Genomic DNA, 55,644 nt, shown 5'->3' with positions numbered 1-55,644 from the left:
TCGGATATCCCTCCGGCGTGCGTATCAACATCCCCATGTCCACCCAGAAACTGGATGAGATTTCCAAAACGTCCTGGTCGCTGGAACAGGCCAGAATTCCGATCTCACAAGGGCATGACCACGGCCAGCACAGCGCAGAAGACATGACGCGGCCCATCGCTGAAAGCATTCTGCCCGCTACCTCTATCGGCGTTGATCAGGCCGTTGCCCGCTTCGATCAGCTCGGGCTTTCACCGGGTTATGTGGTCGCACTGCCGACAACACCGCAAGGCGTCTATAGCGGTTCTGTTTATCCTGACGACCTTCAGAAACAGCGTGTCATCCATCTCGATCAATATAGCGGCGAGCCATTGATCGACATGAGCTACGCCGACTACGGACCACTCGGCAAGGCGCTGGAATTCGGCATCAACACGCATATGGGACAGCAATTTGGCCTGACAAACCAGATCGTGCTGACCCTGGCCTGCCTCGGCATCATTGTGCTCGCCACCTCCGGCGGCATCATGTGGTGGAAACGTCGCCCAACGGGCTCTCTCGGTGTTCCACCCATGCCGCAAGACAGACGCGTGCTCTATGGGCTCATTGCCATCCTTGCCATAGGAGGCATCATCTTCCCATTGGTCGGAATGAGCCTGCTTGTCATGTTGCTGCTCGATCTCTTGATGCAGTCACGCCAGAAGCGCCGTGGCGTCTAAAAACATCTGATAACTGTGGCCGGGAGCAATCCCGGCCGTCGCTTCGACCATCAGGATCTGAAGATGAACGACGCACCCAGCGCAATGAGTGCAAAACCGATGACATGATTGATGGTGATGCTTTCCTTCAGCCAGAAAACCGAAAACAGCGCGAACACCGCCAGCGTAATGACTTCCTGAATGGTCTTGAGCTGCGCCGTCGAATAGACCTCCGATCCCAGCCTGTTGGCCGGTACTGCAAGGCAATATTCGAAGAAAGCGATACCCCAGCTCGCCAGAATGGCCAGAAACAGGGCGCTGCCCTTGTGCTTGAGGTGCCCGTACCAGGCAAAGGTCATGAAAACATTGGAGGCAACGAGCATCAGGACAGGCCAGATGTGAGCAGGGCTGATTGCGGGCATGACAAATCCTTGGGAAACGAAGATAGAAAACGGCTTAGAGCATCGGACCGAAAAGTGTAACGCCGATTTCCGAAAATCCCGGCGTTGCAGCCAAAAATTTCGAGCGACTGCGAATGCTGAGCGCAGTTTTCGGCCAGCAGAAACGAAGATCCAGCCATTCGGTTCCCAGGCAGACGACGTTTCCCTTTTGTACTCATTTTTTCATCGTCGCCCCTTCCTTTCTCCGCTGACTCCCTCCATATTCTCGCCATGGCCAGATCACCGAAAAATTCCACATCCTCAAACTCCGGGTTCGAGGAAATGCCGCAGGCGCCGTTTGAAGGCGCACCGCTTTCCGGCAGCGTTGCCGACTGGGTGAAGCAGCTGGAGGCAGAGGCAGAAGCCTCGTCTGTCGAAACACAGCGCGAGATAGCCTCCAAGGCCGGCAAACACCGCAAAAAAATCGAGATCGAGGCCCGCAAGGAAGCCGAAAAGGCTGCGCCTGCGAAGACAGCCAAGAAAACGACGGCTTCCAAAACCGCGCGTGGCGTGTCGATCGGCGGATCGTCCGACCCCAAAACACGTGCGGCAGCTGGCCTTAATCCGGTCGCCGGTCTGGATGTGTCACTGGAAGATGCCGGCGCCCTTGCTCCCGGCGCCGTGACGGCGACGGTCGACGCACTCTCCAAACTGATTGAAAGCGGCAATCCGCTGTTCAAGGACGGCAAGCTGTGGACACCGCACCGCCCTGCCCGCCCGCCGAAATCCGAAGGCGGCATCGCTATCGAGATGGTTACGGAATACAAACCGTCCGGCGACCAGCCGACCGCAATTGCCGATCTGGTCGAAGGTATCAATTCCGGTGATCGTTCCCAGGTGCTGCTCGGCGTCACCGGCTCTGGCAAGACCTTCACCATGGCAAAGGTGATCGAGGCGACACAGCGTCCGGCTGTCATCCTTGCGCCGAACAAGACTCTCGCCGCGCAGCTCTACTCCGAATTCAAGAACTTCTTCCCGAACAACGCGGTCGAATACTTCGTTTCCTACTACGACTATTACCAGCCGGAAGCCTATGTGCCGCGCTCGGACACCTATATCGAAAAGGAATCGTCGATCAACGAGCAGATCGACCGGATGCGCCACGCCGCCACCCGCGCCATTCTGGAACGCGACGACTGTATCATCGTCGCCTCGGTCTCCTGCATCTACGGTATCGGCTCGGTCGAAACCTATACGGCCATGACATTCCAGATGCAGGTCGGTGACCGGCTGGATCAGCGGCAGCTTCTGGCCGACCTCGTGGCCCAGCAGTACAAGCGGCAGGACATCAATTTCGTGCGCGGCTCCTTCCGGGTGCGTGGCGATACCATCGAAATCTTCCCCGCCCACTTGGAAGATGCCGCCTGGCGCATTTCCATGTGGGGCGACGAGATCGAATCCATCACTGAATTCGATCCGCTGACAGGCCAGAAAACCGGTGACCTGCAATCGGTCAAGATATATGCCAACTCGCACTATGTGACGCCACGCCCGACCCTGAACGGTGCCATCAAGTCGATCAAGGAAGAGCTGAAAATGCGCCTTGCCGAACTGGAAAAGGCCGGCCGTCTTCTAGAAGCGCAACGTCTGGAACAACGCACCCGTTACGATATCGAGATGCTTGAGGCGACAGGTTCCTGTGCCGGCATCGAGAACTATTCGCGTTATCTCACCGGTCGCAATCCCGGCGAGCCGCCACCGACCCTGTTCGAATATATTCCCGACGACGCCCTGATCTTTATCGATGAAAGCCACGTCACCATTCCGCAGATCGGTGGCATGTATCGCGGCGACTTTCGCCGCAAGGCGACACTGGCGGAATATGGCTTCCGCCTTCCATCCTGCATGGACAACCGCCCGCTGCGCTTCGAGGAATGGGACGCCATGCGCCCGCAGACCGTTTCAGTTTCCGCCACGCCAGGTGGCTGGGAAATGGAGATGGCCGGCGGCGTGTTCGCCGAACAGGTTATCCGTCCGACCGGTCTGATCGATCCACCGGTGGAAGTTCGCTCGGCACGTACGCAGGTGGACGACGTCCTTGGTGAAATCCGCGAAACCGCCGCCAAGGGATATCGCACCCTCTGCACCGTGCTGACCAAACGAATGGCGGAAGACCTCACCGAATATCTGCACGAACAGGGCGTTCGCGTGCGCTACATGCACTCGGATATCGACACGCTGGAGCGTATCGAGATCATCCGCGATCTTCGTCTCGGCGCCTTTGACGTGCTGGTGGGTATCAACCTGCTGCGCGAGGGTCTGGACATTCCCGAATGCGGCTTCGTCGCCATTCTCGATGCCGACAAGGAAGGCTTCCTGCGGTCCGAAACATCTCTCATCCAGACCATTGGCCGTGCGGCGCGTAACGTCTACGGCAAGGTCATCCTTTACGCCGACAACGTCACAGGCTCGATGAAGCGAGCGATGGAAGAGACCAGCCGTCGTCGCGAAAAGCAGATGGCTTATAACGAAGAGAATGGCATCACGCCGGAATCGGTCAAGGCCAAAATCTCCGATATTCTTGATTCTGTTTATGAGAAGGATCACGTAAGAGCCGATATTTCCGGCGTTTCCGGTAAGGGCTTTGCCGATGGCGGCCACCTCGTTGGCAACAACTTGCAGGCCCATCTCAACGCGCTGGAAAAGTCCATGCGCGACGCCGCGGCCGATCTCGACTTCGAAAAGGCCGCCCGACTGCGCGACGAAATCAAGCGCCTCAAGGCCGCCGAACTCGCCGCCATGGACGACCCGATTGCCAGAGAAGAGGCTTCGAGCGCCGAAAGCGGAAGAGGCAGAGCAAAAGCGGCTTCCAAAGGCGCTGGCAGTGAATCGCTCTTCACCAAACCGTCACTCGATGACATGGGACCAGGCACAGACACCGCCAAACCGCTGTTCCGCAAGAACACCCTCGATGAGATGACCGTGGGCCGCACCGAAAAACCTGTTCGTGGTGCAGTCCCCGACAAACCGGATGAGCCGGGCAAACGGTTCTCACCACTGCTGGAAGGCCAACCGGAAAAACGCACCGACGACCCGCGCCCGATCGTGCGCGGCAAGGTCGGCGCGGGTTCTTACGAAGATCCGGTCGATGAAAAGCGCAAGGGCCGCACCAAGGGCAAGACGGGAAGGCCGGGACGTTGACAGACTAGCGCTCCGGAACCCGGCACTCCCACAAACGTTGGTTGTGTTTAGGGACCCGCAAGGGAGATTGGCATGCTTCGAAAAAATCTGGCGAGACTTTGTTTGTTTCTCGCTTCAGGGCCGGCGTTCGCCGGACAAATCGAAGACGCCACTTTCAAAAGCAAAGCGCTGGGGAGTGATCTTTCCGTCAACATTTACCGGCCGGATGGCGACCCGCCGGACAACGGCTGGCCGGTGCTCTATCTGCTGCATGGCCATGACGGCGATCAGAACAGTTGGCGCGATCTCGGCAATATCGAAAACACGCTGGACGGCATGATCGCATCGGGCACGATCCGTCCGCTTGTGGTGGTAATGCCGGGCGCTAAAAATAGCTGGTATGTCGATTCGAGTTCTATCGAGGGACCGGGTGACTACGAAACGGCCATCACCCGCGATCTTCGGTTCCACGTCGAAACGACGATGCCCGTACGCAAGGACAAGCAGGGACGCGCGATCGCCGGCCTGTCTATGGGTGGGTTCGGTGCGCTCCGCCTCGCCTACGGCCACGAAGATTTATACACTGCGGTCGCAAGCCTGTCAGGCGCGATCTGGCAAAATGTTCCGGCCGGAGACGTGGACAAGACGCCGGCCGAACTCAGGCTCATTCAGGATAGCGCATTCTTTCACCGTATCGACCGCGCCACCATCACCAGCGGCATCGTGCTGCCTTCCACCGGCGATCATTTTTCCGGCGCCTTCGGTACGCCCTTCGATGCACGACTGTTCAACGACAAGAACATTTTCACACTCATAGCCAGACACGTTGTTCAAAGCCAGGATTTACCGGCAACCTATTTGACGGTCGGCGACGACGATGGCTTCAACCTGTGGCGCGGCGCCGTGGCCCTGCATGAGACATTGCAGGCCGATAACCGTAAATCCGAGTTACGGATCACCGATGGCGATCACCTCTGGTCCGTATGGAAAATATCGATCATCGACGCACTGAAATTCATCGATAGCCAGTGGGACAAAGACATGAATGTGGCTCAGGACTAGCAATCCAGGTCTCTATCGATCCCTCTGGCGAGCTTACTTCCGCTTCTTCGCGGCTTTACCCACAGCGTTTAACGCGGCAGCAGCGCGGATCAAGGCTGCCAGCGCCTCCTCGTCAACCTTATCGCCCTCGTGAAGATCGATGGCGCGCCGGGTATTGCCTTCGAGGCTGGAATTGAACAGACGACCTGGGTCGTCCAGCGACGCCCCTTTGGCGAAGGTCAATTTCACGGCGCTCTTGTAGGTCTCGCCCGTACAGATGATACCGTCATGCGACCAGACGGGGACCCCACGCCATTTGACCTCCTCCACGACGTCTGGATCGGCCTTTTTGATAATGGCCCGTACACGCGCCAGCACATCGCCCCGCCAACCGCCAAGGTCGGCGATCTTCTGATCGATGAAATCTGATGCCGCAGTCGCCTCGATATCATTTTCCGCCGCTTTTTTGACCACGCCCATCCTCCCTCTATTCCCGCTGCTTTAACCATTTCGTGCTGCGCACGAACGGTCAGGGAACATCATAAACACGATTTTTCATTTCGTCTCACAGGAACCAATTCCGCCTCCCTTCGTTTCTTCCCCGAACGCAACGTTCAGCATACAAAGGGAAGAAACATCATGAAAAACAAGGTTTTCGCACTGGCTGCCGTCGCAGCCCTGACCTCTTCTGTTGCCTTCGCGCAGACCGCCACCACGGCACCGGCCGAGACGGCTCCTGCAGCAGTTGGTGCGGATGCGGCACTTTCTGGCCCTGGCTTCACCATGGGCACGAAGGCCAGTGGTCCGCTGAAATTCGTCAACGTGCAGAAGACCGACCTGACCGCCTCGCAGCTCGATGGCATGGATATCTACAATGCCAAGGGCGAGGACATCGGTGAAATCGAAGATGTGGTCATTGGCGAAGGCAAGGCCGTGATCGGTCTCGTTGCCAGCGTCGGCGGTTTCCTGGGCATCGACAAGAGCTACGTGGTTCTCGACCCGGCATCCGTTGCGATCAACAACGACAATGGCACCTGGAAAGCCTATGTCGACACTACCAAGGATGCGCTGCAAAACGCGCCCAAGCTCGATTACGACAAGCTTGATGACTGACACCCCTACAGTCACAAGCGGCCCCTGCGATCCGTCGCAGGGGCTTTTTGTATAGAGATGGCCGCAGCGATAAATGCCGTCGCGGGGCCGATGCAACGCTTGCCTTGCCGCCCACCCCTCGCCTATCTTCGGCCCGCAAAACCATCCAAGGATCGATGCGTGCCCGCCTCAAAATACTCTTCGCTCACTTTCACCGTAGCGTCTTTAGTGTCGGCTTTACTGGCGCCTTCGGCTCAGGCTGCAGACTGGAAACCAGCCGAGCAGATCAAGACCTATACCGTTACGGGCAACTCAGGGGCAGCGCTTTACGATTCCATCGGCGAGCGCGGTCCCATGGCGGGCGTGCAGGCCATCGCCCACACCACGTTCAAGCTGACATGGCGGCGTGACTATCGCCCGCAGCCTGATGGCGCCTGCGTGCTGGCCACCGCGCGCCCCAACCTCACCATCATCTACACCTGGCCAAAGGCACCGGCGAAGCTGCCGACCGCCGTCGCGGCGAGCTGGAAAACCTTCATCAGCGGAGTGGAAACCCACGAGCGGGTGCATGGCGAGCACATCGTCGACATGGTGAAGAAGATCGAAGCCTATAGCGTCGGCTTGCGGGCCGAAAGCGATCCGGGATGTCAGAAAGTCCGTGCGGTGCTGCAACAGCGGCTGGGCGAATTGTCCAACGAACAGCGACAACGCGGCAGAGACTTTGACCGAGACGAACTATCACCCGGCGGTCGCGTTCATCAGCTCATTCTGTCACTGGTCAACGGCCCCTGATCGATCGGTAAAGCCTCGTGGCCTTCGCAGATAAGCCTTGCCTTACTCGGCAGCCTCGCCTTTCAGCACGGGTTGCGGCAAGGACATGGCTTCCAGTTCGTAAGAATATCCTTCAAGCATCGTATAGGCTTGTTCGATTGCTTCGATCTGCGCCTCGGCATTGCGGATCGCCTCGGCAATCGACTGGCTGCGGGCACGCAGCATGGAGCCGAGAACATCGGTCTCCGGTTTTTTGCCCAACCGGTCCATATGTTTGCGGACACGGGTGCGGTGCCGCTCCAGTTCCAGAATGTGAAAGCGACTCTTCAGGATATCGTCGGTCAGTTTGCGGCGCATCGCCGCCACGGGATCGAAGCTGCCCGGCTCGCGTTCATCAAGAATGAACTCGTTGACGAGCGTTTCCAGCATCAGCAGGCCCTTGAGATCCTTGGCATCGGCCAGTTGCGGATCGTAACCGGTATCGTCGAACACCTTGCGGCGTACCGGGTCCTTCAACAATTCATAGGCTGTCTGAAGTTTCGCGAATTGCTCGGCGTCACCGCCGCTGTCGGGATGAGCAGCCTTGGCCACCTTCCGATAGGCGGATTTGATCGCAGCCTCGTCGGCATCGCGCTCCACGCCTAGCAATATATAAGGATCGATCACGAAAACACCTTCAAACGCAACTCTTCACCAGCATGCCGAACATATCCTGACGGCAGCGGACTGATCATAGGCGAAAAGCGCGCCACGAGCACCCCTGCTGCACCAGTCAAAGCGGTAAAACCCCAAAAAGGATGCACCGCCATAGCGATATAAAACCGGGCGAAAAGCCCTTGGTCCCGAAATTTGTCGAGGCCAAGGCCACTATAATGGCAGGCCGGACAAAATTGTGGACAGCCGTGACGAAAGAGATTTCGCGGCACACTGCTCGACAGGATCGAGACAAAGTTACGGCTGACGCGCGGGCGCAAAAACACTGCGTGGCAAGGGGTTATGGCGAAATACCATCAACGGGTGTACTCTTGATCATCGATCTGAAGGGAGGGTCAGTCCGGTGCCGCAAACGATCACACAGACCGTCACAGACTATGTTCATGCCATGGCCTACGCGGATGAAGGGCTGATGCGCGATGTTTTCGATCCGCGCGCCTCAATCGTCGGGAATTATCTGGGAGAAACCGAATGGCTTTCGCTCGATGATTTTGTTGGCCAGATCAGGGAGAACGAGCGCGGTCTCCCCGACCACGATCCGTCCTTCGAGATATTGGGGATAGACAAGGAAGGCGACAGCGCCTCCGTCAAACTGACCACCAGCTTCGACGGCACCGACTTCTGTGAATATCTTTCGCTGCTGGAACGCGATGGAAACTGGTTCATCGTCCACAAGCTCTATCACGTGAAGCCGTAGAACACAGGCAACACATTGCCGGAAAACAGCGGTCGAACCACGACCGCTGTCAGCGCCCTCGCGTCACAGCCACTTCGGAATATCAACCCGTTGATAGGTCTGCAGTTTTCCGATCAAGGCTTCCGCATTGGCGTCAACAGAGGTCGAATGTCGGTGCGCGGCCGGCAGAAATTTCTCGACAACCATGTGGTCGATGAAGCCCAGGAAGCTGTCGAAAAATCCCCGTGTATTCAAAAGACCGATCGGCTTGTCGATTTCGGAAAGCTGGTTCATCGTCCAGACTTCCATGAACTCCTCCATCGTCCCGATGCCGCCAGGCAAAGCAATGAAGGCATCCGCCAGTTCCGCCATGCGTTGCTTGCGTTCGCGAAGCGTCTGCGTCACCTCACACAAGGTCAGCCCCTCGTGCGAGTGACCCTTTTCGTGAAGGCGAGCGGTGATGATGCCGTGCACCTCCCCACCGGATGACAGTGCGGCGTCGGCCACAACGCCCATCAAACCCTTGGTCGTGCCACCATAGATGAGTTTGATGCCGGCGTTACCAAGCGCGTGTCCCAGCGCCCTCGCCCCTTCTGCAAACTCTTCCGATGCACCGTAGTTGGAGCCGCAAAAAACGGCAATCGATTTGATATGACGGGTCGTCATGGCATTTCCTGATCAGATATGGTGGGCGACAGCGCCGATTTGGGGATCATCACATGTGCCCCCTTTTTGATGTTGACGAGCTGGGTGATCCGAACGTCCGCCGCAACGCTGCAGAAGGTATATGCATCCTCCGCGCTCATGCCCGTTCGCTTCCGGACAAGCGTGATGGCGTGACGCAAAGCCTCGTGCACGGCCCTCTCCAGCTCCTCGTCGAAACCCATAGAGATCAGGTGAGTCGATGTCTCGGCAAAAGGAGCGGAAATGTCGGTATTTTTGATCACCGTGATCCGGACACGACCAGACAATCCGGTCTCCACAGCGGTGAGACACGCCTCGCCATCGCCCTGGGCCGCGTGTCCATCTCCGATCGAGACAAGAGCATCTTCGACGGATACAGGCAGGTAAAGCGTCGAGCCTGACGACAGCTCCTTATTGTCGATATTCCCGCCGAAATAACCGGGCACGACAGATGAACGTCGGCCATCCTCACGCCGTGGAGCAGTTGCAATAACGCCAAAGAAAGGACGCGCCAAAAGCGTACCTCCCCAGGGCGCAGCAATCGTGCCCGTCGTCATGTCGATACCGAAATGCACCGTCCTTGATGCATCGAAATCGTCGGGCAACGCGCCCTTTCCTGGACGGATGATGTTGAAACCCCAATCATCGCGCAGGCTGACATCGAGAATGTCGATTTTGAGCATGTCGCCGGGCACCGCGCCATTAACGCGGATCGGCCCGGTGAGGATGTGCGGGCCAAGTTCAGGCGCAAGTGTCTGGTGGATGACGCCAAGTTCGGGGCGAACGCGATATCGGCCGACAGGGGCCTCTTCCGCAGACCCGCTAACCGAATGAACGGTCACGATGTCACCGCTGTCGATGCTGAGAACCGGAGAGAGATTCCCGTCAAGGTAACCCCAGTGTACCGTCTCCGCGCCCGGAAAAAGCTCATGCTCGGCCATCGGTTCAGGCCAGTTCGAAACGGATGGGCTGTGCGCCTTCCCAAAGCGTCTTCTTGCCAAGTGCCGCCAAGTTCTCCAGCCCCGATGTCAGTGTGATGAAATGGTTTCCGGCAAGCTGCCCCATTTTCGAAGAGAAGTCGACGCCACCATAGGCAAGCAGAATTTCCGTTTCGCTGATACCTCCGGGATAGAGGATGATGTGGCCCGGTGCGGGATGGCTGGTGTGGTTCTCGTAACCCACGCCAAAATCCTCATCCCCCAACGGCACCCAGACGCCCTCACCGCTCCACCGGACATGGACGATCTGACTGTCATAAGGGAGGCGCTCCAGGAAGGCCGCGCAGGTTTTCGGTGCATCGTGCATTTCAAGGCGAGCGGTGAAGGTGAACGGGCCGGCGGTGATCGTGAGTTCGGTCATGAAAATTGTCCTGTGAATCCTGCATGAATGCCTTGGCGGAAGCGGTCAGCCGTTGGTGGCGAAACTGTCGCTGCGAACGGCCCAGCCTGTCACTCGCGCCTCGATAGCCGAGAAGATGATGTAGAGAGTGACACCGAGCGCAGCGAGAATGAACAATCCGGCAAAGACCAGCGGCACATCGAAGCTGGAGCTTGCGATCATCATCAGATTGCCGATGCCACGGTTCGATGCCACGGTTTCGGCAATGACGGTGCCGACAAACGCCAGCGTCGCAGCGACTTTCAGTGAGGCGAAGAAATACGGCATGGTGCGCGGCAGGCCGATATTCCAGAGGATTTCGAGTTTCGTCGCCTTCAGCGTGCGCATGACGTCCTGCAACTCCGGTTCGGTAGAGGCGAGCCCGGTCGCGACATTGACGACGATGGGGAAGATGCACATCACCATTGCGGTCAAGATGGCTGGCACGGTTCCAGCCCCGAACCACAAGACCAGGATCGGCACGATCGCCACTTTTGGGATTGACGAAAAGCCGACCAGCATCGGATAGGCCACATCGTAAGCAAGCTTCGAAGAGCCGATGAGCATGCCGAGAAGCACACCAAGAAGAATGCCAAGTCCGAGCCCGACCAGCGTCGTGTAGATGGTCTGAAAGGCATGCGGCCAGATTGCCGGGAACTGGGTGATGAGCGTTGATATCGCCTGCGTCGGTCTCGGCAGGACCATTTCAGATATGCCGAACATGAGGCAGATCAACTCCCAGGCGACGAAGGCCCCGAGAATGCAGCAGGCTGACAGAACGCGACGTTTGGTGTCAGGCTTCATGGCTGATGCTCCTTGACGGCCCGGGCCGCGACGATGCGCTCGCGAAGCCTCTGTGTGAGGGATACGAATTCGGGTTCGAAAGAGATGTCGATGGTCCGCGGCCGGGCAAAGGGCACTGCGCGGTCCTCAATGATCCGCCCCGGTCGGGCCTGCATGATGCAGATACGCGACGCCAGATACGCGGCCTCCTTAAGGTCGTGGGTCACGAGCAGAACGGTCGGCTTCTTCTCGATCCACAGGTTCTGCATGATCTCCCAGAGTTCCTCGCGGGTGAACTGGTCGAGCGCGCCGAACGGCTCGTCGAGCAACAGCAGCGTCGGGTCATGGATCAGCGCGCGGCAGAGCGAGGCGCGCTGTTGCATTCCCCCTGAAAGCTGCCAGGGAAACTTGTCGCCGAAACCGGATAACCCTACCTGTTCCAGCAAAGCCTCGGCCCGATCGCGATATTCGCCTTTCTTTTTCTTCGCATAGGCATGTTTGAATGGCGCAACGATTTTCAGCGGCATCATGACGTTGTCGCGCACATTGAGCCATGGCAGCAGTGTCGGGTTCTGGAAGGCCATGCCGATACGCACATCATTTGCGCCGATCTCGCGGCCGGCCACGAAGATGTGCCCCTCCGACGGCGAGAGTGTTCCCGCAACGAGTTTGAGGATTGTCGACTTGCCGCAACCGGAGGGTCCGACCAATGCGATGAACTCTCCATTCTCAATCCGCAGCGATGTTTCGGCCAGAGCGACTGTTTTGTTCTTTTCGCCACCGAAGGTGACGTTCACCCTTTCCAGATCGATGATTGCGTTACGGACTGCAATTTCGGGAGCGAAAGCGATGGTCATGCCGCCGCACTCCCCGTGTGAGATGGCGCCTGAGAGGTAACGGCCGCTATCGTCTGATTCTCGTTTCGCACGTCCGGCACCGGCATCGACTGGATGTCATGCACCGACCGTCCCCAACCGCGGGCATCGGCCTGAAGTTGGCGATCCTTCATGGCAAAGCGGCCACGAACGATTGTGTGGATCGGCAGAGCAGTTGCGTGCATCCCGTGCCAGGGAGAGATTTTCGCCGTCGACTGGATCAGCGCATCATCGATCGTCCAGGCACGATTAGTATCGACAATGGCGATATCGGCATCCGAACCAACCATCAGCGCGCCCTTCCTCGGGAAAAGTCCGAAAGATTTTGCCGGGTTCTCCGCACTCCAGCGCACATAATCCGACAGACTGGCCCCGCGGCGGGCTATTTCCGTCAGCATCAGCGGCATCTGGGTTTCCACACCGGGAAAACCGCAATCGACCGACCAGATATCGGCCCGTGTCTTTTCTTCGGGCGCATGCGGAGCATGATCAGTGGCAATCATGTCAATGGTGCCATCAACAAGCGCCTGCCAGATCGGGTCTTGGTTTTCAACTTCACGGACCGGCGGATTGACACGAATAACCCCGCGCTTGGCTTCGTAATCGTCCGCAGACAACAGCAGATATTGCGGGCATGTCTCACCGGTGATGTCGACGCCGCGTGCCTTTGCATCCGCCAGCGGCCGAAGCTCTGCGGCGGAGGATATGTGCAGAATATGGATGCGCGCCCCAGTCCATTCGGCAAGGATCGCGGCGCGGGCAACCGCTTCCGTTGCCACCACCGCCGGACGGGCGGCAAGATGGGCAAGTGGATCGCTGCGCCCCATCTGGCGAAGGCGCGCTTCGCGACGCTCCATGATGGAGTTCGTCTCAGCATGCAGCGAAATGCGTTTACCGGTCGGAGCGACGATCTCGAACAGTTCCAGCATCGCACCGGTTGTCGGCGACGGGATGCGACCGAAGGTATTGCCCATGTAGCATTTGAAGCCGATCACGCCGCCTTCGATCAATTCACCGATATTCGGCAGGCTGTCCTCGCCAAGTACAGCATAAAGGCCGTAATCGACATGCGCCTTGGCACTGGCAATCGCATGCTTTTCCTTCAGCGATGCCGCGTCGGAAATTGCCGGCAGGGTGTTGGGCATGTCGAAGACAGTGGTGACACCGCCGAAGGCTGCCGCTGCCGTACCCGAGGCAAAGTCCTCCTTCTGCGCATAACCGGGATCACGGAAATGCACGTGAACGTCAATGGCGCCAGGAAGAATGTGCAGACCGGTCGCGTCAAGTTCCTCTTTTGCCTTCGGCATGGCGCTCTGCTCGCCAATCGCCAGGATCGCACCGTCCTTGATTGCGATACTGGCTTTGTATTCGGTGTCCGGTGACACGATCGTGCCGCCGTGGATGACGAGATCGGCGATGATATCTGTAGTCATGACTTCCATCCTTCCTAGAGCGCGGCCCAACCGCCATCGACGGGCATATCGACGCCGGTGATCTGGCGGGACACATCGCTGGCGAGAAACAGGCAGGCATTGGCAACGTCTTCATCGACGGTGATGCGTTTCAGCGCATAGTCCTCGGCGTGACGAATTGCGGCCTCTTCTTCCGTGATGCCGAGCTTTTGGGCCATCGTCTTGCAAACCTTGTCGCGGAAGCGCGGGCCATCCACCATGCCGGGGGCAACACAGTTGACGTTGACATTGTGCTGACCAACCTCAAGCGCGAAGCTCTTGGTAATGCCGCGCAGACCCCATTTGGAAGCGGAATAGGCAAGACGCCCGGCACGCCCCTTCATGCCGAAGGTGCCGCCGACATTCACGACCTTGCCGTAACGCTGGTCGATCATTGCCGGCAGAACGCTGCGGATCGTGTGGAAGCAGCCATTCATGTTCAAGGTGACGATCTCATCGAACTCCTCCGGCGTCGTCTCGGCGCCTGTCTTGCCCATCGGGCCGGAGCCGCCGGCGACATTGACCAGCACATCGATACGGCCGAACGTCTCGAGTGTTTTCGCAGCCGCCGCATCGCACTGCGCCGCATCGGTAAGATCGCAGCCAATGACGATAGCCTCGCAGCCCTTTGCTTCAAGCTCTTCGGCAATAGGCTCGATGGCTGCGGTGTCTCGGCCGATGAGTGCCAGTTTGCTGCCTTCGGCGGCGAATGCCCGCGTAATGGCTGCGCCCATGCCCTTTGCCGGGCCGGTTATGACCACGACTTTATCCGTGAGCTTCAGGTCCATGATGTATTCCGTTCTCAGTATCTGGAGGATGAAAGGGAAACGGCGCCTGACGCGCCGCCCTTTTAGTTGACCGCGGTCAAGAGTTCGGTCTTGGCCGGAAGGAAGCTGCGGTCGAAGACTTCGCCGACGGCAGGCGTGCGCGGCAGGCCATTGGCGTTGACCAGAATGTCGATCGACTTGGCAAGACGCGCTTCATCGACATCCCCGAGGCCAACTTTGGCGACTTCGGGATGCGCCATTTCATCGGCAATGGTCGCATCGAAACGCTCACGCTCGACGTCAGTCTTGAGCAGCGATTCGCGTGTCTTAACCGAAGCGACCGCGGCTTCGGGGTCCTTGATGGCATCCTTGATGCTTCTGTTGAGTGCACGCAGGAAACCCTTGATCGCTTCAGGATTCTCCTTGAGGAAGGACTTCGAAACGATGATGGCGTTGGAATAGAGATCCATGCCGTAGTCACCGTATTTGATGAAGCGGATTTCCTTGTCGGGGTCGACACCAATCAGCTTGGCGCTGAAGCGGATGGTGTTGACGTAACCGAAAACGCCGTCGACCTGTCCTTTCATCAGCATCTGCTCGCGCAGGTTGGGCTGCATGTTGGTGACTTCCACCTTCGAGCAATCCGTCTTGCTGATCGAGCAGAAAGCCGGGAACAGCTTGAGCGCGCCGTCATTGGCAGCACCACCCAAAGTATGGCCGGCAAAATCTGCGGGTGATTTGATCGGGCTGTCAGCTTTGACGGCAATCGTGAAAGGCGGCTGATTGTACATCATGAAGACGCCAACCGGTGCATCCTCGGGCTTCTTCGCGGCGAACTCGATCAAGGCGTTGATGTCGCCAAAACCCATGTCATAGGCACCATTGGCAACCAGCGGAACCGCAGCGCCCGAACCGTTTCCCTGGTCCATGGTGACGTCCAGCCCCTCCTCCTTGAAGTAACCCTTGTCCTCGGCAAGGAACAGCAAACCCTGTGGCCCCTGATATTTCCAGTTCAGAACAAGCTTGATGTTGGTCTCGGCCTGCGCAACTGCCGCCGTGGCGAATGTTGCAAGCGCAGTCATAGCGGCAAGTGCTGCCATACGGGCACGCGTTTTCATCTGGTGGTGAGCCATTGCTTGTTCCCTTTATCTTGTTGGTTGGGGCCGCCGTGTCCGGCTGCTCGTTATGTTGCAACGCGACAATGCCACTGTTCAGTGAATACATCTACCGCTATTATTGTGTTTCAGCGGTGCCAAAAAGGCCTCACTCGGAGATGACGATGCGCCACCTCAAGCTGTTGCAGCAGATATCTGAAATCGCACGCGTCGGTTCGATCCGCCTGGCGGCGGAAAAGATGAACATCACCGCCTCGGCAATGAACCGGAAAATCCAGGATCTCGAAGTTGAACTTGATACGCCGATCTTCGAACGACATGCGCGCGGTGTGAAACTGACGGCAGCGGGCGAAATGTTCGTGCGTTACGCCCGCAGCCAGATCGCCGATGCGGAGCGCCTGAGTTCTCAGGTTGAAGACCTGCGTGGCCTCCGACGCGGTCCGGTCAAGATCGCCTGCAGTCAGGCACTGGCGCTTGATTTCCTGCCCTCACAGATCGGCGAATTTCGCAAGGCAAACCCTCGTCTCGTCTTCGACATCAAGGTCATGGACCACAACGCGGCAATCAACGCCCTGATCGACTACGACGTCGACCTTGCCATCGTCTACCGGGCAGTGATGCGACCCGCCGTGCGAATTCTGGCCTCAGTGCCTCAGCGGCTTGTCGCGATCATGCGCGACGACCACCCTCTCACCGCCAAGCAGACCTTGCGACTGTCCGACTGTGTCGGGTATCCGCTCGCATTGCCCGATCAAAGCCTCGGTGGCAGGCAGGTTCTCGATGAAGTCATCGCCAGACGCGATTTTCGCTTCGATGTCATGGCCGAGTCCAACTCCTTCGAAATGCTTCGCGGTCTGGTGCTGCGCGGGAACATGATCTCGTTCCAGATCGATGTCGGTGCTCCGCGCCAGGAGTTCGGCATGGGCGTCGTCGGTCGCCCCATCGACGAACGCGACATCCCGCGCTCCGATCTCGTCATGTGCCAACTCAGAGGACGCATCCTGCCACTGGCGGCCGCAAGCTTCGCCGATCAGATTGTGCGGGCGACGGCGTAACACCGCGATGGCCACTCTGTTCTCAAAGCAAGCCCGAAAACTTTTGATCGCCAGTATGGAGAATGAAGGAATATTCTGCGCGAGGCGGAAGGCTCTCCAACGTGCAACCGGTCCGTTGCGCAGGCAACAAACGGTAAAACGCGCGACACGCTGTAAAACGACGTTCTAGGTCGTTTTTCTTAATACGCTGAATTTCAAGAGAAAACTGGTGCCCCCGACAAGGTTCGAACTCGTGACCCCCTGATTACAAATCAGGTGCTCTACCAACTGAGCTACAAGGGCAATCCAGTAAGATGCCAAGTAACAGATTCTCGTCGTGTGTAAAGCGAAAACTGGCGAGATCGCATTCAGATGTTCGTTTTCCACACCCGTTCAAGAACACGATGAGGTCATGAGTGCTGTGCGTATCGCGGTATAAGCGAAGTGTTTACATGAAACAGCTATAATGGTGATGAAATACAACCAAACGAAGAGAATGATCCGCGTATGCGCACCAGCATCCAGAAGACACAGCTCAAAGGCACCATTCTTATTGCCGTGAGCTCCATGTTGCTGGCAACGCTTGCCGCCGCTCCAAGCGTCAACAACTATCTCAGATCCAGCAGAAATGCCGAACAACTCAGTCGTTTCGAAATCGCGCTGCGTTCCGTTTGGCTCGTGTCTGCCGAACGCGGACCGTCCAATAATCTTATGGGTGCAGATGTGCCCGATGAAGCGCTTGTTATCGCACTGGCCTCGGCAAGAAAGGCAACGGACGAGAAACTGGCACAGCTACGCGTCGCGTTCGAGCCGGAGTTGCGCCAGCAACCGCAATTGGCCAATGTCTTCGCCGACATCAAGCAGCAACTCTCACAGTCGCGTACGGCCGTTGACGATTTTGTCGATCTGCCGGTCGCAACGCGCGACCGAAGGCAGATGGCTGACGCCATACAATTGATGTTCCAGGCCGCAGACAGCATCAACACGCTTCGCGGCAGACTGGCAGCAGCCATCATCAAGGAAACACCCGATGTCGCAATGGATATTGCCACAACGGCGACTGCCGGCGTCATGCGCGACCGCATCGGTCGCCTGGGCTCGTATGTGGTCATGAGCCTTTCAGCGAGCCCATCCGAACGACAGGCCTATCGTGCAAAGTTCGATGCGGATCTGCAAAGCCTCGCGCTGCTCAAAGCATCGTTAAACAACTACACAGCCGCCTATCTCGGCGTTCCGAAAATCGACATGGCGCTGAAAGACCTTGAAAGTTCCTATTTCGGCCAAGCGCTTGCATATGCGCAAAATACGATTGCGATGGCCGTGCCTGATGCGAGGCCAAGCGTGACCGACTTTTCACAGACCTACATTCGAGGCATGCAGTCCGCCGACATACTGCGCGATCTCGTCCTTGCCGAAACACGTTCGAAAACCGAGGCCATGAAGGACAAGGCCCTGTCCTATGGGATTGCCTCCGTTCTGCTGGCGGCGATTGCCATGTATGTGCTGCTGAGACTGATGGCGGTCTACAAGACGGCGCTGTTCCAGCCGATGCAATCGGTCCGGTCACAGATTGCCGCCATCGCTGAAGGTAATCTTGGCGACGTCGAGCATCAGAGCCGCGTCGCGCCGGAAGTGCGCAAGATGTTTCAGGAACTCGATTTCCTGCGTGAGCAGTTGCGGCAGAAGCGCGATATGGAAGAGCAGCAACATGCCCTGGCCGAGCAATTAAGGCGGCTTTCCGAAACCGATGCCCTGACGGGTGTCTTCAATCGTCGTGCACTCGAAAAATCCGTGCGCAAGGTTCTTGATGACAGGGAACTGTCTGCGACGCTGACCGTGATGATCGTCGACATCGATCATTTCAAATCGATCAACGACAAATTCGGTCACGCGATGGGAGATCTTGCTCTGCAGAAGACCGCAGATCTGCTCAAGGGCGCCCTGAGGAAAAGCGATATCCTGGCACGTTACGGCGGAGAAGAATTTGTCATCGTGCTGCACGATGTCAGCCACGCCACGGCAACTGCGACTGCGGATCGTCTGCGACGCGCCATACAGGCCAATGTCATCGATGACGAGCACGGGATTTCGCTGACCGCCAGCTTTGGTGTTGTCTGGCAGGAAACGCGCACCGTCAGTAACTGGGAAAATCTGATCGCGGTTGCGGATGAGCGGCTCTATCAGGCCAAGAGAGCTGGACGAAACCGTGTCTGGGCAACCTACTATCAAAAGATCGCCTCTGCTTAGAGCGGCAGAGAGACCTCAGATCAAGTCCAGCGTCATCACCACGGCACAATGGTCGGAGGCCTTGGGTCGATCCCATCCCGTCCGGGGATACCGTTCCACCTCCTGCCCCGGCGGAAAGATCGTGCGGTAAGGCTGGCCAGCCCGAACAATTTCGGGAATGCGCGTCGCGTTGGTTTCAGCCAGATGCGGAGAAAGCCAGATATAATCGAGCTGGCACAGATGCTGCTCCAGCGGGCCACGCGAATGATAGAGCGTCCAGCGATCCATCACATCCCGACGCAACATCGGGTTCACGGCAAAACCGTCTTTTGAGAAGATGTCGAGCGCGCTGCGCTCTTCACTGACTGGTGTAAAGGTGTAGCCGTTACGCCTGTCGCCGGCGATCATGACACGTTCCTGATAGTCGTTCATGTCGCCGCAGATGGCGAAGTTCATTCGCCGTGCCTTGTCTGCACCCCAACGTCCCTCGATGATACGCCGAACAGCCATCGCCTCCGCCTCACGGATCGGCATGGTGCTGTAACGGGCATCGGTTGCCTCGCGGGAATTTGTCATGGATTTCAGATGCGTGACGTAAAGTGTCAGCGGCTTTCCACCAATCCTGAGATCGATTTCGAGACAATCCCGCTTGAAGATCTTGTCATCGATATGGTTTGTCAGGGCGATTTCTTCGTTGAACAGGCCAAGATTACGATAGGTTACCGCAGCGTGGCTCTTGATATCCACTACCTCGATCCGTTCGCCATCGCGCGTCTCCTCGCGCATGACAACGGCCACATCGATACCGCGACTATCATTGCCTTCGACCAGATATTTCTGACGATAACCATTGCCGACCATACGGTAGAGATAACCGTATTCGAAGGCCTGCAGGGCAGCCATGTTGTCCACTTCCTGAAGGCAGAGGATATCGGCGTCCGTATCGGCGATGGCGAGAGCGGAAAGCTGGCGCGTATCATCCGTGGAGGCAACAAGTCGGGCACTCTCCAGTGCCTGATAGGTTGCCTCGTCGCGGATGTCATAAAGCTGAATTGCCCTGTCGCGCCGCGTCTGGTTGCGAAAGCCGGTAAAATCGAAACGGGTCAGCAGGTTCTCGATATTGAAGGTAGCAAGCCGAAGCGACATGATTCATTCCTGTTTTACAGGAAAAGCTTAGCCGCTGCCGGTGCTGCTTGCCAACCGTCTAAAGATGCCACGCCTCGCGAATGGCAACCGACAACCGTTCTCCAGCAACAACAGGAAAGCGCGAGTATGCTCTGAGCGACTGGCCGTCGGAGAGTTCAAGACGCACGGCGTAACGCTCGCCCTCATACAGAACCGAAGTGACGGTCGTCATCACCCCGCCGTCCTCGAAAGCAACATCCTGCGGCCGCACCAGAACATCCGCAAGCGGCGCATCCCCCGAACTGCCATTCAATGCGGTCTGCAATGTGGGCCAGTCGAGTTGGCGTTGTCCGCCGGTGGCAAGTTTCAGCGAAAGGATCGCTCCCTGCCCTACCAACGAACCGACGAGCTTGCCTTCCGGTCTTGCATAAAGCTCGGCTGGCGGCGCCACCTGCAGCAGTTTGCCATGCGACATGACGGCGACGTCGGTTGCCAGCGCCATCGCTTCGGCCTGATCGTGGGTGACATACACCATCGTCGCGCCTGAGCGGGCATGAAACTCCCGGAAGGTTTCCTCCATCTCCTGTCGCAGATGGCGATCGAGATTGGCAAGCGGTTCATCGAGCAGCACGACATCGGGTTCGGTCACCAGGCAGCGGGCGAGCGCCACACGCTGCCGTTGGCCGCCGGACAGCTCCGCCGGACGTCGGTCGGCAAACGCTTCCAGCCTGACGGCAGAAAGCGCAGAGCGGACCTTCTCGCGATATTTCTCGCCGGAAATGCCCCGCACTTTCAGCGGATAACCGGCATTGTCCGCAACCGTCATATGCGGCCAGAGAGCATAGGACTGGAACACCATCGCCATGTTGCGCCGCTCCGGCGACACCATGGTTGCAGCATCGGCCAGAACCCGTTCACCCAGTAGAATGGAACCATCGGACGGTTGCTCGAAGCCCGCGATCATGCGCAGCACCGTTGTCTTGCCGCACCCCGAAGGGCCAAGCAGGGCCAGAAAACCACCTTCACGGACGGTCAGCGAGACATCGTCGACCGCGGGTTTCGCATTCGCTGCAAACCGCTTGGAAAGACGGTTGAGGATCAGTTTCGCCAAGGCACGACTCCTTTCGGCAGATAGCGCCCCAGAATTTCCAGCAGCAACATCAGCAAGATAACCATGATGACAACCAGTACCGAAAGCGCCGAGGCGAGATCGAAACTGCCGCTGTCATCCAGATTGTAGATCAGTACGCCAAGCGTCTGGGTTCCCGCCGACCAGAGAAGCGCGGAAACGGTCAGTTCATTGCAGGCAATCAGGAACACCAGAATGACGGATGCACCCGCCGCCGGTCCCACCAGTGGCAGAATGATATCCTTCATCCGTTGCCAGAACCCCGCCCCCGACAATCGCGCCGCCTCTTCCAGCGACGGGTCGAACTGCAGGAAAGCGCTGATCATCGGCTTCAGACTGACAGCAAAGAAGGACGAGAAATAGGCCAGCATGATGATCCAGATCGTGCCGTAAAGCGTTACGCCGAGAAGCGGAATTGGGGCTGCAAACAGCAAAACGAAGGATACTGAAATCACCACACCCGGCAGTGCATAGGGAATGTCGACCAAGGCCGACAAGACGAACATGAAACGGCTCTTGCCACGCACCAGGAAATAGGCCGTCAAGATCGTCACTGCCAGGAGACATATCGATGTCGCGGAGGCGAGAAACAGAGAATTGCGGAATGCGGTGCGCGTCACCGTCTGCCGGTAAAGCAGTTCCTCATAGGCGTGCAACGTCGCCGTCTTGAATGTCAACGGCACACCGTAAGCCGGCGCAAGAGAGCTGGCAACCAGGGCTGCCAGCGGTGCGACCAGCATAAAAAACAACATCAGCCAAAGCGCCGCTTCGACGACCGGGCGCCAGTACGACAGCCGGAACGTTGCGGCCTTTCCTGAAAGACCGATGATGCGATAGTCCCGCCCCTTCAACGCCCGCTCCTGCAGGGCTAGACCGGCCACGGAGATGATGGCGATCATCGTCGACAGAATGGCGATATCGCCAAAGGTGCTGGAGCCGAAACTGGCGAAACGGCTGTAGATCAGCGTTGGCAAGGTGAAGATCGAAGCCGGAATGCCGAGAATGGCCGGAATGCCGAAGTTTCCGATACCTGAAACGAAGGAAATGGCTGCACCAGCGATCAGTCCGGGGGTCGAAAGCGGCAGGATGATGTCGAACAGTACGCGGCGTGGCGATGCACCCGAAAGCTTGGCCGCCTCGATACCATCCTGCGGCAGGGCCATCAGCCCAGATCGCAGCGACAGAAACACCAGTGGCGCGTGCTGCACACCGAGCAGCAGGGCAATACCTGCAATGGAATAGAGCGGTTGCGGCGAGCCGATAGGCGGCGCCAGACCAAGTGCCTTCAAAAGCGTGCTTGAGGGGCCCGTCATGCCGATCCACGACAATGCAGTCACCTGCGGCGGGATCATCATCGGCAGCATGAACAGGAAGCTCAGGATCGACTTGCCGCGCACATCGCAAAGCGTCAGCGCAAGCGCAAAGGCGCCGCCGATAGCAAGTGAAATCAGCATGCCAAAGAACGAGGTGGACAAGGTGTTGAGCACCGCGTCCCACAAGGCAGGATCAGCAAGCAGACGCCATATATTGCCATTCAGTGCCGAGATGACGCCCGTATAGGCCAGACGGCCGAGCGGCAATGCACTCAGAACAAAGACGGTCGAGACCACAAAAGGAAACAGCCAGCGTGGCTGGCTGCCTCCATAAGCATTGGATTGCGACATGTCGCTTTATCAGCCCTTGGAGCCGAAGATATCCGAGAACGTCTTCAGATCCTGTTCGGAGTTCTTCAGAGCATCCGCAGCGTTGAGCGGCAGAACCTTAATTGTGTCGCGGGCCGGGAAACCTTCCGGCATACCCGCATCGGCACGCGCCGGGATGTAACCGAGCTTCACGAAGCCCTGCTGGCCCTTTTCGGAGAGCACGTAGTCAACGAACTTCTTGGCCGCTTCTTCGTGCTTGGTGCCCTTGAGGATTGCAACCGGCTCGGTCACAGCGGACACGCCCTCTTCCGGGAACACGAACTCAACCGGAGCACCCTTGGCCTTTTCGCGGATCGGCATGTAGTCAACGACAACGCCGTAAGCCTTTTCGCCGGAGGCGACAGACTTCAGGATGGCGCCATTGCCGCCGGCTGCAACTGCCTCATTGGCCTTGAGCGCTTTGTAATAATCCCAGCCGAGATCCTTGGAAGCGGCAAGCGTCTGCGCATGGATAAGGGCAGCACCCGAGGTCAGCGGGCTCGGCATGGTGACCAGACCCTTGGCTTCAGCCTTGGCAAGATCCTTCCAGCTCTTCGGCTTCATGGCTGCCGAAGTGTTGTACATGATGCCGGTGGTGATGAGCTTGGTGGAATAATAATAGCCATCCGCATCGTAGAGCGACGCGTCGATATTCTTGGCTTCCGCAGACTTGTGAGCGAGAAGCTGGCCGGCCTGCTTCATGCGCTCCAGCGTCACCGTGTCAGCAATCAGCAGCACATCGGCGACCGGATTGCCGGCGTCGATTTCGGCCATCAGCTTGGCCATGATTTTCGGTGTTCCGTCACGAACCCACTGGACCTCGAGGCCGGGGTTTGCGGCCTTGAAGCCGTCAACGGTCGCCTGTGCATCCTCGTTTGGCTGGCTGGTGTAAAGCACCAGGTCGGCCGCGTTGGCAGCGGTTGCAATAAAGCCGAGTGAGACGATCGCAGTGAAAGCGGAGAGCAGCGTCTTCATGGGTCCATTCCCTGTTGAAATTCGGGACCGCTAAAACACGCTTGCATAACACGTATGTGACAGAGAAGACGTCTTGCCACCGTAAATGAAAAACCCGCCCGCCTTTCTGGCGGAAGGGTCGGCGTATTGGACCATGAAAGGCTCAGATCGCAGCTATCGTCTCATTGGTCAGTTCATTGACCTGCGCTGCAGCGATCAGACGGCCAAGACGCTTCATGCCTTCTTCGATCATTGCTTCGTTGGCGCAGGAGAAACTGATGCGCAACGTATTCGCGCCCGAACCATCCGCATAGAAGGCGCGGCCCGGAACGAAAGCAACTTTCTCGGTGGCGATGGATTTCGCCAGCAGAGCGGCGCCGTCCATTCCTTCAGGCAACGTCAGCCAGATGAACATGCCGCCTTCCGGCTTCGTCCAGCGCGTGCCCTCAGGCATGTATTTCTCAAGCGCTGCCAACATCGCATCGCGACGGGCGCTGTAAGCTGCCTTGACCTTGGCCACCTGCTTGTCGAAACCACGCGAGGCAACGTGTTCGATCGCGAGCTGGTTGATGGTCGACGAATGCAGATCTGCTGCCTGCTTCATCAGCACCAGCTTGCGGATGACAGGCGTGGACGCAACAATCCAGCCAACGCGAAGACCGGGTGCCAGCGTCTTCGAGAAGCTGCCGCAATAAATGGTGCGGGTCTTCTCGATACCGCCGGAACGGGCAATATCGAGCGACATGATTGGTGGGACAGGCTCGCCGTCGTAACGCAACGACTGATAGGCGGCATCCTCGATGACGGCAATATCGAGTTCGTCCGCAAGCTCCAGCAGTTTCTTGCGCCCTTCCAGATCAACCGTTTCGCCGGTCGGGTTGGAGAAGTCTGCAGAGAGGTAAGCAAACTTGACCGAGCCACCGAGCTTGGCGGCATTGTCGCGATAGGTCGCCGGTGTGCGGTTGCCACCAGGATTGAGCTGGTCGTAATTCGGCTCATAGGCGTTGAATGCCGAGAGTGCGCCGAGATAGGTCGGCCATGTCACGAGGGCGGTGTCCTTCGGCGACAGGAACAACTTGCCGAGATAATCGAGACCCTGCTGCGAACCCGACACGATGAAGACGTTTTCGGCCGTGCACTCGATACCGATCTTGCCCATCTCGCCAGCCAGCCAGTCGCGCAGCGGCTTGTAACCCTCACTGACGGAATACTGCAGCGCGGCATTGACTTGTGGGCCGGAAAATATGTCGGAATAGGCCTGCTTGAATTCCTCGTCCGGGAACAGCGCCGGGTCAGGAATACCGCCCGCAAAAGAGATGATATCGGGCTGTTCAAGCAGCTTCAGCAGCTCGCGGATTTCGGATGCCTTCATGCGCGACGAGCGCGTGGCGAAAATATGTTCCCAATCAAGCATGGGCACGTTTCCTCTTGTGTCGTTTTTTATGCGTGAATGTTTACAGATATTTCGATACGTCAGCAATACTGACTTATCAGTTTTTCGAATTATTTCTAACCACTTGCCTGCATTGTCTCAGTTGCAGGCAACGCCAGATATACCCTCGCACCAGGCTTAACAATCATCCGATTGCGATTGACGCGACGGCGTTTTCCGGCTGGATTGCGATCCGGAAGCCGCGAGACGGCTCAGGCATGAATGGGAGGTTATGGCATGCTCAAGAACATCGATCCGGCACTCAACGCGGATGTGCTGCACGCACTTCGCGCCATGGGTCATGGCGACACCCTGGTCGTGACGGACACCAATTTTCCGTCAGACAGCGTTGCACAATATACCAGCGTCGGTCAGGTTTTGCGCATGGAAAACATCTCGGCGGCCCGCGCGATAAAGGCGATTCTTTCCGTGCTGCCGCTGGACACCCCTCTCCAGCCCTCCGTGGGTCGCATGGAAGTGATGGGAGCTCCGAACCAGATCGAAGCGGTTCAAGCGGAAGTGCAAAAAGAGATCGATTCAGCGGAGGGCAAATCAGCGCCAATGTACGGCATCGAGCGCTTCGCATTTTATGAGAAGGCCAAGGAAGCCTATTGCGTCATCACCACCGGCGAAACGCGCTTCTACGGGTGTTTTCTGTTGACGAAGGGCGTGATCCCGCCACAGGGATCATAAACACAAACAGAAAGGCCGGAGCTTTCACTCCGGCCTTCTTCATGTCAGTCCAGACGTCAAAGCTTAGTTGACAGCCTTGTCGACCAGCTTGTTCTTGCCGATCCACGGCATCATGCCACGCAGCTTCGCGCCAACTTCTTCGATCTGGTGCGAGTCGTTGTTACGACGAATGCCCTTGAAGCGTGCGCCGCCAGCCTTCCATTCCTGCATCCACTCGGAGGTGAACTTGCCGGTCTGGATGTCGTGCAGAACGCGCTTCATTTCAGCCTTGGTCTCAGCCGTGATGATGCGCGGACCGGTGACGTATTCGCCCCACTCGGCCGTGTTGGAGATCGAGTAGTTCATGTTGGCGATGCCGCCTTCATAGATCAGGTCGACGATCAGCTTCACTTCGTGCAAGCACTCGAAATAAGCCATTTCCGGAGCGTAACCGGCTTCAACCAGGGTTTCGAAACCAGCGCGGATCAGTTCGACGAGACCGCCGCAGAGAACAACCTGTTCGCCGAAGAGGTCGGTTTCGCACTCTTCCTTGAAGTTGGTTTCGATGATGCCCGAACGACCGCCACCAACGCCGCAAGCGTAAGAGAGAGCAACTTCAAGAGCGTTGCCCGAAGCGTTCTGGTGAACAGCAACGAGGCAAGGAACGCCGCCGCCCTTCTGGTATTCGCCGCGAACCGTATGGCCAGGGCCCTTCGGTGCGATCATGACGACGTCGAGCGAAGCCTTCGGCTCGATGAGGCCGAAGTGAACGTTGAGGCCGTGTGCGAACGCAATAGCAGCGCCGTCACGGATGTTGCCGGCGATGTCGGCCTTGTAGATGTCAGCCTGGAGTTCGTCCGGGGTCGCCATCATGATGAGGTCGCCCCACTTGGCAGCTTCAGCAACGGTCATGACCTTGAAGCCATCGGCTTCAGCCTTCTTGACGGTCGGCGAACCGGCCTTCAGAGCAATAACGACGTTCTTCGCGCCGGAATCCTTCAGGTTCAGCGCGTGAGCGCGACCCTGGGAGCCGTAGCCGACGATAACGACGTTCTTTGCCTTGATGAGGTTGAGATCTGCATCACGATCATAATAAACGCGCATTTGATGGTCCTTCCCTAATGCTTGTCTCTGTTTGTCTGAACCGGAACCCTCAGGCGACCTTGCCGCCCAGTTCCGAATGAACTTTTTCCGTTCCGTAAAGGGTCAGAAAGGCAACGACGGCCTTCTTCGCCCTTGCGGAGAAATCCTTGCCTGGCGTTTCGCCCAACAGCATGCGGACATGCAGGTCGGAAACGATTAGGCCGTAAAAACTGCGATACGCCTCTTCGACGTCATCGAACCGCAGGTAACCGGAACGGCGACCCGCTTCAATCAGTCCGCGGGCGCGCCGATCGATCTGGCGACGACCACGCTCGAGAAGGAGATCGCCAAGCTTGGAGCCGTCGCGGCTCGCCTGCCCGATTGCGAGACGGTTCAGTGCAAGCGAAACATCACCTGCCAGAACGTCCAGCAGATCATGCGCAAACACTTCCAGATGATCGGAAAGCTGTGGAGCGGAAACGCGGTCGCCCGCCTTTTCGAAGGTGCGAACCTTGCTCTGCTGAAAGGTAATCATCGCAGCCAGCAAACCGTCGCGGTCGCCGAACCACTTGTAGAGACTTTCCTTCGAACAGTTCGCGGCCCGTGCCAGGCCCGATGTCGTCAACGCTTTCTCGCCACCCTCGACCAGAAGACGCAATGCCTGATCCAGAACAACGTTCTGGCGCGGCGAAAATTCCTGCGCTGTGATCGATTCCGAGGCCAAGCTTTTCCACTCCAGAGGCTCGATTAATGTACCGTACGGTACGGTTCGAGAGACGTTTATGCGGAGAGAGCTTTCCGGTCAAGCGCTTTCTTGAAGAAAGGAAAGAATTGGTGCGACGCAGCAATACAATGCGAGAGGCACACCAAACGAAAGATTATTACTCAGGTGGCGGACTGCTGCCTATTCGGCCGCCATCGTTTCCCGCGCGGCACCGATATCCCGCGACGGCGACACACCGTAGACGCGGCTATATTCGCGACTGAACTGCGACGGACTTTGATACCCGACGCGATGACCGGCCGTGCCGGCATCCAGCCGTTCCAGCAGCATCAGCCGCCGTGCCTCATGCAGCCGCAACTGCTTCTGATACTGGACCGGCGTCATGGCCGTGATGGACTTGAAATGGTGATGGAAAGACGAAACGCTCATCCCGACATGCTCGGCAAGTTCTTCGATGCGCAATTGGCGCGCAAAATTCTCACGCAGCCAGGCGATGGCCCGGGCGATACGGTTGCCCTGACTGTCCGAAGCTACGATGTTCATCAACTGCCCACCGGCCGGCCCGGTCAGAATTCGATAGAGAATTTCCTGTTCGATCAGCGGTGCCATCGCCGGAATGTCATCTGGACGATCAAGCAAACGCATCAGCCGGATTGCAGCATCGAGCAACTCCGGCGTCGCCGTGTTGACCATGATCCCTCGCTGTCCGTTCACCTGTTCGGCAGGCCGCTCGATATGAGCTCGGCTCATCAGGTCCAGCAGCTTTTCACTGCTGAGCGTGAAGGAGATACAGAAATGCGGCACCTCCTTGCTGGCCTCGACCACACGCCAGGCAACCGGCAGATCAAGTGATGTCAACAGGTAGTCACCGGCACCGTAATTGATGGTATCCGTTCCTAATTGCAGGCTTTTTGCGCCCTGGATCACCATAGCCAGACAGGGACGGTAGCTGCCGTGACAGGGTGCGCTCGGCGCAGATCGCCGGCTGATGCCAAGCGCCTCGATTGCCGTCTGGTTTTCGCCGTCCTCGCTTGCATGGCGCCCGGCGAGGGAAACGATCTCGGAGTAGAGATTGAAAGGCAAGGTCATGGGAAATCCCCGTAAAAAGGCGGCGATATGTCTGATGACATCTATCTAGAGAGCGCTCCGGTTTCCGCAAATAGCACCGCATCGTTTTTTGCAGGATCGTGCAAAAAGCTTGGAGGATCGCTCTAACGCGTCGCAACCCATCCATAGCATGATCCGCCATCACTTTCCCAACCCCGAAAGGATACTTCAGATGGCTATTGCCAGAGGCTATGCAGCCACCGACGCGTCGAAGCCGCTTACCCCGTTTACCTTCGAACGCCGTGAGCCGAACGACGACGATGTTGTCATCGACATCAAATTTGCCGGCATCTGCCACTCCGACATTCACACCGTTCGCAACGAATGGAAGAACGCGGTTTATCCGATCGTACCCGGCCATGAGATTGCCGGTATCGTCACCGCCGTTGGGTCCAAGGTCACCAGGTTCAAGGTCGGCGACCACGTCGGCGTTGGTTGCTTTGTCGATTCCTGCGTTGGCTGCGCCACACGCGACCTCGACAACGAGCACTATATGCCGGGTCTGGTTCAGACCTATAACGACGTCGACCCCGCTACCAACACCGCAACCCACGGCGGTTACTCCGACTCGATCGTAGTCAAGGAAGGTTATGTCCTGTCGATCCCGGACAATCTGCCGCTTGACGCCTCCGCGCCGCTACTGTGCGCCGGTATCACGCTTTATTCGCCGCTGCGCCGCTGGAACGCCGGTCCCGGCAAGAAAGTCGCGATCGTCGGCATGGGTGGTCTCGGCCATATGGGCGTGAAGCTTGGTGCCGCCATGGGCGCCGATATCACCGTTCTTTCCCAGACTTTGTCGAAGAAAGAAGACGGCCTGAAGCTCGGCGCCAAGGAATATTACGCCACGAGCGATGCATCCACCTTTGAAAAGCTGGCAGGCACCTTCGATCTCATCATCTGCACTGCAGGTGTCGCGATCGACTGGAACGCCTATCTCGGCCTTCTGAAACCCAAGGGCAGCATGGTTGTGGTGGGTGCTCCCGAGCATCCGATTCCGGTCCATGCCTTCTCGCTCATCATGGGCGCACGAAACCTCTCCGGTTCGATGATCGGCTCCATCAAGGAAACCCAGGAAATGCTGGATTTCTGCGGTGAGCACAACATCGTTTCGGAAATTGAGAAGATCAACATTCAGGACGTCAACGAAGCTTACGAGCGCGTCCTGAAAAGCGACGTCCGTTACCGCTTCGTCATCGACATGGCATCGCTCGACGCCTGATCCTTTAAAATTCCGGGCGGGACGCGAAAGTGCCCCGCCCTTTTTCTATTCTTTGCCGCGTTATCAGGACTCGTCCTTCAACGTTTCCTTCTGCGTGATGAGCCGGGCGCTGTGCTGGCCGCTCATGTAAATCCACAGCCAGCTCCACGCGACGGCAAGACGCGAGCGTGTGCCGATCAGGAAGTAGATATGGGCCAATCCCCATATCCACCAGGCTATGCCGCCCTTCAGCTTGATCTTGCCGAAATCGATAACGGCAGCGCGTTTGCCGATCGTTGCGAGATTGCCCTGATGTTTATAGCGGAACGGCGCAGGCTCGGCTTTGCCGGCAAGACGCGCCTTGATCAGCTTCGCTACATAACCTCCCTGCTGCTTGGCGGCAGGAGCAATCCCCGGGACCGGCTTGCCATCCTCCTGCGAGACGGCCGCGGTATCGCCGATGACAAAGATATTGGGATCGTCGTTCAGGTAGAGATGCGGGCCGACCACGGCGCGTCCTGCCCTATCTGCCGGCGCATCAAGCCACTTTGCCGCCGGAGACGCCTGCACACCCGCAGCCCAGACAACCGTCCGGCAAGGATAATAGGTCTCGCCGACGGTCACCCCTTCATCCGTGCACGCCGTCACCGGCGTTCCAAGCAGCACCTCGACGCCGAGTTTTTCGAGGGCTTCCTTGGCATAGGTCGAAAGTTCTTCGGTGAAGACCGGCAAGACGCGAGGACCGGCCTCGACCAGCAACACCCGTGCCTTGGTGGTGTCGATATTGCGGAACTCCGGTGGCAACACCTTGTGGGCAAGTTCGGCAATCATGCCTGCCATTTCCACACCAGTCGGACCTGCACCGATAATCACAAAGGTCAGAAGAGCCTGCCGTTCCTGCTCGCTGGTCGCGAGTTCGGCTTTTTCAAACGCCAACAACAGGCGACGGCGGATTGTCGTCGCATCCTCGAGCGTCTTGAGGCCGGGCGCAGATCGCTCCCATTCATCACGGCCGAAATAGGCATGCCGCGCACCCGTGGCCAGAACGAGCGTATCAAAACCGATGGTCTCGCCGGAACTCAAATGCACGGTGCGGGCATTACGGTCGATACCAGTGACTTCGGCCAGGAGCGTCGTCACTTCCTTGCGGTTGCCGTAAAGCCGCCTGATCGGCCAGGCAATCTCCGATGTTGCCAGAACGGTCGTGGCAACCTGGTAAAGCAATGGCTGGAAAAGATGGTGATTGCGACGGTCGATCAAGGTGATACGCACAGGAGCCCCCTCCAGCCCATGTACGAGTTGTAAGCCGCCGAAGCCTCCACCCACGACGACAACATGATTTTCTTGCATAGTCTTCTGCCTTTTTAAAAAGCGCGCGCACGGAGCATACGCGCGACCGACTATAGGCAAAAAAATTGACTTTAGTTATGAAATAGACTGCCCGCAGGCGCGACAAAAACGCCGTACCGTTTCAGCCATGCCGTATTCCAGCGCATCCGCCGTCAATCCGTGACCGATCGAAACTTCGGCAAGAAACGGGATGCGTTCCATCAATTTCGGCAGATTGGCAACGGTCAGATCATGCCCTGCATTGACGTCGAGCCCGAGTGCCCTGGCGTGATCAGCGGTTTTCCCGAGCGTTTCGAGAAGCGCTTCAGCCTTTTGCGGATCGTCAAAGCAGCCACCATAAGGTCCGGTATAAAGCTCAATACGGGCAGCACCGGTCTCAGCGGCAAGTTCCACCGGCTCACGCTCGCCGTCCCCATCGGCAAAAAGCGAAACGCGCATACCGCCGGCCTTGAGGCGCGAGACCACATCTTTCAGGAACGTTGCGTGTTTGCGAAAGTCCCAGCCGTGATCGGAGGTGGCCTGGGCGGGATCGTCAGGCACCAACGTCACCTGCTCCGGTTGCGTCTGTTCACACAGGACGAGAAAATCCTCGCTCGGATATCCCTCGATGTTGAATTCCGTCTTCGGAAAGGAATCATCGATCAGCGCACGCAGCACGGGAAGGTCCGAAAAGCGAATATGGCGTTGGTCCGGGCGCGGGTGTACAGTCAGGCCGCTGGCGCCTGCCGCCAATGCGATTCTCCCGAAATGCGCGACATCCGGCCACGGAAGATCGCGACGGTTGCGCAACATGGCAATTGCGTTCAAATTGACGGATAGTTTTGCAGGCATGGCAATCGGCTCACATTCGGAAATCTCCTCCCTGTTTCACGCAGCTTGGGGGCATTCGCAAGGAGGGTCGCTAAAATTTTTAACATCGCGGAACGAAAAGACAAAAGATACGTTCGTTATGTTTGATGCGTTAGGCATGATGCTGACACGTTAAAAAATGGGGTGGCCGGGGATCAGGCCGGCATAACCTCAAAGTCGGCGGAATGTCAGTCCACGCAGAAGGGGGAGACAATGCGGGATGGTCGGATGCCGTTCAACAACCACGGCGACGAAGAAAGACTACACCAACGTCCGGGCAACTTTCTTCCGGATATCAGTTTACCGTCGTCTTTACCGCCCGAACCCGTCCCTATTGCCGACATGGCCAATATCTTCGGCGTCACACACCGCACCCTGCACTTCTACGAGGAAAAAGCGCTTCTGACCTCAAAACGGGTCGGCCAGATGCGCGTCTACTCCTACCGTAACGTGCACCGCATGGCGGTGATCAATTTCTGCCGCGAAATTGGCATCTCCGTTGCGACAATTACCGAGATCATGGAACGGCTGTTGCGCTCCTCCTCACAGGAGGAGGCTGATGATGTCTTTCATCACGCCCTGCGACAGCGAAAGAGAGAGTTGACCGCAGATCTCTCCACAATTCAGCGCCAGGTGCAGCAAATCGAAGATGTCCTGGTGATCGGCCCTGAGAGCGATGACGGCGATTACCGCCAGCATGGACACACGAACGACGTCCTTCTGACCGATAACGAGCGAAAATGCCTCGAATTGATGGCCGAAGGTTATGCACCTGTCAGGCTTGCGCGTGCACTGGGTCTGTCAGGCGACGAACTCAATGACCTTGAAACGAGGATTATCGGCAAGTTCAACGCCAGCAATCGTTTCCAGGCCGTCGCAAAAGCCGTGCTGCTCGGCGTCATCCGCGCCTGAGCAGCATTCTCAACGCACGATCGTCAGCCGTTCAGCCGCTCGGGTGACGGCCGTATAAAGCCATCTCTCGCGCGAATCGCGGAATGCGTAGCTCTCGTCAAAGAGAACGACATTGTTCCATTGCGAACCCTGCGCCTTGTGCACGGTCAGGGCATATCCGAAATCAAATTCGTCGTAACGCTTGCGCGTCGACCAAGGGATCTCGGTTTCCGTTTCCTCGAAGGCTGCCTTGAGCAGCTTTATCTTCGCCGCTCCACGATCCATGTCGTCGTCTTCGGGACGGATCATCAGGTTGATACCGGGTTTGACCGTTTCGCGAGAGGAACTCATCACTTGCCAGAGCGAACCGTTCAGCAGACCTTTTGCCGGATCGTTGCGCAGGCAAACCAGCTTGTCGCCGGATTGCGGGTAGTCTGCGGAAAAACCCTTTAGTTCGCGAAGTCGCTGGTTGTAGCGGCGACGCGTACGGTTTGTGCCAACCAGCACCTGATCGGCATCAAGAACAAGCGACTGCGTGACGTCGGACTTGGATATCACCTGTGCCGAACCATAATCGCCACGCATGATCTCGCGGCCCTCGCGAACATCCATGGCAAGCTGAATGATCGGATTGTCCTTCGCCTGCCGGTGAATTTCGCTCAGGAGGAAATCCGGCTCCTGCTCGGTGAAGAAACCGCCGCCAGTCACCGGCGGAAGCTGTCCGGGATCGCCGAGAACGAGGATCGGCGTACCGAAGCTCATCAGATCCCTGCCGAGCTGCTCATCCACCATAGAGCACTCGTCAATGATGATCAGGGCTGCCTTTGCAAGCGGACTTTGACGGTTGATGGAAAACATCGGCGCGACGGACGTCTTGCCGGTTTCTTCATCTTCAACCGTTTCCTCACCACGCGGACGGTAAATCAGCGAATGGATCGTACGAGCGTTTGAAGCGCCGCGCGAGCGCAACACCTGCGCCGCCTTGCCGGTGAAGGCCGCAAACAGCACGTCACCGTCGACATTTTCCGCGAAATGTTTGGCGAGCGTGGTCTTGCCCGTTCCGGCGTAGCCGAACAGACGGAAAACCGGTGAACGGCCTTCCTTCAACCAGCGTGAAACAGCCTTGAGGGCTTCGTCCTGTTGCGGTGAAAATTGCATGCGCTCTCATCGCAGGATTCGAGCGCCAAGCGCAACAGAAAAAGAACGAAAGAAGAATCAGGCATAGCCGGAACAAGCGCATTCTTTGTTTCATCAGCCAGGAATGGCGATAGCGGCGGCGCACATCCATGAATAGAGTTGGTGCATGAAAATTCTGATTCTTGGCGCGACCGGTTTCATCGGCTCTGAAATTGCCCGCAGGCTTGCTGCCGATGGCCATGCTGTCACCGGTCTGGGCCGAACGACGGCATCTGCAAGACGGAAATTTGCCTTTGCGGAATGGGTTACCGCCGATCTCGCTCTCATGACGCAGCCAGCCGACTGGCATTTGCTGCTCGGACGACACGACACTGTCGTCAATTGCGCCGGGGCGCTGCAGGACGGTCTTTCGGACGATCTTGCCGCCACACAGGAAAAGGCGATGCGCGCCCTCTATCAGGCCAACGCCGATGACGGCAACAGGTTGATCGTGCAGATATCGGCCCGCACCACAGGGTCGGCCGCGGAGACACCATTCCTGTCAACCAAACAGCGTGCCGACGATGCCTTGGCCGCAAGCGGTGTACCGCACATCATCCTGCGCCCGGCTCTGGTGATTGGACGCAACGCCCATGGCGGGACAGCGCTGCTGCGAGCACTGGCAAGTATTCCCTGTTTAATTCCGCTCGTCCATTCGCAAAGCCCGGTTCAAACGGTCGCCCTGGACGACGTGACCGAGGCCGTTTCGCAAGCCATTCGTGGAGAGATTGCTCCCGGAAGCGACCTGCATCTGGCCGCCGACCAGTTACTGACACTAGGCGACCTGGTTGGAATGCATAGACAATGGCTGGGACTGGCAGAGGCGAAAACCATATCCTTGCCTGTATGGCTGGCAAAGCCGGTCAGTTGGGCAGCAGATCTGGCGGGTTCGCTTGGCTGGCGCTCCCCGCTCCGCTCCACCGCGATGGCGGTAATGTCACAAGGCGTGACCGCAGACGGCGCCCGTATGCAGGGCTTTGCGTTCAAAACTGCCAGTCAGACACTGGCCGGCAATCCGTCCGGCGTTCAGGATCTTTGGTTCGCACGGCTCTTCCTGCTGAAACCCGTCTTCATCGTCTGTCTTTCCGTGTTTTGGCTGCTGTCCGGAGTGATCCCGCTTCTCGAACTGACGAGAGCATCCAGCCATTTCTTGCCCTTCATGCCGGAAACGTCGGCGCTGGTGCTGACAGTGGCGACGTGCCTGATCGACATCGGACTTGGCATCGCTGTTCTGCTGAGGCCCTATGCTCTCAAAGCCATGCTCGGCATGTTGCTGGTGACCGCCTCCTATCTAGCCGGAGGCACCATACTCGAACCGGCACTGTGGCTCGATCCGCTGGGGCCGCTTGTCAAAGTCCTGCCCTCCACCACCCTGACACTTGCCGCTATGGCAATCCTCGATGAACGATAAACCGCACCATGCTTGAAGAGATCATTCGCCTTGCCCACGTCATTGGCGCGACCGTCTTGTTCGGCACCGGCGCCGGTATTGCCTTCTTCATGGTGATGGCACGCAGAACCGAAAACCCGGCGCTGATCGCTCACGTGGCGGGAACTGTTGTCATTGCCGATACGGTCTTTACGGCGACAGCCGCTGTCTTTCAGCCGATTACCGGCTATCTGCTGGCCGACATCATCGGTTGGCCGCTGACCGAAGGCTGGGTTTTTCTGTCCCTGCTGCTTTATGTTCTCACCGGTATCTTCTGGCTGCCCGTGGTGTGGATACAGATACGGTTACGCGATATCGCCCGGGCTTCCGCCACGGCTGGCACACCTTTGCCTGCGCAATGGTTTCGTCTCTATCGCATCTGGTTCGCCTGCGGTTTTCCGGCATTTTTTGCGGTGGTCGGCATCATCTGGCTGATGTTGATGAAACCCGACATTCCGATCTGGAGCTAGAGAAACTTTTTTCCGGCAGCCGGGAATAAAACGCAGACCTGCGGTGTCTCATTGATCGTTGGCGAAAACATCGCCTGCAACCAAGGAGGATTAGTCCATGAATATCCGCTTTATCGCCCCCGCCCTCGTTCTGGCGCTTGCCGGGTCAGCTTATGCCGCGCCAATGGTCGAAACCGTCAAGACCGAAAAGGGCAACGTGCTTGCGGGCGCAAAAGGCATGACGCTCTACACTTTCAAGAACGACAAGAAGGGCGTATCCAATTGTTACGACAAATGCGCGACCAACTGGCCGCCCTTCTTCGCCGCCGATAGCGACAAGGCAGACGGTGCCTATTCGATCGTGACACGCAAGGACGGCAAGAAACAATGGGCCAAGGATGGCATGCCGCTCTATTACTGGGTCAAGGACATGAAAACAGGCGATGCTACCGGTGATGGCGTGAACGGTGTGTGGGATGCCGCAAAACCCTGATGGCATGAACGACAGACCGCGGGGGAATTCTTCCCCCGCTCCTGGCTCTTTCGAGGCGGAAATGCTGGCATTGATGCCGGCGCTGCGGCGTTACTCTCGCAGCCTCTCCCACACCGACGCCGATGGCGAGGATCTGCTACAGGACTGCGTGGAAAAAGCGCTTGCCAATCGTCGGCAATGGCGCGGAACAGGTTTGAAGTCATGGGCTTACACCATCATGACAAACCTTTACCGCAACCGGCACCGGTTCGAGCGGCGGCATCCATCCGAAAGCCTTGAAGACCACGAAAATATAACGGGCGGCGACGTGCTGGGCGACACGCTCGAAAACGACCGGCTTCATGGCGCCCTGGCGCTCTTGGCACCCGATATGCGTGCAGTGCTGATTCTGGTGACAGTGGAAGGCTACAGTTATCAGGAAGCGGCGGAAACGATGTCGATACCGGTCGGTACCGTCATGTCGCGGCTGTCACGCGCCCGCGAAACATTGCGCCAGCATCTGGCGACAAACAATATCATTCCCCTGCGGAGACCGAAATGAACAGGCTGGACGCCATTACCGAAGACGATTTGCATGCTTATGCCGACGGGCTTCTTTCCGACGAGCAGAAGGCAATCGTCGAGGCGTGGCTTTCCGAGCGGCCTGACGAACTGGAGCGCGTCGAAGCCTGGAAACAGCAGGCAGCAATGCTGCGCAGTGCCTTTGCGCCTTATGAGGCATCCCGCCCCGATGACGCCACGATGCTGGCGGGGAAAATCGATCCCTCTTCCACACGCTGGAAGTCCGTCCTGGTGCGGACTGCCGCCGCAGTATTGATCTTCGCAGCGGGAGCGACAACCGGCAGACTTCTACCCACCGGGGCGCCTGACAACGAACCCGGACTGCAAACAGCAGATATTTCGACGCAGGCGAAATCCGCCTATCTGATCTATGCCAGTGAGGTACGCCATCCTGTAGAGGTCGGCGCCTCGGAACAGCAGCATCTGGCGACATGGCTGGGCAAGCGGCTGGGCTATCCCTTTGCCATCCCGGATCTGACGAAACTCGGTTACGATCTTGTCGGCGGTCGTCTGGTGCCAGTCAGCGGCAAACCCGGCGCCATGCTGATGTACCAGGACAAGACCGGAAAACGCGTCACCGTCCTCATCGGTCACAACGAAGAAAACCGCACCACTAGCTTCCGCATGGCAAGTGCCGATGGCATCGAGACCTTCTACTGGATCGACAACGAACTTGGTTACGCCGTATCGGCGGAACTGACGCAGGCGGAAGTCCAGAAGATCGCCGAGGAATGTTATCGCCAGTTTCCGACCTAGAGTCCGTGGCTATTTCAACATCGGCCACAGGCTGATCACCAACAGCACGGCCATGGTAATGTTAAACCACTTCAGCCGGACCGGAACGGATAACCAGTCCCGTAACGCTGAGCCAAAACCTGCCCATGTCGAGACGCTGGGCAGATTGACGGCTGCGAAAGCCACCCCGACGAGCATCACGGTGAAGAAGTACTGATCTTCGTTCGTATAGGTCGCCATTGCCGTGACGGCCATGACCCATGCCTTCGGATTGACCCACTGGAAGGCGGCAGCACCGATGAACGTCATGGGCTCTGCCCCGGTCGTTCCATCGCTGAGACTTCTGGATGTGCCGATCTTCCAGGCAATCCAGAGCAGATAGATACCGCCTGCGAATTTCAGCGCCGTATAGAGCAACGGGACCGAGTGCAGCAACGCACCGAGACCAAGACCGACACCGATGAGAAGCGACAGAAACCCCACGCCAATGCCCAGCATGTGCGGGATGGTCCGGCGAAAACCGAAATTCACTCCGGAAGCAAACAGCATCATGTTGTTCGGTCCGGGCGTAATGGACGTGGTGAAGGCAAACAACACCAGCGCGATGAAGGTCTCGATTGTCATGGCGTCTCCTCGAAGACAGGGAATTTATCCCCCTCGAGGTGGACTAGCCAGCCTTAACGCCTAATCGCCAAGGTCAATTCTTTTGATGGATCGAGATCTTGGGATTGTCTGTTGAGAAGGTGGGGCAAGTCGCTATTGTCCACTCATTGATCATGGGAGCACGCCGATGAACGACGATATTCCATCCGTATCCTTACCTTCGGGGAAAGAGATCCCTGCCCTTGGCCTTGGCACATGGAACATGGGCGAGCAGCGCGCCGGTGAAACGCAGGAAATCCGCAGCATACGCAAGGCCATCGACGTCGGCATGACGTTGATCGACACCGCTGAGATGTACGCTGATGGCAAATCCGAAGAGGTCGTCGGCAAGGCGATTACCGGCCGTCGCGACGAGGTGTTTCTGGTCAGTAAGATCTACCCATGGAATGCCAGTGCTGCGGGCACGATCGAGGCTTGCGAGCGTAGTCTGGCCAGACTCGGCTCCGACCGCCTGGATCTCTACCTCCTGCATTGGCGCGGTGGAAATCCTCTGGAGGAAACCGTCGCTGCTTTCGAGAAGCTGAAAACGCAGGGCAAGATCGTTGACTGGGGCGTTTCGAACTTCGATGTCGACGATATGGAAGAACTCTTCGATGTCCCCGATGGCAACAAATGTGCTGCCAATCAGGTGCTGTATAATCTCTCCCGACGAGGACCGGAATTCGATCTCCTTCCCTGGTGTCAGGAACGCAGCATTCCGGTCATGGCGTACTCGCCGATCGAACAGGGACGCATCCTCGACAACCATGCTCTGATCCATATTGCCAAAGCCTATCAGGCCACGCCGGCCCAACTCGCATTGGCGTTCCTGCTGGAACGCGACGGCGTTATCGCCATTCCGAAATCCGCAAGACCGGAACGTGTCGAGGAAAATCGCGGCGCGATTGAGCTTGAAATCACCGAAGAAGACTGGGCAGCGCTCGATGCTGCCTTCCCGCCACCGTCCAGCAAGATCGCTCTCGAAATGCTGTGATATGTCATGAAGATGACGGTGTTTCCGGAATCGGTCCGGCAACAGCTTGAATCAGATTATCAAAGCCGAACGACACTTTGAAAGTCAAAGAAAGCCGCCCGGTCAACCGGACGGCTCTTGCATTCAAGAAAGCACTTAACGCGGAATTCGGTATTCATATTCCTTTTTCAACACCAGCCACCGATCCCAGAAAGGACCGGGCGCCTTGTCGTGCAGGAGATTGGCAAGAATATCGAGATGGACGTGCCAGCCGGAGCTGACACCCAGCATTTCCGCGCGGTTGGCGAGCCGACGATGAACGAGCGTCAGCAACACCTCTTTGCCTAGGGCCTGCAGTTCGATCGACACTTCACCACCTTCATCCCAGCTAAACACAAGCCGGTGCGGCGGAATGACGGTGATGATACGGCTTGCCATCTTGTGCTCCTCCGAAAAACCGTCGGGGCGCTTGCCGGGTGGGTCCGTCAATTCATCGTTTCGCCAGACGAGTTCGAAGGGTGCCCCGGCGGCCAGTTTCATCTCACCGGAAGCCAGCCAGCGGCGGCGAAGATCGCTGTCCGTCAGATAGGACCAGACCCGCTCGATCGGTCCCGGCAAAAGTCGCTCGATCTTCACGGTCGCTGGCTCGACAATCCGGCCATAAGCGTCGGGCATTACAACATCAGTCATTGTCATTTCCTCCGTTTAGAATGGGTTTTCCTGATCGTGCTCCCTGAGCATCTGTTCGAGAACATCGAGACGGCTGTTCCAGAACTGCCTGTAGAAATCGAGCCACTCATGCGCCTCTGCCAGCGGCCCCGGCGCCAGGCGACAAAAATGGGTGCGCCCCCTCACCTCCCGCTGGATGAGACCGGCGTTCTCCAACGTCTTGATATGCTTGGACGCTGCTGCCAGCGACATGTCGAATGGCTCTGCCAGTTGGCTGACCGTCCGCTCACCACGCGACAACTCGCGCAGCATCGTGCGGCGTGTCGCGTCGCCGAGGGCATGAAAGACGGTGTCTAGATGAGGAGCAAGTAATTCAACCATATTGTTGAATATAAGCGCTCGACAGGGAAAGTCAACCGAATGGTTGAATAACTCTGCAAGGGTGCCCGCCCAAACAAAAACGCCCGCGGTTTCCCACGGGCGTTATATCGGAAACAAGGCTTAGGGGGCGTTTTTACATGCCCTGCGAGCCACGGTTCATGGCAGCGATACCGGTTCGGCAGATTTCGATCAGGCCGAGAGGCTTGATGATCGCCACGAACTGGTCGATTTTCGACGACTTACCGGTGATTTCAAAAATGAAATGTTCGACCGTTGCATCGACCACCTTGGCCTGGAACGCATCGGCAAGACGCAGAGCCTCGGCACGGTCTTCGCCGGCACCGGCAACCTTGATAAGCGCCACTTCGCGCTCGATCGGCCGCTCCTGCCCCAACTCGCGAGCGCGGACTGTCAGATCGAGAACCCGGTGCACAGGAACGATGCGCTCCAACTGGGCCTTGATCTGCTCCAGAACGACCGGCGTGCCACGGGTCACGATGGTGATACGCGACAGATGCGCCTCATGTTCCGTCTCCGAAACCGTAAGGCTTTCGATGTTGTAGCCCCGGCCTGAAAACAGGCCGATGACGCGGGCAAGCACGCCGGGCTCGTTGTTGACGAGAACCGACAGCGTGTGGTTTTCCGCAACCGCCGTTTCCTTCTGGATGAAGTAGGCAGAGCCGGTGGGTTGTAGGTGTGCGTTCATGTCGTTTTCCTCTTCCCGCTCTTAAACCAGCTGACGGCCCTTGGCGTCGATGGCATTGGCAACAGCCTCGTCCGTCGCCTCATCCGGCAACAGCATCTCGTTATGGGCTTTACCAGACGGGATCATCGGGAAGCAATTGGCAAGATTGGCAACGCGGCAATCGAAGATAACCGGTTTCTTGACCGCAATCATCTCAGCAATCTTGTCGTCCAGTTCCCTCGGGTCGTCGCAGTACATGCCGACCGCGCCGTAAGCTTCCGCCAGCTTGACGAAATCAGGCATCGCTTCGGTATAGGAGTTGGACAGGCGGTTGCCATGCAGCAACTGCTGCCATTGACGAACCATGCCCATATACTGGTTGTTCAGAATAAAGATCTTGACCGGCAGGTTATACTGGATGGCGCAGGACATTTCCTGAATGCACATCTGGATCGAGGCATCACCGGCAACGTCGATGACCAGCGCATCCGGATGGGCAACCTGAACGCCGATGGCGGCAGGCAGACCATACCCCATGGTGCCGAGGCCACCGGATGTCATCCAGTGGTTCGGTTCTTCGAAACCGAAGAACTGCGCTGCCCACATCTGATGCTGGCCGACTTCGGTGGTGATGTAGGTGTCACGTCCCTTCGACGCCTCATACAGACGCTGAAGCGCGTATTGCGGCATGATGACATCGTTTGAGTTCTTGTAGGCGAAGGAATTGCGGGCACGCCAACGATCGATCTGCTGGTGCCAGTCTGCCGTCTGCGCTTTCTCAGGCTTCTTCGGCAGCGCACGCCACAGGCGAACCATATCCTCCAGAACATGGCTGACATCGCCGATGATCGGAACGTCGACACGAACGTTCTTGTTGATCGAAGACGGATCGATATCGATGTGGATCTTCTTGGAGTTCGGCGAAAACGCATTCAGACGGCCGGTAATACGGTCATCGAAGCGCGCACCGATACAAACCATGACATCGCAATCGTGCATGGTCATGTTGGCTTCGTAAGATCCGTGCATGCCCAGCATGCCGAGCCAGTTCTTGCCAGATGCGGGATAGGCACCGAGCCCCATCAGGGTCGAGGTAATCGGGAAATTGGTCAGTTCGACCAGTTCGCGCAGCAAGCGGGTTGCTTCCGGCCCGGAGTTGATAACGCCGCCGCCCGTATAGAAAACAGGCTTTTTCGCCTTCGACATCAATTCGATGGCCGCATGAATGGCGTTCAGATCGCCCTGGACCTTCGGCTTGTAGCTCTTCTGCTGAACAGCCGCGGAAGGCGGCGTATAGGTACCGGTGGCAAACTGGATATCCTTGGGAACGTCAACGACAACCGGACCCGGACGGCCGGTCTGTGCGATGCGGAAAGCCTCATGGATGATGCCAGCCAGTTCGTTGACGTCCTTTACCAGCCAGTTGTGCTTGGTGCAGGGGCGCGTAATACCAACCGTGTCGCACTCCTGAAACGCATCGGAACCGATCAGTGTGGTCGGAACCTGGCCGGAAATGCAGACGAGCGGAATGCTGTCCATCAACGCGTCCTGCAGAGGCGTAACCGCGTTGGTGGCACCAGGACCGGAGGTGACAAGCATGACGCCGACCTTACCAGTGGAACGGGCATAACCTTCGGCCGCATGGCCGGCGCCCTGTTCATGGCGCACGAGGATATGCTGAATGTCTTCCTGCTGGAAAATCTCGTCATAAATCGGAAGGACGGCACCGCCCGGATAACCGAAGATGTGCTCCACACCGTTATCCTTGAGGGCTTTCAGAACGATTTCCGCGCCCGTCATGCGATTGCTGTTTTCCGTATTGTCCTTATCCGTCATTGCCTGTTCCATCCCGAGTTGGCTTTGGATATCGCTGAGCCTTACGGCCCGTGTGAAGACATAAAAAAAGGCCCCTAGAGGAGCCTCGTTTAGCGCATGGGTGCTTTCGCCGGATGGTTACACCATCCTGCCCATGCGCCGTCCCACCACGATAAGTACGTTAAGATTTTTCATGGGGCGGAGTGTTAGCCACAAACGCGGCAGCCGTCAACGCATATTGCGGAAAAAATCATCTTCCGTTCATTTTATTGCCAGAACGACCGCCAAAACGAAATTTTCGAACGATATCGCTACACCAGTTGTTAAATAGGTTCATCTTATTCTGGAAAGCACAGGCGCTGTCCGAAATGCGGTCTTGTCCAGCGCCCGGGATGACATGTGAACAACGGCGAGTTTTATTCATCGTCCAGGACGGACGAAAACGAGCGACGATCCAGCCAGCAAGCGCCCAATCGGCAGCTTGGGCGTGTGATCGCCTGCGATGGCGCACGCGCCACAATCGCCGCAGATACCGATCCCGGTTCCACCGATCTTTCACAACTCTGGTCCGTGGGCCGCCTTATCTCCATCGAGATGGGCACCAGCCGGGTTGCCGCCCTCACCTGCTCGATGCGCACCAAAGACGACGGCTGGTCGAGCGACGGTAGCAACACGTTGCTGATTGAGGTCGACCTGCTGGGTGAAGTCTACCGGACGGAAGATGGCAGCGAACGCTTCTCGACCGGCATCTCACGATATCCTTATCTTGGCGCCGTGGCGCATCGCATCCGCACAAGCGATCTCTCGAAAATCTACGACAGCGGCAAGCGCGACGCCTGTGTCATTGGCAAGCTCACACAGGACGATGCCATCGACGCCACGATCAGCATTCCGCAGATGCTGGCCAAACACTTTGCCGTCGTCGGCTCCACGGGCGTTGGCAAATCGACCGCTGTTTCATTGCTGCTCAACAAGGCAATCGAAACCGACCCGAAACTTCGTATCCTCATTCTCGATCCGCATAACGAATTCGCCGCCGCCTTCCCCAGCAATTCCGTCGTCATCGACACCGATACGCTCGATCTGCCTTTCTGGCTGATGCGACTGGATGAGTTTGCCGAAGTGGTGTTTCGCGGGCGAAAGCCGGTTCCTGAAGAGATGGACATCCTTCGTGATCTTATCCCCGATGCAAAACGGGTTTTCCGGGGATCAGAGGGTTCTGCCGTTCGGCGCAGCTCCGACAAGAGCGCGGTCACCTCGGACTCGCCCATTCCCTATCGGATCGCCGACCTGCTGGCGATGATCGACGAACGGATCGGCCGACTTGAAGGACGCAGCGACAAGCCCGCCTTGCGCTCGCTCAAGATCCGTATCCTCTCTGCGATCAATGATCCGCGCTATCACTTCATGTTCTCCAGCAACACGATCAGCGACACGATCATGGAAACGCTGGCACATATTTTCCGTGTTCCCGGCGATGGCAAACCAATCTCTGTCTTCCAGCTCTCCGGTATTCCCTCTGAAGTCGTAAACTCCGTTGCCTCGGTGCTTTGCCGCATGTCGTTTGAACTTGCCGTTCTGGCACGTGGTTCGCTGCATATGCTGGTGGTTTGCGAGGAAGCGCACCGCTATGTTCCGGCAGACCCGGAGCGCGGCTTTTTCCCGACCCGGCAGGCGATTGCCCAGATTGCCAAGGAAGGTCGCAAATACGGCATTTCTCTCGGCGTCATCAGCCAGCGGCCGAGCGAATTGGATCAGACGATCCTGTCGCAGTGCTCGACGGTTTTTGCCATGCGTCTCTCCAACGAGAACGACCAGAAGATCATTCTTTCTGCGGTGCCGAACTCGTCGACATCGACCACAAGCTTCCTGTCGTCGATCGGCAACGGCGAAGCAATCGCCTTTGGTGAGGCTGTCAGTGTGCCTATGCGGATGCGCTTTGACCGCGTTCCCACTGCCAAGCTGCCGAAAGCCAGTGGTGCCACCACCCATGCGGTACAGGAAACGCCTGATACAGTCGATCTGAGCTCCATCGTCACACGCATGCGAGCCGCGGCAAAGCCAACGATCTCCGGCTTCCAGCAGAGCTTCGATGCCGCATTCCCGGTCTCCGAGACACCGGAACCGCAGGAGACTGAAGAAACACAGAACTGGCGACAGGAACTGCACAGCCCGTCAAATACGGTTGAAGGCACGCGCGGCTACGAACCCTATCGTCCAGACATGTTGCCCGGACGCAGTGCGCAGCCTGCCCAAGCCGACCCAGTCAACGACCTGCGGAAGGCCTCTTTCCAGTTGCAGGCGCAGAACGCCCCGCCACCGGTCGAAAACAGACCGTCGCTGCGCGAAAGTCTGCTTAAAAAACCACTCGGCAGTCTTTATCGCAAGGATTGAAGCCGCCAGCCTCACGGCTGAATGCGCTCCCAGTCCTCTCCCATCTGGTTACGAAACCAGGTCATCTGGCGTTTGGCGTATTGGCGTGTCGCAGCCGCTGATTTCTCGATGACCTCGGCTTCGCTCATCTGACCGGATAGCATCGCTGCGATCTGCGTAACACCGATTGCCTTCATCGCTGTCGCATCTTCCGGCAAACCAAGCGCCAAAAGTGCTTTCACCTCGTCCACAGCACCGCTTTCCATCATCTTTTCAAAACGGCTGTTAATGCGGGCATGCAGCACGGGGCGTTCTGGCAGAACGACAAATTTCCGGGCGCGGTCGGCGTCGACAATCACGGGGCCACGCGCCTGCTGGAAATCGCGGATCGATTTTCCGGTGGTTTCAAGGACCTCAAGGGCACGTACAATGCGCTGGCCATCGCCTTCTTTCAGCACTCGCGCCATTTCGGGGTCTCGACCGAAAAGCTCCTTGTGGAGAACCTCCGCTCCCTCCTGCAACAAACGGTCGCGAAGTCCGTCCCGAATATCGGCCGGAATGGCAGGCATATCCGAAAGACCGCCGGTCAGCGCCTTGAAATAAAGCCCTGTCCCGCCAACAATTACGGGGAACAGACCTTCCGCGCGCAACTGCTGCAGAAGAGCGGCCATGTCGCGCAGCCATTCACCGGTCGAATAAAGCCGGCTTGCTGCAACATGGCCGTAGAGACGGTGCGGAACACCCTCCATTTCGTCCTCGGAGGGCCGCGCTGTCAGCACCTGAAGTGTGTCATAAACCTGCATGCTGTCGGCATTGATGACGACGCCACCCCGTTCCCGAGCCAGACGAAGCGCAAGCGCGGACTTGCCGCTTGCCGTCGGGCCGGTTATCAGGATCGCATCAAAATTGTCATCAAGGTTTTTCATCATGGCTCTCGTTGCCACGCTTATCGCCAATCCGTCAAATCCTGTTCTGACATCTGCCCTCGGCGAAGCGGCCGCGAAGGCCGTGAAAGCCTCCGGTCTCTACTGGCTGGCAGACGGAATTGCCTGCGATATCGTCCTGCCTGAAGGATCGGATATTGCTTCAGCCTATGATGCCCTGCGCGCATCTGTCGGTGGTGAAAAAATCGACGTCGTGGTTCAGGACCAGGAAACACGCCGCAAGAAAATCCTGATTGCCGATATGGACTCGACCATGATCGGCCAGGAATGCATTGATGAGCTGGCCGCTGAAGTCGGCCTCAAGGAGAAGGTCTCCGCGATCACCGCTCGTGCCATGAATGGCGAGATCGCTTTCGAACCGGCCTTGCGCGAACGCGTTGCCCTGCTCAAGGGCCTCCCCGTTTCCGTCGTCGACGATGTCATTGAAAAGCGCATCACGCTGACGCCCGGCGGCAGGGAACTGATCGCCACCATGAAGGCCAAAGGGTACTATACGGCGCTCGTTTCGGGCGGCTTCACCGTCTTTACAGGTCGGGTCGCAGCCATGCTCGGTTTTGATGAAAACCGCGCCAACCTGTTGGGTGAAGCGGATGGACAGCTCGACGGCACCGTTGCCGAACCCATTCTCGGCAAGCAGGCAAAGGTGGATGCACTGAACGACATCGCCTCGAAGCTTGGCATCACGCCGGATGAAGCAATGGCGGTTGGTGATGGCGCCAACGACCTCGGCATGCTGCATCTCGCAGGCTCCGGCGTGGCCCTGCACGCCAAGCCGGCCGTCGCGGCCGAGGCCCAGATGCGGATTGACCACGGCGATCTGACCGCACTGCTTTACATTCAGGGCTACCGCAAGACGGATTTCGTTAGCGCATGATCATTCGCGAGACACCTCGGCTCATTCTGCGCGAATGGAAGGAAAGCGACCGCGACCTGTTCCGCGAAATCAACGCGGACGCCAAAGTCATGGAGTTTTTTCCTTTCCGTCGCAGCCACGCGGAAGCGGACGCGGTGCTCGAAACCATCAATGGCATGATCCGTGGCAGCGGCTACGGCTTTTACGCTATGGAGCTCAAGGAAACCGCAGAGGCAATGGGTTTCTGCGGCATCTCGCCCGTCATGAATCTCGACCCGCCCTTCCCGCTCGGCACGATGGAAATCGGCTGGCGGCTGGCGACGCGCTACTGGGGACATGGCTATGTAACGGAGGCGGCAAAATCGCTTCTGTCGATGGCCTTCGATGAAAAGGAGACGCCGGAAATCGTCTCCTTCGCCGTCCATAACAACCATCGCTCCACCTCAGTCATGGAGCGCATCGGTCTGAAACGTGATCAATCGCGCGACTTCGACCACCCGCGTGTGCCCGAAGCCACCCATCCTCATCTCCGCAGGCACGTCACCTATGCGCTGAGCCTCGAAGAATGGTGGGCGACCAGAAGCGAGACCGCAAAGTAAGCGACATCAGCTATTTCACCGCCGCGTTGCCACCATCGGAATAAAGCGCCGAGCCTGCCACAAAGCTGGACATCGAACTGGCGAGAAACAGCGCGGCCTGTGCCAGTTCCTCCGGCTGCGCAATGCGTTTCAAGGCATGCAGGCTTGCCGCCCACTCTTTCTGCGCATCATCGCCTGCCATCGCTGTATCTACCCCGCCCGGCAACAGCGCATTGGCGCGAATGCCACGTGCGGCATAATCCGCCGTAATGCCCTTCACCAACCCCATCAGCGCCGCCTTCGACGCGCCGTAAGCCGCCATGCCCGGCAAACCGACGCTTGTCCCGACGAAGCTGGACGTAAACACGAGCGAGCCGCCACCGCGTTTCAGCATCGATGGGATCTGGCTATGCGCTCCCAGATAGGCCGAGGTCAGATTGGCGGTCAGGGTGTAATGCCACTCATCCGGTGTCAGCTCCGCAAGCGGTTTCATGGCACCGACCGCGCCCGCATTATTGACGGCAACATCGAGGCCGCCAAAAATCGCTTCGGCCGCATTAACCAGACGAGCATGGGTTTCCGGCAATCCGACATCGCCTGTCACGGCATGGGCACGGCCACCACGCTCCGCAACCGCCAGCGCAACATCTTTCAGCGCCGCATCTCCACGTGCGTTGATGACGACGGATGCCCCGTGTTCGGCAAAAAGCAGAGCCGTCGCCCGGCCGATGCCAGACGACGCGCCGGTGATGATTGCAACCTTATTGTTCAGCAGTTTCATATCCTTGCCCTCCATTGGCGAGAGCAAGGAATAGGATCACGTCACCGCGTCAGCCACCCGTTTCCTGCCGGGTGAAGCGAATGTGTTATTCGATTGGAAGTGCGACAACCCGTAGATTGCCCTGCGCGTCGGCCACCATCATGTGCGCGTTCTTGCGCCCTTCGGATTTCAGGCCATTGACACGAACCAGCACGTCACCCGGAACTTCCATGAAGTCCTGTCCGACTTCGACGATCACATCGCCCGCCTTCATGCCTTTCTGTTCCGCAGGCGAGCCAGCATCAACGGATGCGACCAGAACGCCTTCGACGCTTTCGGCAATGCCCTTTTCGGTGCGCAGTTCATCGCTCAGCATCACGAGGTTCATACCGAGAACCGCTTGAGGAGCTTCGCGGACCTCAGGGGTCTGATCCTGTGCCTGATCGTCGGCACCATCATCATCTTCCGGCACGACGACGGAGCCGTCTCCATCCTCGCCCTGCTGTTCGTCTGCAGACGCCTTTTCGTCAGCCGCATCCTGCAACTGACCAAGCTTGACCCGCACGGTCTGCTCCTTGCCATCGCGCAGAACCACCACATCGACTTCCTTGCCGACCGGGCTTTCCGCAACGATGCGCGGCAGGTCGCGCATTTCGTGAATATCCTTGCCGTCGAATTTCAGCACAACGTCGCCGGCTTCGATCGGCCCGTTTTCAACCGGACCACCCTTTACCACGCCGGAAATCAGCGCGCCCTTGGCTGTCTCCATGCCAAGGCTGGCCGCGACATCATCGGTAACCGGCTGAACGCGCACGCCGAGCCAGCCGCGACGCGTTTCACCGAATTCGATCAGCTGCTGGACAATGTTCTGGGCAAGCTCCGTGGGAACCGCAAATCCGATGCCGATCGAGCCGCCGCTTGGCGAAATGATCGCCGTGTTGATGCCAATGACCTCGCCCTTCATGTTGAAGAGCGGGCCGCCGGAGTTGCCCTTGTTGATCGCCGCATCCGTCTGGATGAAGTTGTCGTAGGGACCGGCATTGATGTTTCGTCCACGTGCGGAGATCACACCGACTGTCAGCGAACCACCGAGACCGAACGGGTTGCCGATCGCCATCACCCAGTCGCCAATGCGCATGCTGCGGGAATCGCCGAACTTGACGGCTTTCAATGGTGCTTTTGGCTCAACTTTAAGGACCGACAGGTCCGTTTTGGTATCGGTGCCAACCAGCTTCGCCTTGAGCTTCGTGCCATTCGGGAAAATGACCTCGATCGCGTCAGCGCCTTCAATGACGTGATTGTTGGTGACAACATAACCGGTCGGGTCGATGACGAAACCCGAGCCAAGCGAACTGACCTTGCCGCCATTGTCAGGCTTCTGATTGTCGAAATAATCCTTGAAGAACTCCTGGAACGGCGAGCCTTCCGGCAGGCGTGGCGGTGTCGGCCCTTTGCCCTCAGTCTTGACGTTCTGGGACGTCGAAATGTTCACGACCGCATCCAGCAGCGGTGCCGCAAGATCGGCGACCGATTCCGGCCCATTGCTTTGCGCTCTTGCTGCAACCGGCATGGTAAGGCCGCCTGCAACGACAGCGATGCCGGCAACGGCGGCAATGCTGTGACGGAAGGGCGAAAGAAGGGTCAGGGCCATAAGAGTCCTCGCGTTTCAAATAGTATCGCCTGATTATATGCTCAAAGCATAAGGCGGAATGATGAAGTGTAAAAATACCTTTTCGTGAACAGGCAATTCCTCCCGCCCCGCACAATCAAGCCGTACAACAAACCGCAACAGGTGCAAGGGCCGCGCACAGAAATTCAGGCGCGCAAAAGAAAGAGGCCGGTGTGACCGGCCTCGTTTTAGATCAGTTCGCAGGCGCGGCAGGTGCCGCTGGCGCCGCAGGCGGCGCGCCGTCGATATTGTTGAAGTAGCGGAAGAAGGTCGAGTCAGGCGAAAGCACCAGCGTCGTACCATTCCCGTTCAACGCCGTGGCGTAAGCCGCCATGGAACGATAGAACTCGAAGAAGCTCGGATCGCGCTGGAACGCTTCACCGAAAATCCGGTTACGCTCGGCATCGCCCTCACCGCGCAGCACTTCCGACTGACGGCTCGCATCCGATTCCAGTTCAACAACCTGACGGTCGGCGATAGCGCGACGGCGCTGGCCTTCTTCGTTACCGCGTGCGCGGATCAGTTCCGCCTCGGCCAGACGTTCCGCCTTCATGCGGTCGAAGGTCTGCTGCGAGACTTCCTGCGTCAGATCGGTACGACGAATGCGCACGTCGACGATGCTGAGACCAAGCGATTCCGCATCGGGACGCAGATCGTCGCGAACGTCCTGCATCATCGATGCACGTTCATCAGACAGTGCAGCTTCAAAGCCGCGCAGACCGTAGACCCGGCGAAGCGACGCATCGAGACGGGTACGAAGACGCGATTCTGCCGACATCTGGTCGCCGGAGACGGTTTCGCGGAAGCGTCGGGCATCGGTAATGCGATAGACGACGAAAGCATCGACTTCGTAGAACTTGCCGCCTGAGACCTGAACGCGGATGTTGTCATGATCGAAACGCAGGGCGCGGTTTTCGATGTACTGAACGCGATCGGCATCCATGAAGGCGAAAGGCAGCTTGAAGTAGAGGCCCGGCTGGGTCTTCACATCCTGAATTTCACCGAAGCGCACAACGATTGCCTGCTGTCGCTCGTTAACGACGAAGACCGACGAATAACCGAAGAACAGGAGAACGGCGAGGCCGACGAGAATGGCCGTAAAACGGTTACTCATATCAGTTGCCCCCCTGCTGTGCTGCGCCAGGATTGCCGCGCATGATTTCGTTCAGAGGCAGATAAGGTACCACGCCCTGCTTTTCGTCGATGATGACCTTGTTAGAACCCTTCAGAACCTGTTCCATGGTTTCCAGGAACATGCGCTGACGCGTAACATCAGGTGCTGTGCGGTACTGGTCGTAGATCGACACGAAGCGCTGAGCCTCACCCTGAGCCTCGTTGACGACACGCGACTTGTAAGCGTTCGCTTCTTCGAGGATCTGCGCAGCCTGACCGCGTGCGGCACCAAGCTTCTGGTTGGCGTACTGGTTGGCTTCCTGGACGAAACGGTCTTCATCCTGTTCGGCGCGCTGTACTTCGTCAAACGCGTCGGCAACTTCGCGCGGCGGAGCTGCATCTTCGATCGCCACGGCATTGATGGAAATGCCGGCGCCGTAACCGTCCATGGTCGCCTGGATGATGGCGCGCACGTCGGCCGCGATAGCCTGACGGTTGTCACGGAAGATGTCCTGCGCCGGACGACGGCCAACAACCTCACGCATGGCGCTTTCGGAAACCTGCTGCAGGGTTTCGGACGGGCTGTCGACGTTGAAGAGATAGGACTTCGGATCGGAAACGGTAAAGAGCACCGAGAACTGGACGTTGACGATATTCTGGTCACCCGTCAGCATCACGCCGCTGCTCGAAGACGACGAGGCGCGTGCACCAATGTTCTGCTGCTGCTCCGTAACCTTGACGATTTCCACGGTCTCGATTGGCCAGAGATGGAAATGCAGGCCAGGCATCGACACTTCATCCTTCGGACGGCCGAAACGAAGCTCTACGCCGCGCTCATCAGGCTGAACGGTATAGATGGACTGGATACCGAGGAAAACGAGAACAACGAGGGCGATGATCGCAACGACGCCGCCGTTGAAATTGCCCGGCATGACGTTCTTGAAACGATCCTGGCTGCGACGAATGATCTCTTCCAGATCCGGAGGGCCACCATTGCCGCCACCGCCGCCACCGCGAGGCCGGTTCGGTCCCTGCCCCCACGGGCCGCCGCCGCCCTGATTGTTACCTCCACCGCCGCCGCCCCAAGGGCCGCCGCCGCCTCCATTTTGATTGCTCCAGGGCATCAATACCTCTTTATATAAGCCTCCCGCCTCCGTTCGAACCGGTCGCTCGCGTCCGGCGGGAATATCGACCTCGTTATAGGAAGGAGAAGCGCCTGTTTCAACGCAGAGGTGGTAACTAAATACCCGATCAGGGTAAATAGTTCACTTTGACGCGGCTCTTCGTAAATAAGTGGCAAATCTGACGGGGTAATTGTCCTTTTCCCCGGCAGGAGCGGCAGTTTCATCGACTTTCTCGAAAACCGAGGGATCGATTTCCGGGAAAAATGTATCGCCTTCGACCGCCACCTCCACATGGGTGACGGAAAGTTGATCGGCTAACGACATAGCCTGGCGGTAGATTTCTCCGCCGCCGGCCACAAACACCTCATCGACGCCCGACTGGATAGCCTTGCTTTTCGCTAGCGCCACAGCCTCCTCCAGCGAAGATGCAACCTCGACACCTGCGGGGCGGTAGGTGCTATCACGGCTGACGATGACATGCGGCCTGCCTGGCAGGGGGCGCTCTCCGACAGACAGGAACGTCTTGCGCCCCATGATCAGCGGCTTGCCCATCGTCATCGCCTTGAAGCGTTTCAGATCGGTCGAGAGTTTCCACGGCATGTCGAGATCACGGCCGATCACGCCGTTTTCCGAGACCGCGACGATAATCGTGATGCGAGGCTCAGTCATACTGCGATCGGTGCCTTGATGCTTGAATCAGCCTCATAGTTTTCGAGCGTAAAGTCCTCGAATTTAAAGGCGAACAGATCCTTGACGTCAGGATTGATCCGCATGGTCGGCAATGGCTTAGGCGTGCGTGTCATCTGCAGCTTCGCCTGCTCGAAGTGGTTCGAATAGATATGCGCATCACCAAGCGTATGCACGAAATCGCCGGGCTTCAGGCCAGTGACCTGCGCCACCATCAACGTCAGCAGCGCGTAAGACGCGATGTTGAAAGGCACGCCAAGGAAAATGTCCGCCGAACGCTGGTAAAGCTGGCAGGAGAGCTTGCCGTCAGAGACATAGAACTGGAACAGGCAATGGCAGGGCGGCAGCGCCATTTCGTCAACCAGCGCCGGGTTCCAGGCGGAAACGATGTGACGGCGTGAATTCGGATTGGTCTTCAGGCTTTCCACGAGAAGAGCGATCTGATCGATATGACGGCCGTCCGGCGCAGGCCACGAACGCCACTGGGCACCATAGACAGGTCCGAGATCGCCGTTTTCATCCGCCCACTCATCCCAGATGGTCACACCGTTGTCCTTGAGATAGGCGATGTTTGTCTCACCTTTCAGGAACCAGAGCAGTTCATGGATGATGGAGCGCAGATGCAGCTTCTTCGTGGTGAGAACCGGAAAACCTTCGGAAAGATCAAACCGCATCTGATAACCGAACACCGAACGCGTGCCGGTGCCAGTACGGTCTCCACGGTCGGAGCCGGTTTCCATCACATGCCGGAGAAGGTCGAGATATTGTTTCATGCGGTCCGCCGTCGTTTCAGTCACTATACGGAATATAGTGGCAAGCGACAGCGGAACCAACGACAGATTGGGGTTTTCCCAAAAAAACGGGACGCCTCAAAGCGTCTGGAGTTTACCGAGTTCCTTGGCAACCAGATAATAGAAAGTCACGCGAGATTTGGAGCGATCCGCCGCCATGGTTTTCGCAACGGAGGCGATCGCCTGATCGGCGCTGTCGTCGGTCACACCGAGTTTCTTGCCGCACCAGCTTGCCTTGACTCGGGCGAGTTCGTCGGCGTCGGATGCAGACACAAGTGAGGAATCCCGGTTGCGCAAGGCAATTCCGAGGTGCTTGACGATCTTGCCAACGATAGCCTCGTCGGCCGCTGCATCGTATTTTTTCACATCCGCTAAGTAGTCAGTCATATCTGCTCCTTGTGCGCCCCGGCCCGGCGTTTCTTAAAAGCGACCGGTTGCAGGGAGAATGTGCCAGCAAATTCTTCGCGTCAAGGATGCGCTAAAGTGCACATAAGACAGGGATGGCTTCATCGATTTGTCACCTTCCCCCCTTTTCTACGCCATCGGAAACGCCTATATGAGCCGTGCCGGGATTTATCCCGGCTATGGCGATAAACGGTCGGTGTAATAAACCTATTGGACCCGGGGGCGGTACCCGGCGCCTCCACCAAAAACCGGCGGGCCTTGTGAGGCCGGCTTTTGATGGGGGCGAAATAGGATCGACAAGGGCGTAAAGATCGAACTTTTGCTCGGCATGATACCGCCGTTATCGGGTCACAAGTGTAGTTGCAAACGACAACAACGCTAAGGAATACGCTCTCGCTGCCTAATGGCGGTGCGGGAATTCCGCTCTAAAGCCCTTACGGTTAGCCCCGTAAGGCGGGGTTCGGAGGTACCTGGCAACAGAAACCTCCACCTTCTCCATTTTGCCGGAATTCGTTTTATGATAGCTGACTCGCATGCGACGTCGGCTTTTCCGTTGCTGCGGTTTAAGACATTGCGTATACTTGGTTAAAAGACGTTCGAATAAGGAAAGACAGGACCGCATGGGGCAGGATCATATCCGTTACGACATTCTCGCACAGGATGCCCTTCGCGGCGTTATTCGCAAGGTATTGAGTGAAGTTGCCGCAACTGGCCGCCTCCCCGGCGACCATCACTTCTTCATCACCTTTCTGACGGGTGCACCCGGTGTGCGCATTTCCCAGCATCTCAAGGCGAAATACGCTGAACAGATGACAATCGTCATCCAGCACCAGTTCTGGGACCTGAAGGTGACGGAAATCGGCTTTGAAATTGGCCTTTCCTTCTCGGATACGCCGGAAAAGCTGGTGATTCCTTACAACGCCATCCGTGGTTTCTACGATCCGTCCGTGAACTTCGAACTGGAGTTCGACGTGCCGCTGTCCGAAGAGGAAGAGGCCGAAGACGCCGAGATCACAGCTTACCCTGTGTCGCATGAGGCAAAGCCTGCAGCTTCCGCTGAACCCGCCAAGGCTGGTGAAGAGAAGAAGGAAGGCTCTGTTGTCTCGCTGGATGCGTTCCGCAAGAAGCAGTAAGCCACTTCACCGGATCTGACGATCGAAACTTGAGGAGTGATATCCGCATGGCCGCCGATATCGTCAATCTGCGTCAGTTCCGGAAACAGAAGGCCCGCAGCGAAAAGGACAAACAGGCGGAACAGAACCGCCTGACCTTTGGCCGCACCAAGGCGGAGAAAAATCTG

The 55,644-nt window shown here is 57.7% G+C and carries 56 protein-coding genes, 1 tRNA gene, 1 other RNA gene and 1 pseudogene (2 of these 59 cut by a window edge); 23 read left to right on the top strand and 36 right to left on the bottom strand.

Annotated elements, in window-relative coordinates; translation table 11 throughout:
- On the top strand, nucleotides 1-698 hold the 3' portion of the coding sequence (locus ACIQT8_RS11960) for a PepSY-associated TM helix domain-containing protein (protein ID WP_400965372.1). It extends 721 nt beyond the left edge of the window; the window shows 698 of its 1,419 coding nt (coding positions 722-1,419); its start codon lies off the left edge, out of view; the stop codon is at nucleotides 696-698.
- Between the two features lie 50 nt (nucleotides 699-748).
- Here ACIQT8_RS11960 and ACIQT8_RS11955 read toward each other — a convergent pair whose 3' ends face one another.
- Nucleotides 749-1,099, bottom strand: coding sequence for a DMT family protein (locus tag ACIQT8_RS11955; RefSeq protein WP_138790899.1), 351 nt, complete (start codon nucleotides 1,097-1,099; stop codon nucleotides 749-751).
- A 249-nt stretch (nucleotides 1,100-1,348) separates the two neighbouring features.
- Between ACIQT8_RS11955 and uvrB the strand changes: the two genes are divergently transcribed.
- Nucleotides 1,349-4,258, top strand: a complete 2,910-nt coding sequence (gene uvrB / locus ACIQT8_RS11950; protein WP_400965369.1) for an excinuclease ABC subunit UvrB — start codon at nucleotides 1,349-1,351, stop codon at nucleotides 4,256-4,258.
- Between the two features lie 72 nt (nucleotides 4,259-4,330).
- Nucleotides 4,331-5,299, top strand: a complete 969-nt coding sequence (locus ACIQT8_RS11945; RefSeq protein ID WP_138790901.1) for an alpha/beta hydrolase family protein — start codon at nucleotides 4,331-4,333, stop codon at nucleotides 5,297-5,299.
- A 33-nt stretch (nucleotides 5,300-5,332) separates the two neighbouring features.
- Here the strand turns inward: ACIQT8_RS11945 and ACIQT8_RS11940 are convergent, their stop codons facing one another.
- A complete protein-coding gene (locus ACIQT8_RS11940; RefSeq protein WP_400965365.1) occupies nucleotides 5,333-5,752 on the bottom strand; it encodes a DUF1801 domain-containing protein in 420 nt (139 codons plus the stop codon).
- Between the two features lie 165 nt (nucleotides 5,753-5,917).
- Between ACIQT8_RS11940 and ACIQT8_RS11935 the strand changes: the two genes are divergently transcribed.
- Both ACIQT8_RS11935 and ACIQT8_RS11930 read left to right on the top strand, forming a co-directional pair.
- Nucleotides 5,918-6,391 (top strand): PRC-barrel domain-containing protein, encoded by a 474-nt coding sequence (locus tag ACIQT8_RS11935; RefSeq protein ID WP_138790903.1) that lies wholly within the window; start codon nucleotides 5,918-5,920, stop codon nucleotides 6,389-6,391.
- A gap of 159 nt (nucleotides 6,392-6,550) precedes the next feature.
- Entirely contained in the window at nucleotides 6,551-7,162 is a 612-nt protein-coding gene (locus ACIQT8_RS11930) for a DUF922 domain-containing Zn-dependent protease (protein WP_400965361.1), read from the top strand.
- A 42-nt stretch (nucleotides 7,163-7,204) separates the two neighbouring features.
- Here ACIQT8_RS11930 and ACIQT8_RS11925 read toward each other — a convergent pair whose 3' ends face one another.
- Nucleotides 7,205-7,807, bottom strand: a complete 603-nt coding sequence (locus ACIQT8_RS11925; protein ID WP_262522966.1) for a J domain-containing protein — start codon at nucleotides 7,805-7,807, stop codon at nucleotides 7,205-7,207.
- Between the two features lie 391 nt (nucleotides 7,808-8,198).
- On the opposite strand from ACIQT8_RS11925, the gene ACIQT8_RS11920 reads away from it, so the two are divergent.
- A complete protein-coding gene (locus ACIQT8_RS11920; RefSeq protein WP_138790906.1) occupies nucleotides 8,199-8,552 on the top strand; it encodes a nuclear transport factor 2 family protein in 354 nt (117 codons plus the stop codon).
- A gap of 63 nt (nucleotides 8,553-8,615) precedes the next feature.
- Here the strand turns inward: ACIQT8_RS11920 and ACIQT8_RS11915 are convergent, their stop codons facing one another.
- The 8 genes from ACIQT8_RS11915 to ACIQT8_RS11880 form a co-directional block, all read right to left on the bottom strand.
- Nucleotides 8,616-9,197, bottom strand: a complete 582-nt coding sequence (locus ACIQT8_RS11915) for a TIGR00730 family Rossman fold protein (protein ID WP_400965357.1) — start codon at nucleotides 9,195-9,197, stop codon at nucleotides 8,616-8,618.
- Nucleotides 9,194-10,156: an acetamidase/formamidase family protein gene (locus ACIQT8_RS11910; protein ID WP_400965355.1), complete on the bottom strand. Its 963-nt coding sequence runs from the start codon at nucleotides 10,154-10,156 to the stop codon at nucleotides 9,194-9,196. Before ACIQT8_RS11910 ends, ACIQT8_RS11915 begins: the two co-directional genes overlap by 4 nt.
- 4 nt (nucleotides 10,157-10,160) lie before the next feature.
- Nucleotides 10,161-10,574 (bottom strand): DUF3830 family protein, encoded by a 414-nt coding sequence (locus tag ACIQT8_RS11905; protein WP_400965352.1) that lies wholly within the window; start codon nucleotides 10,572-10,574, stop codon nucleotides 10,161-10,163.
- Between the two features lie 45 nt (nucleotides 10,575-10,619).
- Nucleotides 10,620-11,396: an ABC transporter permease gene (locus ACIQT8_RS11900; protein ID WP_262522970.1), complete on the bottom strand. Its 777-nt coding sequence runs from the start codon at nucleotides 11,394-11,396 to the stop codon at nucleotides 10,620-10,622.
- Nucleotides 11,393-12,232: an ABC transporter ATP-binding protein gene (locus tag ACIQT8_RS11895; protein ID WP_262522971.1), complete on the bottom strand. Its 840-nt coding sequence runs from the start codon at nucleotides 12,230-12,232 to the stop codon at nucleotides 11,393-11,395. Before ACIQT8_RS11895 ends, ACIQT8_RS11900 begins: the two co-directional genes overlap by 4 nt.
- Entirely contained in the window at nucleotides 12,229-13,683 is a 1,455-nt protein-coding gene (allB, locus tag ACIQT8_RS11890; RefSeq protein ID WP_400965347.1) for an allantoinase AllB, read from the bottom strand. Before allB ends, ACIQT8_RS11895 begins: the two co-directional genes overlap by 4 nt.
- A 14-nt stretch (nucleotides 13,684-13,697) precedes the next feature.
- Nucleotides 13,698-14,489 carry an SDR family NAD(P)-dependent oxidoreductase gene (locus ACIQT8_RS11885; RefSeq protein WP_138790912.1) on the bottom strand — a complete coding sequence of 264 codons (792 nt, stop codon included), beginning with the start codon at nucleotides 14,487-14,489 and terminating at the stop codon, nucleotides 13,698-13,700.
- 62 nt (nucleotides 14,490-14,551) lie between these two features.
- A complete protein-coding gene (locus ACIQT8_RS11880; RefSeq protein ID WP_400965343.1) occupies nucleotides 14,552-15,601 on the bottom strand; it encodes an ABC transporter substrate-binding protein in 1,050 nt (349 codons plus the stop codon).
- Nucleotides 15,602-15,747: 146 nt separating this feature from the next.
- On the opposite strand from ACIQT8_RS11880, the gene ACIQT8_RS11875 reads away from it, so the two are divergent.
- Entirely contained in the window at nucleotides 15,748-16,638 is an 891-nt protein-coding gene (locus tag ACIQT8_RS11875) for a LysR family transcriptional regulator (RefSeq protein WP_262522975.1), read from the top strand.
- 206 nt (nucleotides 16,639-16,844) lie between these two features.
- On the opposite strand, the gene ACIQT8_RS11870 is transcribed toward ACIQT8_RS11875, so the two are convergent.
- Nucleotides 16,845-16,920 (bottom strand) — tRNA-Thr (locus ACIQT8_RS11870).
- 204 nt (nucleotides 16,921-17,124) lie between these two features.
- Between ACIQT8_RS11870 and ACIQT8_RS11865 the strand changes: the two genes are divergently transcribed.
- Complete coding sequence (locus ACIQT8_RS11865; protein ID WP_400965339.1) at nucleotides 17,125-18,864, top strand: GGDEF domain-containing protein; 1,740 nt, start codon at nucleotides 17,125-17,127, stop codon at nucleotides 18,862-18,864.
- 15 nt (nucleotides 18,865-18,879) lie between these two features.
- Here ACIQT8_RS11865 and ACIQT8_RS11860 read toward each other — a convergent pair whose 3' ends face one another.
- From ACIQT8_RS11860 to ACIQT8_RS11840, 5 genes are all read right to left on the bottom strand, one after another.
- Nucleotides 18,880-19,989, bottom strand: coding sequence for an endonuclease/exonuclease/phosphatase family protein (locus tag ACIQT8_RS11860; RefSeq protein ID WP_138790915.1), 1,110 nt, complete (start codon nucleotides 19,987-19,989; stop codon nucleotides 18,880-18,882).
- A gap of 58 nt (nucleotides 19,990-20,047) precedes the next feature.
- A complete protein-coding gene (locus tag ACIQT8_RS11855; RefSeq protein WP_400965336.1) occupies nucleotides 20,048-21,079 on the bottom strand; it encodes an ABC transporter ATP-binding protein in 1,032 nt (343 codons plus the stop codon).
- Nucleotides 21,067-22,761, bottom strand: a complete 1,695-nt coding sequence (locus tag ACIQT8_RS11850) for an ABC transporter permease (protein WP_400965333.1) — start codon at nucleotides 22,759-22,761, stop codon at nucleotides 21,067-21,069. The genes ACIQT8_RS11855 and ACIQT8_RS11850 overlap by 13 nt, the downstream gene beginning before the upstream one ends.
- Before the next feature lie 9 nt (nucleotides 22,762-22,770).
- A complete protein-coding gene (locus tag ACIQT8_RS11845) occupies nucleotides 22,771-23,754 on the bottom strand; it encodes an ABC transporter substrate-binding protein (protein WP_400965330.1) in 984 nt (327 codons plus the stop codon).
- 142 nt (nucleotides 23,755-23,896) lie between these two features.
- On the bottom strand, nucleotides 23,897-25,147 hold the full coding sequence (locus ACIQT8_RS11840) for a PLP-dependent aminotransferase family protein (RefSeq protein ID WP_400965327.1): 1,251 nt from the start codon (nucleotides 25,145-25,147) through the stop codon (nucleotides 23,897-23,899).
- A gap of 255 nt (nucleotides 25,148-25,402) precedes the next feature.
- Here ACIQT8_RS11840 and ACIQT8_RS11835 point away from each other — a divergent pair, with 255 nt between their 5' ends.
- Nucleotides 25,403-25,858, top strand: a complete 456-nt coding sequence (locus ACIQT8_RS11835; protein WP_400965324.1) for an RbsD/FucU family protein — start codon at nucleotides 25,403-25,405, stop codon at nucleotides 25,856-25,858.
- Between the two features lie 63 nt (nucleotides 25,859-25,921).
- On the opposite strand, the gene ilvC is transcribed toward ACIQT8_RS11835, so the two are convergent.
- The 3 genes from ilvC to ACIQT8_RS11820 form a co-directional block, all read right to left on the bottom strand.
- Nucleotides 25,922-26,941: a ketol-acid reductoisomerase gene (ilvC, locus tag ACIQT8_RS11830; protein ID WP_138790921.1), complete on the bottom strand. Its 1,020-nt coding sequence runs from the start codon at nucleotides 26,939-26,941 to the stop codon at nucleotides 25,922-25,924.
- Between the two features lie 49 nt (nucleotides 26,942-26,990).
- A complete protein-coding gene (locus ACIQT8_RS11825; protein ID WP_138790922.1) occupies nucleotides 26,991-27,644 on the bottom strand; it encodes a TetR/AcrR family transcriptional regulator in 654 nt (217 codons plus the stop codon).
- 180 nt (nucleotides 27,645-27,824) lie between these two features.
- Nucleotides 27,825-28,733, bottom strand: a complete 909-nt coding sequence (locus tag ACIQT8_RS11820; protein WP_400965319.1) for an AraC family transcriptional regulator N-terminal domain-containing protein — start codon at nucleotides 28,731-28,733, stop codon at nucleotides 27,825-27,827.
- 190 nt (nucleotides 28,734-28,923) lie between these two features.
- Here ACIQT8_RS11820 and ACIQT8_RS11815 point away from each other — a divergent pair, with 190 nt between their 5' ends.
- The gene (locus ACIQT8_RS11815) at nucleotides 28,924-29,970 is read left to right on the top strand and encodes an NAD(P)-dependent alcohol dehydrogenase (RefSeq protein ID WP_400965316.1); all 1,047 of its coding nucleotides are present in this window, start codon (nucleotides 28,924-28,926) and stop codon (nucleotides 29,968-29,970) included.
- A 63-nt stretch (nucleotides 29,971-30,033) separates the two neighbouring features.
- On the opposite strand, the gene ACIQT8_RS11810 is transcribed toward ACIQT8_RS11815, so the two are convergent.
- A complete protein-coding gene (locus tag ACIQT8_RS11810) occupies nucleotides 30,034-31,299 on the bottom strand; it encodes an NAD(P)/FAD-dependent oxidoreductase (protein ID WP_262522983.1) in 1,266 nt (421 codons plus the stop codon).
- Nucleotides 31,300-31,374: 75 nt separating this feature from the next.
- The gene (locus ACIQT8_RS11805; RefSeq protein ID WP_262522984.1) at nucleotides 31,375-32,130 is read right to left on the bottom strand and encodes a pyridoxine 5'-phosphate synthase; all 756 of its coding nucleotides are present in this window, start codon (nucleotides 32,128-32,130) and stop codon (nucleotides 31,375-31,377) included.
- 231 nt (nucleotides 32,131-32,361) lie between these two features.
- Between ACIQT8_RS11805 and ACIQT8_RS11800 the strand changes: the two genes are divergently transcribed.
- Entirely contained in the window at nucleotides 32,362-33,060 is a 699-nt protein-coding gene (locus ACIQT8_RS11800) for a MerR family transcriptional regulator (protein ID WP_138790927.1), read from the top strand.
- A 9-nt stretch (nucleotides 33,061-33,069) separates the two neighbouring features.
- Here ACIQT8_RS11800 and ACIQT8_RS11795 read toward each other — a convergent pair whose 3' ends face one another.
- On the bottom strand, nucleotides 33,070-34,197 hold the full coding sequence (locus ACIQT8_RS11795) for an ATP-dependent RecD-like DNA helicase (protein ID WP_262522985.1): 1,128 nt from the start codon (nucleotides 34,195-34,197) through the stop codon (nucleotides 33,070-33,072).
- Nucleotides 34,198-34,342: 145 nt separating this feature from the next.
- Here ACIQT8_RS11795 and ACIQT8_RS11790 point away from each other — a divergent pair, with 145 nt between their 5' ends.
- From ACIQT8_RS11790 to ACIQT8_RS11770, 5 genes are all read left to right on the top strand, one after another.
- Nucleotides 34,343-35,626: an SDR family oxidoreductase gene (locus tag ACIQT8_RS11790; protein WP_400965310.1), complete on the top strand. Its 1,284-nt coding sequence runs from the start codon at nucleotides 34,343-34,345 to the stop codon at nucleotides 35,624-35,626.
- 8 nt (nucleotides 35,627-35,634) lie between these two features.
- Nucleotides 35,635-36,114: a DUF2269 family protein gene (locus tag ACIQT8_RS11785; RefSeq protein WP_400965307.1), complete on the top strand. Its 480-nt coding sequence runs from the start codon at nucleotides 35,635-35,637 to the stop codon at nucleotides 36,112-36,114.
- Nucleotides 36,115-36,211: 97 nt separating this feature from the next.
- A complete protein-coding gene (locus ACIQT8_RS11780) occupies nucleotides 36,212-36,586 on the top strand; it encodes a hypothetical protein (protein WP_400965304.1) in 375 nt (124 codons plus the stop codon).
- Nucleotides 36,570-37,127, top strand: coding sequence for an RNA polymerase sigma factor (locus tag ACIQT8_RS11775; RefSeq protein ID WP_400965301.1), 558 nt, complete (start codon nucleotides 36,570-36,572; stop codon nucleotides 37,125-37,127). The genes ACIQT8_RS11780 and ACIQT8_RS11775 overlap by 17 nt, the downstream gene beginning before the upstream one ends.
- Entirely contained in the window at nucleotides 37,124-37,903 is a 780-nt protein-coding gene (locus ACIQT8_RS11770) for an anti-sigma factor family protein (protein ID WP_400965298.1), read from the top strand. The genes ACIQT8_RS11775 and ACIQT8_RS11770 overlap by 4 nt, the downstream gene beginning before the upstream one ends.
- A 9-nt stretch (nucleotides 37,904-37,912) precedes the next feature.
- Here ACIQT8_RS11770 and ACIQT8_RS11765 read toward each other — a convergent pair whose 3' ends face one another.
- Nucleotides 37,913-38,506 carry a LysE family translocator gene (locus ACIQT8_RS11765; protein WP_400965295.1) on the bottom strand — a complete coding sequence of 198 codons (594 nt, stop codon included), beginning with the start codon at nucleotides 38,504-38,506 and terminating at the stop codon, nucleotides 37,913-37,915.
- Nucleotides 38,507-38,672: 166 nt separating this feature from the next.
- Between ACIQT8_RS11765 and ACIQT8_RS11760 the strand changes: the two genes are divergently transcribed.
- Nucleotides 38,673-39,518 carry an aldo/keto reductase gene (locus ACIQT8_RS11760; protein ID WP_400965292.1) on the top strand — a complete coding sequence of 282 codons (846 nt, stop codon included), beginning with the start codon at nucleotides 38,673-38,675 and terminating at the stop codon, nucleotides 39,516-39,518.
- Between the two features lie 135 nt (nucleotides 39,519-39,653).
- On the opposite strand, the gene ACIQT8_RS11755 is transcribed toward ACIQT8_RS11760, so the two are convergent.
- From ACIQT8_RS11755 to ACIQT8_RS11740, 4 genes and pseudogenes are all read right to left on the bottom strand, one after another.
- On the bottom strand, nucleotides 39,654-40,187 hold the full coding sequence (locus ACIQT8_RS11755; RefSeq protein ID WP_400965290.1) for an SRPBCC family protein: 534 nt from the start codon (nucleotides 40,185-40,187) through the stop codon (nucleotides 39,654-39,656).
- A pseudogene (locus tag ACIQT8_RS11750) lies at nucleotides 40,180-40,547 on the bottom strand (ArsR/SmtB family transcription factor). The gene ACIQT8_RS11755 and the pseudogene ACIQT8_RS11750 overlap by 8 nt, the downstream one beginning before the upstream one ends.
- Nucleotides 40,548-40,680: 133 nt before the next feature.
- Nucleotides 40,681-41,253, bottom strand: coding sequence for an acetolactate synthase small subunit (gene ilvN, locus ACIQT8_RS11745; RefSeq protein ID WP_138790937.1), 573 nt, complete (start codon nucleotides 41,251-41,253; stop codon nucleotides 40,681-40,683).
- Between the two features lie 21 nt (nucleotides 41,254-41,274).
- Nucleotides 41,275-43,068 carry an acetolactate synthase 3 large subunit gene (locus ACIQT8_RS11740; RefSeq protein WP_400965286.1) on the bottom strand — a complete coding sequence of 598 codons (1,794 nt, stop codon included), beginning with the start codon at nucleotides 43,066-43,068 and terminating at the stop codon, nucleotides 41,275-41,277.
- Between the two features lie 378 nt (nucleotides 43,069-43,446).
- Here ACIQT8_RS11740 and ACIQT8_RS11735 point away from each other — a divergent pair, with 378 nt between their 5' ends.
- Nucleotides 43,447-45,441: an ATP-binding protein gene (locus ACIQT8_RS11735; protein WP_400965283.1), complete on the top strand. Its 1,995-nt coding sequence runs from the start codon at nucleotides 43,447-43,449 to the stop codon at nucleotides 45,439-45,441.
- Between the two features lie 11 nt (nucleotides 45,442-45,452).
- Here ACIQT8_RS11735 and miaA read toward each other — a convergent pair whose 3' ends face one another.
- A complete protein-coding gene (gene miaA, locus ACIQT8_RS11730; RefSeq protein WP_400965280.1) occupies nucleotides 45,453-46,349 on the bottom strand; it encodes a tRNA (adenosine(37)-N6)-dimethylallyltransferase MiaA in 897 nt (298 codons plus the stop codon).
- On the opposite strand from miaA, the gene serB reads away from it, so the two are divergent.
- Nucleotides 46,348-47,238 carry a phosphoserine phosphatase SerB gene (gene serB, locus ACIQT8_RS11725; protein WP_400965277.1) on the top strand — a complete coding sequence of 297 codons (891 nt, stop codon included), beginning with the start codon at nucleotides 46,348-46,350 and terminating at the stop codon, nucleotides 47,236-47,238. The two genes, miaA and serB, sit on opposite strands and share 2 nt — an antisense overlap.
- On the top strand, nucleotides 47,235-47,816 hold the full coding sequence (locus ACIQT8_RS11720; protein WP_400965274.1) for a GNAT family N-acetyltransferase: 582 nt from the start codon (nucleotides 47,235-47,237) through the stop codon (nucleotides 47,814-47,816). The genes serB and ACIQT8_RS11720 overlap by 4 nt, the downstream gene beginning before the upstream one ends.
- Before the next feature lie 10 nt (nucleotides 47,817-47,826).
- Here ACIQT8_RS11720 and ACIQT8_RS11715 read toward each other — a convergent pair whose 3' ends face one another.
- The 7 genes from ACIQT8_RS11715 to ACIQT8_RS11685 form a co-directional block, all read right to left on the bottom strand.
- Nucleotides 47,827-48,576, bottom strand: a complete 750-nt coding sequence (locus tag ACIQT8_RS11715; protein WP_400965271.1) for an SDR family oxidoreductase — start codon at nucleotides 48,574-48,576, stop codon at nucleotides 47,827-47,829.
- Nucleotides 48,577-48,661: 85 nt separating this feature from the next.
- Entirely contained in the window at nucleotides 48,662-50,206 is a 1,545-nt protein-coding gene (locus tag ACIQT8_RS11710; RefSeq protein WP_400965268.1) for a Do family serine endopeptidase, read from the bottom strand.
- Between the two features lie 211 nt (nucleotides 50,207-50,417).
- On the bottom strand, nucleotides 50,418-51,338 hold the full coding sequence (gene hflC, locus ACIQT8_RS11705; protein ID WP_262523002.1) for a protease modulator HflC: 921 nt from the start codon (nucleotides 51,336-51,338) through the stop codon (nucleotides 50,418-50,420).
- Nucleotide 51,339: 1 nt separating this feature from the next.
- Complete coding sequence (gene hflK / locus ACIQT8_RS11700; RefSeq protein ID WP_262523003.1) at nucleotides 51,340-52,461, bottom strand: FtsH protease activity modulator HflK; 1,122 nt, start codon at nucleotides 52,459-52,461, stop codon at nucleotides 51,340-51,342.
- A 141-nt stretch (nucleotides 52,462-52,602) separates the two neighbouring features.
- Nucleotides 52,603-53,130 carry a dihydrofolate reductase gene (locus ACIQT8_RS11695; RefSeq protein WP_400965263.1) on the bottom strand — a complete coding sequence of 176 codons (528 nt, stop codon included), beginning with the start codon at nucleotides 53,128-53,130 and terminating at the stop codon, nucleotides 52,603-52,605.
- Complete coding sequence (locus tag ACIQT8_RS11690; protein WP_138790948.1) at nucleotides 53,127-53,921, bottom strand: thymidylate synthase; 795 nt, start codon at nucleotides 53,919-53,921, stop codon at nucleotides 53,127-53,129. Before ACIQT8_RS11690 ends, ACIQT8_RS11695 begins: the two co-directional genes overlap by 4 nt.
- 96 nt (nucleotides 53,922-54,017) lie before the next feature.
- The gene (locus tag ACIQT8_RS11685; RefSeq protein WP_400965260.1) at nucleotides 54,018-54,326 is read right to left on the bottom strand and encodes a DUF2853 family protein; all 309 of its coding nucleotides are present in this window, start codon (nucleotides 54,324-54,326) and stop codon (nucleotides 54,018-54,020) included.
- Nucleotides 54,327-54,465: 139 nt separating this feature from the next.
- Between ACIQT8_RS11685 and ssrA the strand changes: the two genes are divergently transcribed.
- The 3 genes from ssrA to ACIQT8_RS11670 all read left to right on the top strand — a co-directional run.
- Nucleotides 54,466-54,835: a transfer-messenger RNA gene (ssrA, locus tag ACIQT8_RS11680) on the top strand.
- Between the two features lie 129 nt (nucleotides 54,836-54,964).
- On the top strand, nucleotides 54,965-55,477 hold the full coding sequence (locus ACIQT8_RS11675; RefSeq protein ID WP_262523006.1) for an SspB family protein: 513 nt from the start codon (nucleotides 54,965-54,967) through the stop codon (nucleotides 55,475-55,477).
- 47 nt (nucleotides 55,478-55,524) lie between these two features.
- On the top strand, nucleotides 55,525-55,644 hold the 5' portion of the coding sequence (locus ACIQT8_RS11670; RefSeq protein WP_138790951.1) for a DUF4169 family protein. Its footprint extends 84 nt past the window's final position; the window shows 120 of its 204 coding nt (coding positions 1-120); it begins with the start codon at nucleotides 55,525-55,527; the stop codon falls past the right edge of the window.

The sequence above is a fragment of the Agrobacterium sp. NPDC090273 genome, from assembly GCF_044772305.1.
GTDB lineage: Bacteria > Pseudomonadota > Alphaproteobacteria > Rhizobiales > Rhizobiaceae > Agrobacterium.
This window is presented reverse-complemented; position numbering and strand designations above follow the sequence as displayed.

Excerpts from the sequence above, each read along its gene's own strand:
- serB (WP_400965277.1), top strand. The coding sequence starts at position 46,348 with ATGGCTCTCGTTGCCACGCTTATCGCCAATCCGTCAAATCCTGTTCTG.
- ACIQT8_RS11850 (WP_400965333.1), bottom strand. The coding sequence starts at position 22,761 with ATGTCGCAATCCAATGCTTATGGAGGCAGCCAGCCACGCTGGCTGTTT.
- ACIQT8_RS11895 (WP_262522971.1), bottom strand. The coding sequence starts at position 12,232 with ATGACCATCGCTTTCGCTCCCGAAATTGCAGTCCGTAACGCAATCATC.
- ACIQT8_RS11685 (WP_400965260.1), bottom strand. The coding sequence starts at position 54,326 with ATGACTGACTACTTAGCGGATGTGAAAAAATACGATGCAGCGGCCGAC.
- ACIQT8_RS11740 (WP_400965286.1), bottom strand. The coding sequence starts at position 43,068 with ATGACGGATAAGGACAATACGGAAAACAGCAATCGCATGACGGGCGCG.
- ACIQT8_RS11880 (WP_400965343.1), bottom strand. The coding sequence starts at position 15,601 with ATGGCTCACCACCAGATGAAAACGCGTGCCCGTATGGCAGCACTTGCC.
- ACIQT8_RS11760 (WP_400965292.1), top strand. The coding sequence starts at position 38,673 with ATGAACGACGATATTCCATCCGTATCCTTACCTTCGGGGAAAGAGATC.
- ACIQT8_RS11845 (WP_400965330.1), bottom strand. The coding sequence starts at position 23,754 with ATGAAGACGCTGCTCTCCGCTTTCACTGCGATCGTCTCACTCGGCTTT.
- uvrB (WP_400965369.1), top strand. The coding sequence starts at position 1,349 with ATGGCCAGATCACCGAAAAATTCCACATCCTCAAACTCCGGGTTCGAG.
- ACIQT8_RS11900 (WP_262522970.1), bottom strand. The coding sequence starts at position 11,396 with ATGAAGCCTGACACCAAACGTCGCGTTCTGTCAGCCTGCTGCATTCTC.
- ACIQT8_RS11675 (WP_262523006.1), top strand. The coding sequence starts at position 54,965 with ATGGGGCAGGATCATATCCGTTACGACATTCTCGCACAGGATGCCCTT.
- ACIQT8_RS11910 (WP_400965355.1), bottom strand. The coding sequence starts at position 10,156 with ATGGCCGAGCATGAGCTTTTTCCGGGCGCGGAGACGGTACACTGGGGT.
- ACIQT8_RS11720 (WP_400965274.1), top strand. The coding sequence starts at position 47,235 with ATGATCATTCGCGAGACACCTCGGCTCATTCTGCGCGAATGGAAGGAA.
- ACIQT8_RS11800 (WP_138790927.1), top strand. The coding sequence starts at position 32,362 with ATGCGGGATGGTCGGATGCCGTTCAACAACCACGGCGACGAAGAAAGA.
- ACIQT8_RS11820 (WP_400965319.1), bottom strand. The coding sequence starts at position 28,733 with ATGACCTTGCCTTTCAATCTCTACTCCGAGATCGTTTCCCTCGCCGGG.
- ACIQT8_RS11815 (WP_400965316.1), top strand. The coding sequence starts at position 28,924 with ATGGCTATTGCCAGAGGCTATGCAGCCACCGACGCGTCGAAGCCGCTT.
- ACIQT8_RS11780 (WP_400965304.1), top strand. The coding sequence starts at position 36,212 with ATGAATATCCGCTTTATCGCCCCCGCCCTCGTTCTGGCGCTTGCCGGG.
- ACIQT8_RS11835 (WP_400965324.1), top strand. The coding sequence starts at position 25,403 with ATGCTCAAGAACATCGATCCGGCACTCAACGCGGATGTGCTGCACGCA.
- ACIQT8_RS11955 (WP_138790899.1), bottom strand. The coding sequence starts at position 1,099 with ATGCCCGCAATCAGCCCTGCTCACATCTGGCCTGTCCTGATGCTCGTT.
- ACIQT8_RS11695 (WP_400965263.1), bottom strand. The coding sequence starts at position 53,130 with ATGACTGAGCCTCGCATCACGATTATCGTCGCGGTCTCGGAAAACGGC.
- ACIQT8_RS11775 (WP_400965301.1), top strand. The coding sequence starts at position 36,570 with ATGCCGCAAAACCCTGATGGCATGAACGACAGACCGCGGGGGAATTCT.
- ACIQT8_RS11860 (WP_138790915.1), bottom strand. The coding sequence starts at position 19,989 with ATGTCGCTTCGGCTTGCTACCTTCAATATCGAGAACCTGCTGACCCGT.
- ACIQT8_RS11765 (WP_400965295.1), bottom strand. The coding sequence starts at position 38,506 with ATGACAATCGAGACCTTCATCGCGCTGGTGTTGTTTGCCTTCACCACG.
- ACIQT8_RS11715 (WP_400965271.1), bottom strand. The coding sequence starts at position 48,576 with ATGAAACTGCTGAACAATAAGGTTGCAATCATCACCGGCGCGTCGTCT.
- miaA (WP_400965280.1), bottom strand. The coding sequence starts at position 46,349 with ATGATGAAAAACCTTGATGACAATTTTGATGCGATCCTGATAACCGGC.
- ilvN (WP_138790937.1), bottom strand. The coding sequence starts at position 41,253 with ATGAACGCACACCTACAACCCACCGGCTCTGCCTACTTCATCCAGAAG.
- ACIQT8_RS11785 (WP_400965307.1), top strand. The coding sequence starts at position 35,635 with ATGCTTGAAGAGATCATTCGCCTTGCCCACGTCATTGGCGCGACCGTC.
- ACIQT8_RS11770 (WP_400965298.1), top strand. The coding sequence starts at position 37,124 with ATGAACAGGCTGGACGCCATTACCGAAGACGATTTGCATGCTTATGCC.
- ilvC (WP_138790921.1), bottom strand. The coding sequence starts at position 26,941 with ATGCGCGTTTATTATGATCGTGATGCAGATCTCAACCTCATCAAGGCA.
- ACIQT8_RS11840 (WP_400965327.1), bottom strand. The coding sequence starts at position 25,147 with ATGCTTGATTGGGAACATATTTTCGCCACGCGCTCGTCGCGCATGAAG.
- ACIQT8_RS11810 (WP_262522983.1), bottom strand. The coding sequence starts at position 31,299 with ATGCAAGAAAATCATGTTGTCGTCGTGGGTGGAGGCTTCGGCGGCTTA.
- ACIQT8_RS11795 (WP_262522985.1), bottom strand. The coding sequence starts at position 34,197 with ATGCAATTTTCACCGCAACAGGACGAAGCCCTCAAGGCTGTTTCACGC.
- hflK (WP_262523003.1), bottom strand. The coding sequence starts at position 52,461 with ATGCCCTGGAGCAATCAAAATGGAGGCGGCGGCGGCCCTTGGGGCGGC.
- ACIQT8_RS11865 (WP_400965339.1), top strand. The coding sequence starts at position 17,125 with ATGCGCACCAGCATCCAGAAGACACAGCTCAAAGGCACCATTCTTATT.
- ACIQT8_RS11915 (WP_400965357.1), bottom strand. The coding sequence starts at position 9,197 with ATGACGACCCGTCATATCAAATCGATTGCCGTTTTTTGCGGCTCCAAC.
- ACIQT8_RS11755 (WP_400965290.1), bottom strand. The coding sequence starts at position 40,187 with ATGACTGATGTTGTAATGCCCGACGCTTATGGCCGGATTGTCGAGCCA.
- ACIQT8_RS11945 (WP_138790901.1), top strand. The coding sequence starts at position 4,331 with ATGCTTCGAAAAAATCTGGCGAGACTTTGTTTGTTTCTCGCTTCAGGG.
- ACIQT8_RS11905 (WP_400965352.1), bottom strand. The coding sequence starts at position 10,574 with ATGACCGAACTCACGATCACCGCCGGCCCGTTCACCTTCACCGCTCGC.
- ACIQT8_RS11710 (WP_400965268.1), bottom strand. The coding sequence starts at position 50,206 with ATGGCCCTGACCCTTCTTTCGCCCTTCCGTCACAGCATTGCCGCCGTT.
- ACIQT8_RS11875 (WP_262522975.1), top strand. The coding sequence starts at position 15,748 with ATGCGCCACCTCAAGCTGTTGCAGCAGATATCTGAAATCGCACGCGTC.
- ACIQT8_RS11935 (WP_138790903.1), top strand. The coding sequence starts at position 5,918 with ATGAAAAACAAGGTTTTCGCACTGGCTGCCGTCGCAGCCCTGACCTCT.
- ACIQT8_RS11690 (WP_138790948.1), bottom strand. The coding sequence starts at position 53,921 with ATGAAACAATATCTCGACCTTCTCCGGCATGTGATGGAAACCGGCTCC.
- hflC (WP_262523002.1), bottom strand. The coding sequence starts at position 51,338 with ATGAGTAACCGTTTTACGGCCATTCTCGTCGGCCTCGCCGTTCTCCTG.
- allB (WP_400965347.1), bottom strand. The coding sequence starts at position 13,683 with ATGACTACAGATATCATCGCCGATCTCGTCATCCACGGCGGCACGATC.
- ACIQT8_RS11790 (WP_400965310.1), top strand. The coding sequence starts at position 34,343 with ATGAAAATTCTGATTCTTGGCGCGACCGGTTTCATCGGCTCTGAAATT.
- ACIQT8_RS11885 (WP_138790912.1), bottom strand. The coding sequence starts at position 14,489 with ATGGACCTGAAGCTCACGGATAAAGTCGTGGTCATAACCGGCCCGGCA.
- ACIQT8_RS11805 (WP_262522984.1), bottom strand. The coding sequence starts at position 32,130 with ATGCCTGCAAAACTATCCGTCAATTTGAACGCAATTGCCATGTTGCGC.